Here is a 57,301-nt window from a genome sequence, read left to right on the forward strand (position 1 = left end):
ATGACAGTGAGCAATTTCTGGGATCGCGAGCGACTCTTGCGCTCAACCATTCTGGCGGGCTTCGCGGCAGCGGGTCTGGCCGGTGCGTCTGCGTATGCGCAAGACGTTGATGAAGATGAAGAGGCAGTCGAAGAGGAAGAAGAGCAGGATACGGTTATCGTAACCGGTTCGCGTATTCAGCGCTCCGAATTCAACTCGCTCTCGCCAGTGCAGGTCATTTCGGGCGAAGTTTCGCGCGAAGTCGGTCTTGTGAACGCCGCAGACATTCTGCAGGCGCAGTCGCAAGCGACCGGTACGCAGATCGACACGACATTCGTCGGTTTCGTTCTCGACAACGGCCCGGGTTCGGTTCAGCTGAACCTGCGCGGCCTGAATGCCGAGCGGACACTGACGCTGGTTAACGGCCGCCGCCTGGCGCCGGCCGGTATCGGTGGCGCACCGACCAGCCCGGATCTCACACTGATCCCGGGTCTGATCATCGAGCGCATCGACCTGCTTCTGGATGGCGCGTCCTCGATCTACGGTTCGGACGCCGTTGCCGGTGTGGCAAACGTCGTGCTCCGTCAGGACTTCGAAGGCGTCGAGTTTGAATACAACCGCACCACGCCGTTCGACGGTGGCGGTGAGCAAACCCAGTTCGCGGGTGCCTGGGGTATCAACTCCGACCGTGGCTTTGCCGGTTTTGCCTTCGAATACTCGCAGACTGAAGCTCAGCTTCTCGGTGACCGCGACTTTACGCGCGGCTGCCCGCGCAACCACGAAATCGGCAATGACGGCGTGATCCGTTCTGTTGACGTCTCCACGTGGGATTTCTCCGGTGCCAATCCGGGTGACATCAATAATGGCCGCAATGTCGGTCTGTTCACGGGCGATAATGCTTCGTGTAACACCTCGCTGATCAACCGGCTCTTCATTCCGGTCGGCTTCGGTTCGACCTATTACACGCCGGGCTTCTCCAATATCGGTATTCCGAACTTCTCCGAATCCAATCTTGGCGGCAATGTTGGTGGACCGCTCGGTTCAAACGTCTGGAGCCTGGCGCGTCTGCAAGGGCAGCCCGGACCGTATACGTCCGATTTCGACTTTGCGGCCCCTTTGTACAACCAGAATACCGCAGCGGCTCGTCTCCAGGACGACTTCATTCCCGGACAGCAGCGCTGGAGCTTCTACAGCTATGGCGAGCACGACATCGGCTGGGGCAGCAACACCTCGGCCTATTATGAATTGCTGGTGGCCAATCGTCAGACCACGATCAATTCGGGCAATCCGGGTCTCTTCCCGACGGTGCCGGGCAACAACCCGTTCAACCCGTGTAACCAGACGTCCAATCCGAATGGTGTGAACTGCCTTGGAACCGTCTTCGGGGCCAATTTTGGCAATCTTGACGTTGTTCCGATCATCCGGATCCTCGGCGAGCGGGATCGTACAGAAGCCGATATCACGCAGATCAGTTCTGTGGTCGGGTTCCGCGGCGATCTGCCTTTCTTCAACGCCTGGGGCTATGACATCTATACGAGCTATGCCCGCTCGGAAGGTTTCAGCCGCTTCGTCGGACTGGATAATGACCGCCTTCAATTGTCGCTGAACACGTCCGTTCGCCTGCCGAACGGCAATGTGGTTTGTGGTGTCGATCTGGATGGCGATGGTCTGCCGGACAACAATATCGGTGCCTTTGGCGATGAGCGTCTGCTCAATACGCCTTGTGTCCCGGTCAACCTGTTCCAGCCGTCCATTTATCAGGAAGGCGGCGGTGTCCTGTCGCAGGCCGAGATGGATTACCTGCTGACACCGGCAACAATCCGGACTGTTTATGAGCAATTGATGGTCGGTGGTACGACATCCGGCAATCTGTTCACCCTGAACAATGGCTCTGATGTTCCGCTGGTCCTCGGTTTCGAATATCGTCGTGACACCATCCAGTCGCAGGCTGATGATGTCTTCGGCCGCGGTGATATCCTGTTCCGCTCCGCAGACCAGGGCGCAACCGGTAACCGCTATCTGTGGGAAATCTTCGCAGAAACGGAATTCCAGCCCATCCTGGGACGCCGCTTTGCTGAAGAAGTGACGATCAACCTCTCTGGCCGTTGGACCGACGAGAGCAATTACGGTTCCGATGTCACCTACTCGATCAAGGGTAACTGGCGTCCGACCAACTGGTTGAACTTCCGTGGTTCGTACGGCACGTCCTATCGCGCGCCGAACGCACGCGAGCAGTTCCTTGCCGGGCAGACCGGTTTTGCCACCGTGACCGACCCCTGCGTCGTTCCGGGTGGAGCCCGCGTCGATGACGACAACAATCCGGCTACGCCGCTTGTCTATGTTCCGGGTCTCGACACACGGTCGCAGATCACGATCGCCAACTGTCAGGCTGCCGGTGTGGATCCGTTTTCGCTGGGTCTGGCCGCCAACCTGGGCCCGGCTTCGTCCGTGGAAACGGCCTCTGGCGGTACAACCCTGCTGGATCCGGAAACGTCCCGGTCCCAGACTTGGGGTGTGGTGGCAGAGCAGCCCTGGTTTGACGCTTTCGATCTGCGTCTGGCGGTCTCCTACTATGACATCGTCGTCAGCGACTCGGTCAACGAGCCGAGCGCCGGCTTCATCGTCAATGACTGCTACAACACGATCCCGGGCTTCCAGTCCGCCTTCTGTAACCGCATTCAGCGTAGCCCGGGTGGCTTCCTGAACTTCATCGATGCCTCCTTCATCAACATCGGTACGATCAACTCGAAGGGTGTGGATTTCAACGTCCTCTATGAAGACGAAATCCCGTGGTTCGGTGGATGGGGCCTGACGGCTGACGTCCGCGCAACCCGCCTGAACGAGCAGGTCTTCAATGTTCAGGGCACGCCGGATGATAACGCTGGTGAGACCGAAGCACCGCATTGGACAGGGTCCTTCCGCGTTGCTCTGGATCAGGATAACTGGCGCTTCACCTGGTTGACCCGTTACATCGGTGGTGGTGAAGAGAATGATCCGGGCACGACTGGTGTGACTTGCCGTCAGGTCAATGCGGCCGGCACCGGCCTCACCAACTGCGGTACGCCGGTTTACTGGACCGACGAATACTACGTCCACACGGCTGGTGTCTCCTGGACGCCGGATACGTGGGTCATCAACTTCGGTGTCCAGAACGTCTTTGACGAAGAGCCTCCGGTTGTTGACCCGGCTGGTGTGTTCGCCATCGGCAACGTGCCAATCGGCATCGGCCACGACCTTCGCGGTCGCCGCTGGTTCCTGGGCGTACGCAAGTCGTTCTAGAAAACGGCAGCATTACAGAAAATGGGCGGCTCCGGAGAAATCCGGGGCCGCTTTTTTATGCGCAAAATGCTGCGTATACAGGCCTCTCGGCACTTGCCCTTGGCGCGCAATTTGCGCAGTCTATCTTCCAACGGGAACAGACAGCCTCAGGGGAAATGATGATGCGTAAACTCGTTTTGGGAGCTATCGCGGGCTTGATGGCCACGGGCTCGGCCCTTGCCGTTCAGGGCGAGGTGGTGCCGCTTGAATATTTCGCAACCTACCCGGCCGTGGCGGATGTCAGCCTGTCACCGGACGGCGAGCATCTGGCTATGCGGCGTCTGACCGCTCGTGATGGCGATTACATTATCGAGGTCTATTCCACCGACGATTTTTCGGCTGATCCCGTACGCCTCGGTGCCGATCGCATGGAAGTCCTTGGTGTCAGCTGGGTGTCTCCGGAATATTTGCTCGTGAATTTCCGGCAGCAGGTCCGTGACCGGATTGAAGGCGTCAATCAAGGCGTTTATGAGTTCAAGCGCGCTATTGTTCACTGGTCCGGCGAGGGCGGTTTCCGGGCACTCGACGATGACGTTCGTATCGTCCGGCGCATGGCCGAAGATCCGGAACATATCATTATCCGGACCGCGGGTCTGAATAATACCGATACGGTCGAAGACCTTCGGGGCCGCTCGATCGGCCGGGTCAGCACACCGGATTTCTATCGTTACAATGTGCGCACCGGGCGTCAGACGCGGATCCTGCGCGGCAGCGGCCGGTTCGGCAATTATATCCTCGATCAGGACGGCAATCCGCGGTTCGCTACCTCGATTGATGAAGCCACCCGTTCGGTCCAGTATTTCTGGCGCGAGGATCCTGAAAATCCCAACTGGCGGGAAGTGATGTCCTTCGAAGTCGAGGACTATGAAACCTATGGCCAGTCGGGCGTGAACGTGGTCGGGTTCGATCCGGACCGTGATTATCGCGCCTATGTGCTCGCGCATAACGGCGAGAACACGATTGGTGCGCACATCATGGATTTGCGCACCGGCGAATATGTCCGCACCATCTATCAGCGTGAGGATGTCGACATCCTCGGTCCGCGCTTCGAGCCACACATTGACCGTGAGCCGGAGCTGGCCGGCTTTGCCTTCTACGCCGATGGCGAGCGTCAGTATGCCTGGATCAGCCAGGAGATGGCGGACCTGCAAGCGGTTGTCGACAACGCCTTCCCGGATACGCGCAATACAATCGTCAACTGCGTGAATAATTGCGCCCAGATGCTGGTCTTCTCACAGTCATCGCAGGAGCCCGGCGTCTATTATTATATCTCTGGCGGACAGCCGGTCGTAATCGGTCGCTCCTTCCCGCAGCTGATGGACGCTGCGCTCGGCCGTGAGGAGTTTATCACCTATCCGGCGCGCGACGGCCTCGAAATTCCGGCAATCCTGACCCTGCCGCCTTTCGGCGAGGCACCCTACCCACTCGTCGTTCTGCCGCATGGCGGTCCGTGGGTCTCCGAGACACGGGCATTTGACGAATGGGCGACGGTTCTGGCCAATCGCGGCTATATGGTCATGCAGCCGCAATATCGCGGGTCTGAAGGCTATGGTCTTGATCACTGGCTGCCGAGCTTTGGCAATTGGGGCATCACCATGTCGGACGACAAGGATGATGGCGTCCGCTATCTCGTTGATGCTGGTCTGACCACAGCGGATCAGGTCGCCATGTTCGGCTGGAGTTATGGCGGCTATGCGGCCTTCGCAGCCGCGGTGCGTCAGCCCGCCGTCTATAACTGCGCCATCGCCGGGGCCGGCGTGTCCGACCTCGACGTGATTCAGCGTGATTTCGGCGGTACGGCGATTGGCCAGCTGCTTGTGGAAGAAGGCTATACCGGTATGTCACCGGCCGAATTCGCCGAGGATGTCCGCGTTCCGCTGCTCATCATCCATGGCGAAGTTGATCAGCGCGTCCCGCAATATCAGAGCCAGATCATGATCCGGGCGCTGGAGCGCAATGGTATTCCGCACCGCTATGTGGAATTGCCGGATGCGGATCACTTCTCGAACACGCTCAATTACGACAACCAGGTGACGCTCTACACAGAGCTGACAAGCTGGCTGGCGAATGAGTGTGGCATGCCGACGCCGCAAAACCCGGCACGGTAGGTCTGTTCACAGCGTAGAGAAAAGGCCCGCTCGTTTGAGCGGGCCTTTTTTGTTGCAAGCCAGACGCACTAGGCGGCCATCACCCGGTCTACCTCATCCACCAATTCCCGAAGGTGGAAGGGTTTGGACAGAACCTTCGCATTCGACGGGGCACTCGATCCCGCATTCAGGGCGACTGCCGCAAATCCGGTGATGAACATGATTTTCAGGGTTGGCGTCAGTTCGGCCGCCCGCCGCGCCAGTTCGATACCATCTATGCCGGGCATCACAATATCGGTCAGCAACAGGTCAAACGCATCCTTGTTGGCCTCGAACACGGACAAGCCTTCATCGCCATCCGCACACGCCACGACATCATGGCCGGCCCGCTTCAGGGCCTTGGCCAGAAAGTCGCGCATCGACCCGTCATCTTCCGCCAGAAGTATTTTTGCCATTCCGGAATCTCCACCCATCCGTTTCCAGACCTGTCTTTAGACCATTAAGGTAAAAGTCCGCTGAACGAACCGACAAATGCTCCGTGAATGGCTTGACCGGACTGCATACGTCCCGCCAATGTGAAGACATGGTCCGAAGCAACCCGATATCGCCCGATGCGGCCATGGATTCGTCGCCCGCCATCATTGCGCGGATCGACCAGCCTGTCATTGTGCGCCGTCCGAAGGAAAGGCTGTCACCGATCCTGGCGGCGTCACCCCATAGCGGGCGTATCTATCCACCTGACCTGCTGGCCCAATCCTGCTTGCCACTGGATTTGTTGCGGCGGTCGGAAGACGCCTATGTCGATACCCTGATAGAGGCGGCTCCGGATTTTGGTATTGCGGCCGTAATCGCTCCCTTCCCGCGGGTCTTTATTGATCCGAACCGGTCGACAAATGAGCTGGATTCCGTGCTGTTTCCCGAACTTCCCCGCCAGAGCGCAGGCGCGACTCCACACGTCCTGGCCGGGCTCGGTGTCATCCCGCGAATGAGCGCCGGTGGACGGCCGCTCTATGACGCGCCGCTGAAGGTGACGGAAGCGCGCCAGCGCATCGCAGATTATTATCGGCCCTATCACGGCGCGATCGATGTCGACCTTACGGCCTCTCATGATGTGTTCGGGATTGCCATTCTTCTGGATTTTCACTCCATGCCGGCCATTGCTGCTGGCGGCGTCGATATCGTCCTGGGCGACCGTCATGGCAGCGCCTGCGATCCCGCCATCATGGCGCATGTCGAAAGCGTATTTCGGGATCAGGGTTTCCTTGTTCGCCGCAATCGCCCCTATGCTGGGGGATATTCGACAGCCTGTTATGGCAAGCCCGGACAAAACCGGCATGCCATCCAGATCGAAATCAATCGCGGTCTCTATCTCAATGAAGAACAGGTGACCCGTTCCGGGACGTTTCCCGCCACACGGGAGAAAGTCGAAGCAGTCCTGCGCGCGCTCGCGACAGAAAAATGGACCTGAAAATTCACATAAGATTCTGAAATATCTCATCTAATAATTGGAGTTTCGGCTGCGGCATGGCCTTTGCTCTCCTCTAACGCGAACGCGTCGAGGGGACGTAGGTCAAGAAGCGATTACCGGAGCCGAAACGATGACAAACGAAATTGATTTCCACATTGGCAAGAGGCTGCGCCGCCGTCGCCGCCTGCTCGGCCTGACTCAACAGCAGCTGGCTGAATCGGTCGGCATCCGCTTTCAGCAGATCCAGAAATATGAGTGCGGGGCCAATCGCGTCAGCGCCAGCCGTCTGTACGAACTCTCGGAATCCCTGGATGTGCCGGCTCAGTATTTCTATGAGGGTATCTCGCCGGATGAGGACAAGTCCGACGATCCCGACGTCATGGCCGCGGATATTCTTTCGCAGAAAGAAACCATGGACCTCGTGCGCGCTTATTACCGCCTCGGCGAGCGCCCTCGCAAGCGTCTGCTTGAATTGGCAAAATCGCTGGAGCCGGCAGAGGCTGCCAACGACGCCGCCTGAAAATCCGATAGCTGACAAGCGCTGACCGGACTGATAGGTCAGCGTCATGACAGAACGTAATCTCCAGAACGACCTCGCGTTCGCGCACCGGTTGGCAGATGCCGCCGGTGCCGCCATTCTACCGCATTTCCGCCGGCAGACATCGGTCGAGAACAAGGTGGGTGCCGGCTTTGATCCGGTCACCATTGCCGACCGGTCCGCCGAGCAGGCCATGCGCGATCTCATCAATATCGAACGCCCTGACGACGGCGTGCTGGGCGAGGAATTCCCCGTATTGGAAAGCCGCAATGGCTGGTCCTGGACGCTCGATCCAATTGACGGGACGCGCGGTTTTATTGCCGGCACGCCGACGTGGACGGTTCTCATTGCCCTGACCTATGAAAATGTCCCCGTACTGGGCGTCATTGATCAGCCGCATACCGGCGAACGGTTTTCGGGCCATCAGGGCTGGGCGGAGCTTGCGACGCGATCGGAGCGCCGCGCGTTGAAGGTGTCGGACGTTGCAACCCTCGAGACGGCTATACTCGTGACGACGGACCCCTATCTGTTTCAGGCCGTTGAGGCCGCCCGGTTCGCCGCCGTCCGAAAGGCAGCGCGCCTGACACGCTATGGCATGGATGGATACGGGTATGGCCTGCTTGCGGCGGGCGGGGTCGATCTGGTGATCGAATCCGGCCTTGCCCCTTATGACTGGCACGCCCTTATCCCGGTCATAAAGGGGGCCGGCGGCATCGTCACCAACTGGTCGGGTGAAAGCGAATATAGCGATGGCGCGCTGGTTGCAGCCGCGACACCGCAGCTCCATGCCCAGGCCATCGCCAAACTCAAATCCGCCTAGTCTTCAGTGCCTTCGGCGGGAATGGCCTCTGTCTCCGGCTTTCTGAACAGCAGGGTCATACGGTCGCTTTCGCCGATCGCCGCGTACGGTGCCGGGTCAAACCCTTCCGTATCCCAGCCGCTTTGTGACGGGGGCAGTGTCCAGACGCCATTCGGATGGTCCGCTGTATCGGCCGGGTTGGCATTGATCTCGCTGCTGTCGACCAGTTCAAAACCGGCCTCGCGCGCAATGGCGATGACATAGGCTTCCTGAACATAGCCGGTTTCCGCCAGGGGGTCCTGTTCGCGGGTATCGGGCAGCCGGTGCTCAACCACGCCCAGCACACCGCCGGGACGAAGAACATCGTAGAATTCATCAAAGGCCCGCTCGGTGAAGCCGCCACGCATCCAGTTATGAACATTGCGGAAAGTCAAAACCGCGTCGGCAGAGGCGGGCTCGCCCAAGCCGGGATTGTCAGGACCCCAGCTGCGGACGATCACATCGCCGAAAAGATCTGTTCCCATAAACCGCTCTTCAAACGCGGCACGGCTGCGCTGCCGGTAGCTGCTCTGGCTGTCGGCGGCGAAGTGCGCGGCGACGTAAGTGCCGCCATTGGCATTCAGCCACGGTGCCAGGATTTCCGCATACCAGCCACCGCCCGGCCAGATTTCGATCACCGTATCAGTGGGCTCGATGCCAAAAAATGTGAGCGTTTCAGCCGGGTGGCGTGCGTCATCGCGCTCGCCATTCGCGCCGCGCCAATCGCCTGCCAGAGCCCATTCGAGTGTCCCGGCCGAGGCCGCATCGGCCGCATCTTCGGCCGTCATATCGGCTGCAGTGTCTTCGGATACAACGTCGTCAGGGCTGTCACCATTGACCGCCAATGGTTCCTCGCTGCCGGAACAGGCGGTGAGGGCAAGACTTGCCAGACCGGTTAGCCAGAATGCGCGCTGCATGAGAAACTCCCGAAATCGCTAATTAATTTGACTCTACGCCTAAAGACTCACCGCCCCTCTTGCAAGCTGTGATCCGCTTTCCTACCTGATTTGGTGCAGGCCGCCACAACGGGGTCTGTGCATGGGCCGGTCCGGCCTCAAAGGCGGATCATGTCCCGTGCAAATCCCGCCCGGTCATGGCTATGGCCGTGCGCACAACTTGTCGCTTCTGAAGGAGGATGAGACTATGAGAAACTTGGATTACACACCGCTTTATCGTTCCATTGTGGGCTTTGACCGCTTGGCGAACATGATGGACTCGGCGTCCAAGACCGATCCCTCGACCGGATTTCCACCCTATAACATCGAACAGCTTGGCGAGAATGATTACCGCATCGAACTGGCCGTGGCCGGCTTTGGTGAGGATGATCTGACCGTCGAGGTTCAGGAGAATGTCCTGACCGTTTCGGGCCGCAAGGAGCCGAAGTCGGATAGCGAGAACCCGAACTATCTCTATCGTGGCATTGCCGAGCGCGCCTTTGAACGGCGCTTCCATCTGGCAGACCATGTTGTCGTCGAGAATGCCGAACTGAAGAACGGCCTTTTGGCGGTGACACTGCGCCGCGAGATTCCGGAGAGCGCCAAGCCGCGCCGGATATCCATTGGCAACACCACGGCGAAGAGCCGGAAGGTCATTGAGGGCGGCAAGTCGAAAGCGGCTTAACCCTCTGACCTGATCCGCACAGCAAAGCGCGCGCCTTTTTCCCTTCAGGCGCGCGCTTTTTTGTTTCAGGCGGCGTCCAGATCGACAACGCCATTCGCATCCTCGACATCTTCCATGAAGGTCCGGCTGATCCGGGTGCCGGTAAAGCAGGAACCGGTAAAATGGGCGTGGCGGACATCAGCGCCATAAAGCGTTGAATAGGAGAAGTCGGCCCCGGTGGCCTTCATCCGGCGAAGATCGGCTCCGGTCAGATCGGAATAGCGCACCTTGGCCGCGGCCAGCGAGGCGGGCAGAAGGCGGTCGCCTTCCAGAAGCAGCGGTCCCAGCTTGCAATCGCGCAGATCGGCATTGTTGAGCTTGACACCGGTCAAATCCGCCCCGCGCAAATCCGCCCCCCGCAGGCAGGTCATCCGCAAATCGGCGCGTTCCAGTCGCGCGCCCTGCAATTGCGCGCCTGCCATATCGAGCCCGTAAAGCGTTGCGCCGCGTGCGTGAAAGGCGGTCAGTGTTTTACCGGCAAGGGATCCGAGAGGCCTTAAATCGGTTTCGTCGAACGAGGAGGGCTTTCCCTCTTTTCCGCCCGTCGCGCACCAGCGAATATGATCTTCGATCATGTCTTCCACCGGACGATCAAGCTCCCGCATATTCTTTCCGACGGGGTTATCGGTGAGCGCGCCGGTCCGGTCACAATTGTCCAGACGTGCCATTGTGAGGGTTGTGCCGATGAGGACGGTATCGGTCATGTCGGCATCTGTCAGATCGGCGCCGGAAAGGTCGGCCCCTTCCAGATTAGCACCGGAGAATACGGTGGATCGCAAATTGGCGCGCACCAGCTTGGTGCCCAGCATGACGGCATCGGTGAAATCGGCTCTCTGGGCAGACGACCCCGACATTCTGGATCGCGACAGATTGGCACCCTGAAAATTCGCCATGGTCATTTCGCCGGGCCGCTTCTGGTGCTTGAGAACGGCGAGGCCGCGTTCACGATCCATCTGTGCAATCGTGCCCTCGCGCAAATCACATTCGGACAGATCCGCGCCCTGCAAATTTGCGCCGCGCAGTGCCGCGCCGCGCATATCCGCCCGGCGCAGGGTCGCGCCCTGCAGACTGGCTCTGCGCAAATCACACCCGTAAAGGCTGCTGGAGTTGAGGACCGAGCCGGAAAGATCCGCGCCCACGAGGGTTGCGCCGGTGAAGTCTGCGTCTGACAGATCACGGTTGGAGAGGATCAGGCCGTCCAGCACGCAATAGGTAAAGGAGGCGCGGGCACCGCCCGGCTTGCCGCTCCACAAAAGCGCATGACGGCGGCAGATTTCATCAACCTGCGCCTGGTCCAGCGTCCGATATTGAACCCGTTCCGACATGAGCGGCTCTAATTCCCAGATACAAAGGAAAATTATCCCGAATTTGGGTTAACGCCGGGTGTTTATACTGGCGGCCTTCATGTCGACGAGGTTGGCCTCTTCCGCCGTCTGTGCGGCCGCTGATCCCGGGACCAGCCGCAGCCGGGTAATGCCGCGTGCGCCAAGGGCATTCAACGCGGCCAGAACATCCGTATCGTCAAACTGTTCAAGGGAGAGGTCATAACCCGGCTCCTGGTCATCAATGGCGACCAGCGGCCATCCGCGCCTGACAAGGTGGAAGAAGCCGGCATGAAGTGTTTCTGCCTCCGTCTGCCGCAGTCCCGTCTCAACCCTGATGCCGGCATTTGTCAGTTTTTCGATCCCCTGACCGGCGGTGCGTGGATCGGGATCGGTGCAGGCGATGACCACGCGCGCGATGCCGGCCGCGATCAGGGCTTCCGCACAGGGCGGCGTCTGGCCAAAATGGGCGCAGGGTTCCAGCGTGACATAGGCAGTTGCGCCACTTGCGGCGTCGCCTGCCATATCCAGCGCGCATCGCTCCGCATGGGGACGCCCGCCCGGTGCCGTCACGCCGGTCCCGACAATATGCCCGTCCCTGACCAGAACACAGCCGACGCTCGGATTGGGAGCCGTGGTGCCAAGCCCGGACCGCGCCATCGCCAGCGCTGTATCCATCAGGCGAAGATCGGTCAGTCGGCTCAAGGAATAGCAGGCAGTTTCTGGGCGCGTTCCGTGTCCAGATAGCGCGCCGTGACGGGCAGTTTGCCTTCACCATCCATGCCGATTTCCAGCGGATTTCCCGTCGGAATTTCAATCTGGACGATCTCTTCTCCGGTCATTTGAAACAGCAGTTTCACAATGGCGCGAAGCGAATTTCCGTGCGCGACGACCAGTGCATCTTCGCCCGCTTCCAGAAGCGGAGCGATCGAACTGTCCCAGTACGGTTGCACCCGGTCGAGCGTGGTTTTGAGAGACTCCGTACCGGGCAGTTGATCGGCGGCCAGGTCCGCATAGCGCGGATCGTGGGACGGGTGGCGTTCGTCTGTGGTGTCCAGAGCGGGGGGCGGGGTGTCAAAGCTGCGGCGCCAGATCTGTACCTGCGCCTCGCCGTGACGCTCGCGGGTCTCGTCCTTGTTGAGGCCGGTCAGTCCACCATAATGGCGTTCATTCAGACGCCAGGACTTATCCACGGGGATCCAGACACGGTCCATCTCTTCCAGCGTCAGCCAGAGCGTCCGGATGGCGCGTGTCAGAACCGAGGTAAAGGCCTGCTTGGGAGCAAACCCCGTCTCGGCCAGCAAATGCCCGGCTTTGCGCGCCTGGGCTTCGCCCTCGGCGGTGAGTTTGACATCCACCCAGCCGGTAAACCGGTTCTGCAAATTCCACTCACTCTGTCCGTGACGGATCAATACCAGCTTGGCCATATGAACTCCTGACGCTTTCCTGCTCCGGATAGCGCGCGGGCGAGGCCGGAGCAAGCCAAAGGGCAGCAATCGCCCTTTCCGCAAACCGCTCGCTTCTGCTATGCCGAAGAAAGATCAAGGCAGATAATCCATGACTGATATGAACTCGCTGCAAGTCGCCCGCCGCGTCATCCGCCTGGAGCAGGACGGGCTGGGGCAATTGGCGGACAGCCTCGATGATACCTTCAATGCCATTGTCAGCCGTTTGAAAGACATCAAGGGCCGTGTGATTTGTGCCGGCGTGGGCAAGTCCGGACATGTCGCGCGCAAGATCGCGGCAACGCTGGCCTCCACCGGAGCGCCGGCGCAATTCGTTCACCCCACCGAAGCCAGCCATGGCGATCTCGGCATGATCACGCCGGATGATGCCGTGCTTGCATTGTCAAAATCTGGAGAGACAAAAGAGCTCGGCGACATGATGGCCTATTGCCGCCGCTTCGGAACGCCGCTGATTGGCATGACCTGTGGGGCCGACTCCGGTCTTGCGAAAGCCAGTGATTATCTGTTGCTGGTGCCGGATGCGCCCGAAGCGTGTGCCGAAACCCGCGCGCCGACGACCTCGACAACCCTGATGATGGCGCTCGGTGATGCGCTGGCGGTCGCGCTTCTGGAGGCACGCGGTTTTACCGCGCAGGATTTCAAGATGTATCACCCCGGCGGTGCGCTCGGCGCAGCGCTCTCCACTGTCGGTGATCTGATGCATGCAGGGCCGGATATGCCGGTCATCGGCCCTGATGCGCGGATGAGCGAGGCATTGATCGAGATCAGTGCAAAGGGCCTTGGTTGTGTCGGTGTTGTGGCGTCCGACGGCAAGCTGGCCGGCATGGTCACGGATGGTGATTTGCGTCGCCATATGGGGCCGAACCTGCTGGACCAGCCGGTGGCCGAAGTCATGACGCGCGATCCAAAAACGGTCTCCAGTCAGACCCTGGCGGCGGATGCCTTGCGGATCATGACAGCGGGATCGGTAAAGATCACCCAGCTCTTCGCGGTGGAGGACGGCAAGCCCGCCGGTCTGCTCCACATTCACGACCTGTTGCGCGCCGGTGTTAAATAGGCCTTGCGCATTGACCGTATGGCCCCCTTATCGGTAGACGGTCAGCAACACGATAAAAGAAGGAACGCCCGATGCGCGTAGCCATGATTGGGACCGGATATGTCGGACTGGTTTCCGGCGCCTGCTTTGCCGATTTCGGCCACCATGTGACCTGTATCGACAAGGACCAGGAAAAGGTGGACATGCTGCGCTCTGGTGGCATCCCGATTTACGAACCGGGCCTGGATCAGCTGGTCCAGCGCAATGTGCGCGAGGAGCGGCTGAGCTTCGATACCGATCTGACGCAGGCGGTGAAGGAAGCCGATGCCGTATTCATCGCCGTGGGCACACCTTCGCGGCGCGGTGACGGTTTCGCTGACCTCTCCTATGTCCATGCCGCAGCAAAGGAAATTGCTGCCGTGATGGACGGTTATACCGTTGTGGTCACCAAATCGACCGTGCCGGTGGGCACCGGTGACGAGGTCGAGAAAATCATCCGGGAAGCCCGCCCGGATGGTGACTTTGCGGTTGTGTCCAACCCGGAATTCTTGCGTGAAGGCGCCGCGATTGACGATTTCAAACGCCCGGACCGGGTCGTCGTCGGAACCGATGATGAGCGCGCGCAAAGTGTGATGCGCGAGCTGTACCGGCCGCTATTCCTCAATGAAACACCCATCATTTTTACCAGCCGCCGGACCTCCGAGCTGATCAAGTATGCGGCAAATGCCTTCCTCGCCATGAAGATCACCTTCATCAACGAGATGGCCGACCTCTGCGAAGCGGTGGATGCCAATGTCCAGGAGGTCGCGCGCGGCGTCGGTCTCGACAATCGTATCGGCGGAAAATTCCTTCACGCCGGTCCGGGCTATGGCGGCTCCTGCTTTCCAAAGGATACGCTGGCGCTTACCCGAACCGCTCAGGAAGCCGGTACACCGCTGCGCCTGATCGAGACGACTGTCGAGGTCAACGACCGCCGCAAGCAGGACATGGCCAAGAAAGTCGTCAAGGCCATGGGCGGCGACGTCGCCGGCAAAACCATCGCCGTTCTGGGGCTGACCTTCAAACCGAGCACGGATGATATGCGCGCCGCGCCATCGCTGGACATTATTCCGGCGCTGCAGGCCGCCGGCGCGAAGGTGCGCGCCTATGACCCGGCGGGCATTGTGGAGGCCGAGAAACTGCTCAGCGGCGTTGAATTTACCTCCGGGCCCTATCTCTGCGCTGAAGGTGCGGATGCGCTGGTGATCATCACCGAGTGGAATGAATTCCGTGCGCTCGACACCAAACGCCTCAAGGAAATCATGAACGGCGATGTCGTTGTCGATCTGCGTAACATCTACAGCCCCGATGATATGCGTAGTCGCGGTTTCAACTATGTCAGCGTCGGCCGCTAGGCCGGGGAATCAAGGAGTGCCTGCATGAGCCTGCCCCCTCGCGCCGATCTTGTGCCCAATAGCTGGGATTTTGAAACCTCGGCCCAGATCAAGCCGACCGGTTTCCGCGAATATGACGCGCGCTGGTGGTTCGGCCATTCCGGCTCGGACAAGACGCCCGAGATCAACCTGTATGGCATTCAGGCGCTGGGCCTGGGCCTCGGCACGCTGATCCACGAGCTCGGCGTTGAACCGAAAATCGTGACCGGTCATGACTTTCGCGGTTACTCGCTAGGCGTGAAACAGGCGCTGACGGTCGGCCTGATGTCCGCCGGCATCGAGGTGCATGATATCGGACTGGCCCTGTCGCCCACGGCCTATTTTGCTCAGTTCGATCTGGACATCGATTGCGTGGCGATGGTCACCGCCAGCCACAATTCCAATGGCTGGACAGGCGTGAAAATGGGCGTTGAAAAAGCGCTCACCTTTGGTCCGGATGAAATGGGCCGGCTCAAGGACATCGTTCTAAAGGGCGAGGGCAAGACCCGCGCCGGCGGCGGATATGTCCGCGAAAATGGTGTCGCGGAACGCTATCTCGCGGATCTGTCGAAGGATGTGAATATCACCCGGCCACTGAAAGTCGTCGCGGCCTGCGGCAATGGTACGGCCGGGGCTTTTGCCCCGAAGGCGCTGGCCGCGATGGGCGTTGAGGTCATTCCGCTGGATTGCGAGCTGGACCACACCTTCCCGCGCTATAATCCCAATCCCGAAGACATGAAAATGCTTTATGCCGTGCGCGATGCGGTGCTCGAGCACAAGGCCGATGTGGGTCTCGCCTTTGATGGCGATGGCGACCGCTGCGGTGTGGTGGATAATGAGGGCGAGGAAATCTTTGCCGACAAGGTCGGCCTGATGCTGGCCAGGGATTTGTCGGGACGTCACGCGAACGCGAAATTCGTGGTCGATGTGAAATCCACCGGTCTCTTCCTGACCGATCCGGTTCTGCAGGAAAATGGCGCAACGACGGAATACTGGAAGACCGGCCATTCCTATATCAAGCGTTATTCGAAGAAGACCGGCGCGCTTGTCGGCTTTGAAAAATCCGGTCACTTCTTCTTCCAGCCGCCCCTGGGCCGCGGCTATGATGACGGTATTGTCGCCGGCCGCGCCGTGCTGGACATGCTCGATCGTAATCCGACGCAGACCATGGCGAATATGCGCCGTGCCCTGCCGGTGAGCTTTTCGTCACCGACCATGTCACCGGCCTGCACGGACGAGCAGAAATACGGCATCGTCGATCAGATTGCCGAGGCCTACAAAGCCCGGACGGCGATCCTTGGCCGCAAGGTGCGCGAGGTTCTGACGGTCAATGGCGTGCGTTTCACGCTGGAAGACGGGGCCTGGGGACTGGTCCGCGCTTCATCGAATACGCCCAATCTCGTCATCGTGGTGGAAAGCCCGAACTCAGCCGAGGACATGAAGGCGATTTTCGCGGACATCCAGACCGAGCTGGCCAAACATCCCGAAGTCGGCGCGTTCGATCAGGAACTATAAAGCCGTGTATTTTAAGCTACTCCCCGCAAATTGGACACTGACGTAAGCTATATATTGTTGCCTGCTGATCTTCGATGCCGAGGAGATCATGGATGTCGAAATGCAAGCAGCATGCGCCTGAGTTCAAGTCGAAGGCGGCGCTGGAGGGTCTGAAGGGCGAGGAGACCGCGGCTGAGCTAGCGAGCCAGTTCGGGGTTCATCCCACGATGATCCAGCTGACCGGTCTGTCAGGCTTATGCCTGCTCATGATCTCGCCTAAGGGCACACGCGCTGACATCTTCTAGGCGTTAGGCGTCTGGGGCCTGTGTGCGATGACCAGCGTATTTTTTACAGCCGGAACGGCGCATGCTTGGCACAATCAAATTCTATTTCCAGCCGGGATTGGTCTGATGGGGGTCTTTGTGTTTACGATCCAGCTGCGCGCGCTTCTGGGTTGGGCCATGTCAGCCATCCTTCTGGCTGAACAATTGGGCGTGATCGCGGGGCAGCCTGGCAGATGTTCGTCTGGCCCTAAGGGGCACATATGGACCCGGCGCGCCTGCTTGACGCTAATCAGGCCATGATCATTCAAGGCCAGCGCCCGGCCTTAAAGGTTTGTCCGATTACCGCTGATATTCTGCGTGTTGCTGAAGAACTCAGCCCGGAACTTGGTCCGCAAGACAACCGGTCGCTTTTGATCGACCTGACAGGGAGTCACCCTTTCCTGGTTTACGCCTTGGATGCAAGACCGCCTGGCTTGCCCATGGTCATCACCGGACATCGTGGATCATCAGAGTATATTGAAACTCGACTCAACACCCTGCCGATTGAGGATTTGTGCACGGCTTGGATTCTAGACCATGGCCGTGAATCCAGCCGTGTCACACTTAATCATATGCGGATGGCCGGGATTGACCCAGACACACATTACACGGTGCGGGCCACATTGCCTTCACCTGTAGTGCCAACGCCGCTCTCCATCCTGCAGCCGGTCAATATCGACGTGTGCAGGGATGAAGTCTCGCGATTCCGTTCTAACCATTAAAGCTGTTAATAGCCTTGATCACTTGCGTCTGATCAGCCTGGCTCATATCCGGATGCATGGGCAGGGACACCACTTTGGGTGCTGCGGCTTCAGTTGCGGCCATACCCTTGGGGCCAATCGGGAAGTCGGCATAAGGGCTCTGCAGGTGAAGCGGGATCGGATAATAGACCGCGCTGGGGACGCCCCGCTCTGCCAGATGCGCCCGCAGCGCCTCTCTTTGATCGGTTTCAATGGTGTATTGCGCCCAGGTTGAAATCCCGCCCTCAATGACTTTCGGGGTTTTGACCTCGGATGTAAGTTCTGCAGCATAGCGATCCGCAACACGATTACGCAAATCAATTTCTTCCTGGAAAACGGAGAGCTTGACCAGAAGAATGGCCGCCTGAAGTGTGTCGAGGCGAGAGTTCATACCGATGCGGTCATACTCATAGCGCACCTTGCCTGCGCCGTGATCACGCAATGAGCGGATGACATTGTGCAGCGCCTTGTCATTGGTCAACAAGGCCCCGCCATCGCCATACCCGCCCAATGGCTTGGCCGGATAAAAGCTGATCGTGGCAACATCGGCCCAGTGCAAGGGGTGGTGCCCGCTCAAAGTGCAGCCAAAGCCTTGTGCGGAATCCGCGATGAGTTTCAGGCCATGACGTTTGGAAATTTCAGATAGCGTCGGATAATCGGCCGGTTGACCGAACAGGTCTACGGCGATCACCGCGCGCGGTTTCAAACGCCCGTCTTGAACAACCTGCTCGATTGCGGCGCTCAAGGCCTCCGCATCCATAGTGTAGGTATCGGGATCGATATCGACAAAGATCGGTGTCGCGCCCAGCCATGGCACCACTTCAGCGGTGGAGGCGAAGGTGAAGCTCGGCACAAATACCGCATCCCCGGGACGCACACCCCACGCCATCAAAGGCAGAACCAGCGCATCGGTTCCATTGGCACAGCACTGACCGTACTCGGCATGACCAAATTTGATGAGTTCGGCTTCCAACACCGCGACCTCAGGGCCGTTGATATAATGGCCTTCGTCCAGAACCTTCATCACAGCCTCATCGAGCCTGTCTTTGAGGCGTTGGCGTTGCGCAGCGAGGTCGATGAATGCGATCTGTTGGGTCATGCGGGGGGCTACTCCAAACATAGGGCGAGCGGACTCGCTAGCGCGTTTAGAGTAATCCCTTGCACACGCAAATCACACAATATGTCTCTATTCGACGGTAACTGACTTGGCAAGATTGCGCGGTTGATCGACATCGGTGCCTTTCGCGGTCGCCACGTGATAGGCCAGAAGCTGTATCGCCGCGGAGGCCACGATCGGAGCCGCGATTTCAGGGGTTGTCGGCATCAGGATGGTTTCCGCCGCTATCGACCCCATGCGCGCAATGCCTTCCACATCTGAAATCAGGATGACGGAGGCCCCTCGCGCCACGATTTCTTCCACATTCGAGCGGGTTTTTTCAAACAGAGAGTCTTTTGGTGCGATGACAACGACCGGCAAGCCCTCATCCAGAAGCGCAATGGGTCCGTGTTTCAACTCTCCGGCCGCATAGCCTTCGGCATGGATGTAAGAGATTTCTTTCAGCTTCAGAGCGCCCTCAAGCGCAAGCGGGTAATAGACGCCGCGGCCCAAATACAAGACGGTCTGGGCGTGCATCATCTCATGTGCGATGCGCTGTATGGCGGGCTCTGAGTCCAGCGCGTCGTTAAGATGGCGTGGCGCTTCCATCAGCCCGCGCAATAAGTCAGGGGCGGTTTCTTCGTTCAAAAGCTGGCGCGATACGCCGGCCAGCACCGCCAGGGACGCCAGAGCCGCCAACTGGCAGGTGAACGCCTTGGTCGACGCCACACCGATCTCAGCACCGGCCCGAGTTGGGAGCACGATATCGGCTTCACGCGCCATGGTAGAATGCGGGGTGTTGACCAGAACAGCCGTTTTTATGCCCTGGCTTTTACACCAGCGCAGAGCCGCCAGCGTGTCAGCCGTTTCTCCCGACTGGGATATAAACAGTGCCAATTCCTTGCCGCTTAGAGCTGCGCCGCGATAACGAAACTCTGACGCAATATCGACTTCGGTGGGGATCCCGGCATAGCGCTCAAACCAGTATTCCGCGATGCGTCCGGCATAAGCGGCTGTGCCACAGGCCACGATGATCAAACGATCAAACTGGCTGAATTCAACACCCTTAATCTTATGCGGCATCATGGTCAAAGGGTCGATATAAGTCGATAATGTGCGGCCCACGACCTCAGCCTGTTCATGGATTTCCTTTTCCATAAAGTGGCGATAATGGCCGCGTTCAGCGAGCGCGGTCGAAAGATCAGTTTTATGCAAGGGGCGATCGGCCAGACTGCCGGTTTCGTCAAACACTTGCGCGCCGCTCTTGCTGACGATGCAATAATCGCCTTCCTCCAGATAAATCACATCACGGGTGAAGGGCGCCAGCGCAATCGGGTCGGAGGCAATGTACCCCGCTTGCGGCCCGAGCCCCGCGACAAGGGGTCCGCCCCGGCGCGCACCTAGCAGAAGATCATCCTCACCATGGATCATGATAGCGAGCGCGAACGCCCCTTCAAGCCGCTTTAAAGTCATCTCAAGGGCGATTTTAGGAGCGTGGCCCTCTTGCAAGGCGGCATCAATCAGGTGCGCAATCACCTCGGTATCAGTTTCGCTGTACAGTGCGCGACCGGCCGCTTCGAGTCCAGCGCGCAAATCCATGAAGTTTTCAATAATGCCGTTATGAACCACATGCACGCGTCCAGCCTCGTGCGGGTGGGCGTTATTTTCATTCGGAGCTCCGTGGGTCGCCCAGCGGGTGTGAGCGATCCCGCTGTTGCCCGACAAGGGCTCGATTAAAAGCTTTTTCTCCAAGTTTTTCAGCTTGCCTGCAGCGCGGCTGCGCAGGATGTCGCCGGTCTTGGTCATCACCGCGATGCCGGCACTGTCATAACCGCGATATTCCAAGCGTCTCAGGCCATCAATCAGATTTGCAGCAACGTCTTCCGTTGCCACAATGCCTACAATTCCGCACATAGTTTAGTGATCCTGTCCTGATGAAATCAACTTAGTATTGTCCAATTAAAGTGTGACAGCATGGTTTCAAATCACGTTTGATGACATTCTATGACACAGCCTCGCCAAAGGTCTAGGACAATGAATACCGCGTGCATATGAATACCGGCCCCCAAGCCAGTCATATCCTCCTTGCCTTTAATGCCACGGATGGTAATAGGGACGCGCACCGCACAGGACTGCTCAGAGGCAATGTCGCAGCTCTAGTCTCAGATTTCCGAGTGGAGAGTGAGGGTGTATTCCTACCGGTTAGCTCTGATCAGTGCATTCCAGACTCGCCCTAAACTGCCGAGCGCCTGCCGTCCCCATGAAGCCCATTGATTGCAACTGCTTTGAGGGCTAGAAACGCGCCCATTGCCATGGGGGTCTGCGTGCAGAAGCAAAACTATTTCGCGCACATTGATGGACTGCGTACACTGGCCGTCGGGTTAGTGGTGCTGTTCCACTATGGCCTTTTGAATATGAGCGGAGGCTTCATCGGAGTTGACGTCTTTTTCGTCATCTCCGGCTTCCTGATCATCGGCCACATCAATAGCCAGCTTAATAATGGCAACTTCTCCATGCGCAGCTTCTACATGAAGCGCTATCGCAGGCTGTTTCCTGCCCTGTTGACGGTCGCCAGCCTGGTGCTGATTTTCGGCATTCTTATCTACTCCCCGCAAGACCTGATCCGGTTTGCTGTCAGCGCGGTCTACGGCATTTTATCGATTGCGAACTTTCGCTACATTCAACAGGACTCTGATTATTTCGCCGAAGCCGACACTCTCGATCCCTTCATCCATTACTGGTCGCTGTCTATTGAGGAGCAGTTCTACATCCTCGCGCCTCTGGCTCTGCTGCTGGCTTTCCGGCTTGGCAAGACCCGCGCCATCTTTATCAGCCTTGTGATCATTGTCGTTCTCAGCACGGCTTATGGTGAGTATCTGGCACGCACTGGCGATCGCAATCTGGCCTATTTCCACACCGCGGCCCGAATTGGCGAGATCGCCTTCGGTGGCTTGATAGCCTTACGATGGGAAAGTCTCAGAGCGCTTGTCAGCCGTATTCCGGAATGGGTAAATGCCCTGGCGACTGTCAGCGCGAGCGTGTTGCTGGTTTATCTGGCGTTTGCCTACTCGGACAACTCCCCCTTCCCGGGCCTGTTGACCGTTCCTGTCATGATCGCAACGGGTGTGCTGATCTTGATGACTGACAAGGGTCAGGCACGCAAACTCTACGATAATCCGGTGATGATTTTCATCGGCAAGATTTCCTATTCAATCTATCTGGTCCACTGGCCGCTGTTTGTGATTGTGACCCATCATTTCGCCACTGAGTTCAGTCCCTGGGTTCTGGCAGGACTGGCCACCTTGAACATACCTCTGGCTCTGGCCCTGAACCGGTTGGTGGAAAATCCTTTCCGCTTTGGTTTTAAAGCCAAAGGGCCCCACTATCTGGCCCTGACATCCCCGCTGGCGCTGCTGCCTGTTGCCTGCATTCTGGCGATCACCCTCACACAGGGCCTGCCACAGCGCCTGAATGACGAGCAGCGTGTCTTCCTCGCCGATGCCGGGGATTATCACAGATCCCATTACGGGGGCGTAGGATATCCGGTAGGGGCCGTCGTCCGGTTGGGCAATCCTGACTACGAACCACAATTCATCTTGGTTGGGGATAGTATCGCCCGACATTTTGCCACAGGACTTGATGAAGTTCTGGCAGAAAGGCAGATGTCAGCTTTGGCGATTTTCCGTGACGGCTGTTCTTTCCTCCTTGATTACACACGCATAATTTCCGGCAATCCATTCACCGGCTGTGATCAGGCGCGTGAACTCGCAGCCGAAACTCAGCGAGCCACAGGTCTGCCCTTGGTCATCACACTGAATTGGGATGGCTATCCACGCACGGCTGTTGACCGCAATGGCCGACCTCATGACCTTACCCCTGAAGAATTCGCAGAGTCCTATATCAGCGCCTTGACACAGGAATTTTCTAATGCCGGGCAAGTCTTGGTCATGTCCAGTGAACTGGCCTTCAATGGCAGGTCTCCGATTGCGAATTGTCTGTCTCGTCCCAGCATTTTAGGCACGCCGTGTGAGAGAAACTTCCGACGTGAATTTGATGACATTAACTACACCCCCCTCATCCAGCATTTACGCGCGCGTGTTCAGGACATTCCCGGTTTTGACTATCTCGACATCACCCGTCTATCCTGTTTTGACGATGCCTGCTACCAGTTCAGAAATGGCACAATATACTACTCTGACATGGGTCACCTTTCTCAAGAGGGCTCTCGATTTGTGGCCCCGCGGCTGCTTGGGCAATTGTCCGAGTTCACCCAATTACGGTCTGTCCCTGCCCAAGTATCCCGGATACAGGAGTTTGAGGGCACACATCGTGATCTACTCACAGAATTCGATTCTCAAACAGGCTGGCAGCTGGTTCAGCCGGATCAATTCCTTGCTCCCACATCACAAATGATCGAAACCCCGCAGGGACGCATTGAAGGTTTTGGCACTTATGAGTTCCGGTCAGGAGAATTGTCCAGCGGCTGGTGGCGGATTGAACGGTGTTTCGCGATCACCCCAGGCACGGAGTACGAAATTCTGACCAATGTCTGGCTTGCAACGGCAAGTGTTACTCAGGAAAGCGGTGTGGACGGCCAGACGGTCTATGCTGAAGATGATATCTTCGTCTCTGTGGATGCCTCGGTCGCGCACATGGGAGTGAACAGCATTGTGAGACAAGCCCATTCATCGGCTCAGGTTTTACCACCCGCAAGCACACAGAATGGCGAAGGCTGGAATGAATACCGCATTATCATCAATACCCGTCCAGAGACAGACCATATCCTCCTTGCCTTTAATGCCACGGATGGAAATGGATCGCCTCAGCAAACAGGACGGCTAAGAGGCAATGCCGCAGCTGTCCTGTCTGATATGCGCGTATTTAGTGAGGGACGGTTCGAGCCTGCGCCTTATGAAGCCTGCCAGTCAGGTTGAACCGGACTAAGCATTCTCATCCAGATTTGTTCAACTTGTACCTCTGTGGGATGGTGTGATGCCTCACCAGAACACGAAGGGATTGCAATGCAGTACCTCTATCTTGATCAGGACATGCGCCTGGAAGAGGCCACCGAGCTTCTCGAAGGCGGCATCCGGCTGGGCGAGCAAGCACACTTGCGCGCTGGGAGCGTGCTCTATTGCGGACTGGATCTGGGAGCACATTTCCAGACCGGTCATCATGTAACTTTGCGCGGACCGCTGCAGGCGGGCGCGCACGTCTCCATCGGCACGTCCTGTGTGCTTGAGGGCCATATCGAGATTGGCAACCGGGTCAAGATCGCCTCTCAATGTGTGCTGGGGTCTCATACCCGTATCGGCTCGCGTGTCTTCATCGGCCCCGGCGTTATGATGACCAATGACCGCCTGCCGCTGAAACAGCGCGATCGCTATCGCCCTGAAGGTCCGCACTTGGAAGACGGTGTTACCATAGGTGCAGGCAGCGTACTCCTGCCGGGCATCATGATCGGCAAAGGCAGCTTTGTCGCCGCGGGCAGTGTGGTGGTTAAAGATGTCCCGCCGGACATGCTCGCCAAGGGCAATCCCGCTCGGTTCGAACCACTTCCCGATCACCTGAAGGAAGACAACCAGGCACTGAGCTGGCCAGATCCCGACTCAGCGTAGAGCGCGGCGGGCCCATCGCGGCCCGATCATCCGGTCGATGAAGGATGAAACCAGAAGCGACCAAGTCGGCTTGTCCAGACCCGTTTCCAGCCAGGCCAGTTCCTCTTTCAGCATGGCCCGTCGTCCCGGAGGAAGCAGGGCAATCAGGCTCTCAGGGTCTTCATCGCTGCGATACTGGTCAATAAGCGCGCCCATTTCAGCCCCGGTGACCGGACCTTCCAGTCCAGGCAAACCTCGCAGCCAGGGCTCCACCTGGTAGCGGCGACCTGAGAGAATGAAATCCAGCAGACAATCCCGTCGGGATTCCTCATGCTGATCACGATACACCCGGAAACTAAACAGCGCCGTGCCGAAGAGCTTACGATAGAGCAGAGCTTTGGATGGGCCCATCATCAGAGCCCTGAAGCGATCCCGAATTGAGAAGCTGAGCATCTCACGGGTAATCTGAGTACGTTTCCAATAGGCATACGACAGAGGGAAGCGCCAGCGTGCACCCTTTTCGCGTTTATCAGATGACTGCTTTTCCAACACTTTTTCAATAAGTTCAGACCATTTGCCATGGACAACAGAGATATCGTACTGGTTCTTCGCTGACAGCCCGTTGATCCGCATATAGCGGATCTGTGTGGGGTCTTGGATTATTTCTTGAAGGGTATCGGCAAGAGCGCCCGCACGATCCTCACCCGGCTCCACCAAGCGGCCATTGAACTTGTCGATAATGATTTCATTCGTGCCGCTGCAATCAGAAAAGCCAATAGACGCGCAGCCTGAGCCCAAAGCTTCCCGCAGCGCCAATGGACACCCCTCACTATAGGACGGGAGCACGAAGATGGGCACGAGCCGATAATATTCATTGACCTGCTCAGGCGTTTTGGACCCCATGAAGCGGATCGCCTCAGTTCCGTCCAGGGTCTTTGCCTGTGCTGCCAGCTTGGCCTCGTCCGGGCCATGGCCAACCAGATACAGCTTCCAGCCCTGTTTATGAATTCCGGAGCGGGAAAACCCCTCGATCAGGACATCCACACCCTTCTCCGCAGAAAAACGCCCGACATAAAGCACCACTTTCTGCTTCTTGTTCAACAGTGGCGGTTGCTGATCATACTCAACCGCACTGGGGATCACCGTAATATTCTCGCGATCAGCCTCAGGGAAACTTTTCCGATAGCTCGGCATCAAGACGTGAGAATGGGTTGCGAGACGATGAACAAACTCGCGCTGACGATCCGTTTGCCAGTTCAGACGTTTGATTATTTCCGGACCGCCACGTTCTGAAATAACGGTTGGAATACCCATGGGCTTAAGCGCCGAGACAACCAGTCCTGCGGCCTGCGAGCTATTAATTATGATCGCAATGTTGATGGCGTATTCGTCAGCCAGGTCCTGGATTTTCTGCCGGGCTGGCGGTGTATCTATCAAGCGATAATTGATGACGTCTACATCAATATCGAGTTCCTGGGCGAACTCGTCCTTGGCTATGTTGAAATGCGTCCAGTAGGTAACCCGATGGCCAGTCTCGGCAAGAAAATTTGCCAGCCTGGCCGTCGAGATCTGGACCCCGCCTTCCTTTGTTGGATCGCCGAGCGTGAAGAGGGCAATATTCGCCATCGGCGATTACGTCTCCTGACCCGCAAGGCGGGGCTTATCGGCAATTACATGGACTTGCGGGCAAGTTCCAGGTCCTGGCGCGCTTTCATTTCGGCCAGCTGAGCTTCAGCCAGACGCTGCTTGGCTTCAGCCAGTTCAGCACGAAGGGATGCTTTCTCCAGCTGTTCCTGGATCGCATTTACCTGATCAGAATGCCCTTTGATGCCGCTTGCAGCTTGACGGGTTTTAGGTGTGGTAGCCATTTTTATCTCCATTCATGGGTGGAATTTGGCGTTTTATTGCCTGAGGACGTGCAGAATGCAAGCACGAGTTTGCTGCGAGAGCGAAACTCTTTAAAAGGTCTGTTCGCGCCCGGGCAGAGCCACATTCGGATTGGCCTGATTAAGTCGCGGCGCTGTGGCTTTCAGTGTCTTGTAGACCCGGAAACCTTCCTTGGGTTCACCTTCATAGACGAGACGGCCCTGATTAAGGACAAGGACGCGATTGCACAAATCACAGATCGTGTTTTCATTGTGGGAGACAATAATCGCGGTACGGCCATCTCCGATAAGACGGGCAATAGCATCCGCCGCCTTTTTCCGGAAGCGCATATCACCGGCCGACAGGGATTCATCAATGCAAAGCACCTTGGTCGGTAGATGAATGGCCATGGCAAAGCCCAGTCGGGCTTTCATCCCCGATGAGTACGTCGCAACCGGTTCGTCAATATAATCGCCAATCTCGGAAAAATCGATTATGGAGTCCTGAACCTTGCGCGCCTCAGTGAAAGTTTTTCCCTGAAAAACAGCCGAGCGGAACAAATTCTCACGTCCGGTCGAGCGTGCATCAAAGGCCGCTCCTGGTGCCAGGATCGAAACATCATCACTGGCATCGTTGTCCAGCTTACCGCCATCAGGGCGCAGAATGCCCGCGATGACCCGCAACAGCGTAGATTTACCACTTCCGTTAGGGCCGATAACGCCAACGCATTCCCCATCCGCAATGCGGAAGGAAAGTCGATCGAGAATCGTTCTCGGCGGACCCAGAACCCGGCGCAGCCCCCGACCCGTAGGCATGCAAAGCGTCATTTCCTCTGCATGGATCATACGCTTGTCTCCTACAGATAAAGCTTGAGCAATCGTTGCTGCGAGGCGCGCACAGCTAACATGCCGATAATCATAACCGCTGCAGAGGCCAGGAACAGAACCCAGATGCTGGGACCGATCCCTTCAATAGAGAGGGTCGTTCCCAACAGAGTATGGCGAATATGATCAATGATCGCGGTGGACGGAATCAGCGCAAGAATGCTGCGATAGGCGATTTCGATATTAGCGATGGAATAGAAAATACCTGAGAGCATGAAAATCGCGCGCAGGATATGTGTCATCACCAGACGCACATCGGGAAAAACCGGCGCCAGGAGCATGATGGCTGCCCCTAGGGTCCAGGACATCATCAAGGTCGTGATAAACAGAATGGCCATATGCAGAAGATTAACAATCGGTACTTCATAAAAGTAAATCCAGAGTGGTATTATAATTATCAAAGAGATAGCGAACTTGAGCGAATTGGAAATCAGGGGAGCTATTGACAGGCTCAAGAGGGGAACGTTCAATCTGCGTGCCAGCTGCGCATGCCTGTTTGTCGCTTGAGAAACTTCCATCACAATGGAAGAGAACAAACGCCACCACAAAAGACCCACAAGCAGAAACGGAACCGCATTGGTTTCCAGCCGACTGAGAACAACTGAACGGAGTAACCAAAAAATAACGCAGTACGCGACGGGGTCGATAAACCACCACGCAAACGACAGGCTATACCGGGAAATTTCCTGGCGCAGGTCTTCAATGGAAACTCTCCAAGAAAAAGTGATAGCCTGAGCTAGCATGTCTGATCTTTCGAATTCTGAGAAAACATACGCTTGTCTAATTGCCGTTCACGCGGTGAAAATCTGGGATGTGCTTCTCGATAAAATACTTCAAGACATTCGCGAGCAAGTCCCCGGTAATGTGATCTGGCTGGGGGTAAATGTCCCTGATGACATTCTTCGCCGCGCCGAACAGATGCAGATTAATCTTGTTAGCGTATCTGCCAGCTATGGAAATCTAAGTCAAATACTCAACGCCCTGTCTACTGAGCTGGAAGATCACCCCGTTGATGGGCTGTTCAATGTGATGGGAGGAGAGCGCGCCTGCGGATGGGTTTTGCAAAGGCTGGCCAGAAAACTCAAAGTGCCTTTTGTGCTCCGTGTCTCCGGCAATGATTTTGCGGTTCGCAGGCTGCGACGGGATGCAAACACAGACAACTGGAAGAGCCGGCTTTTCTGGTGGTATAATCGTCAGCGCATGCTCTCCGCAGCAGATGGTATTTGGGTCATGTCGGACGCCGAAGCTGAGCGGATAAAGTTCACCCTGCCCTTCAAGAGCAATATATTTGTCGGCCCGCGCGGCATCCATATCCCGGAACAAAGCTGGGCGCCAACAGGCAATGCCCGGCCCCGGGTAATCACGATCGGACGCATGTCGGCGGAAAAATCACCTGACCTCATCTTTAAGCTGGCGCGCCAGCACCCTGGGTGGGACTTTGTCTGGATCGGGGACCATCAGATTTCCCACCCCCTGCCTGATTATAAAAATTTCCGCTGGACGAAGTATCTCGACGGCGCCGCCATTGAGTCCGAGCTGCGTCAATCAGATGTGTTCTTGCTCCCGTCTAAGTCCGATGCCATGCCTCAAGCCCTTCTGGAGGCTTTGGCGGTGGGCGTGCCCAGCATTGTCTCTCGCCAGATTGAGATGCCAAAAATCGAAAAATATCGACCCTTTATCCAGGTCAGCTATTCTGCTGACCGTTATTCTGAAGTTTTACAAAACTTACTGGGTGACAAGGACAAGCAGCTTGCGTTATCTCACGCGGCGAAACGCTATGTGGATGAAGTCATGAGCCAGGAACGACTTGCGTCATCGGTACGCAAACGCCTGCATGACATCTATCAATACTAAGGGGCAGGATTGGCATGACACAGGCAACACGCGCAGTATGTATCACGGGCGGGCTGGGATATATCGGGATCCAGTTGATCAAGACACTGGATGCAGAAGGCTATGACAGCCGCTTCCTGGTCATTGATAACGAGCTGGTTGGTAGCCTGGAGGATCTTAACAGCGAGGCCGGTGAAGCTCTGGCGGCGCGTGTCGACTGGATCAATCACGATATCGCCAATCCGCTGCCGGATGATTTGCGTCCGGTAACTGAGATTTACCATCTGGCTGGAAATACCGGGGTTGGGCCCTCTCTGGATAATCCGCTTCAGGACCTTCAAGCTAATATTGTCGGTACGTTTAATGCGCTCAATTACGCGGTAAAGCACAAAGCCGGTGTGGTGGTTGCTTCCAGTAACGCCCCCTTGGGCAATGCCGAAGTCCCGGTCACTGAGAAGTCTGTATGTCGCCCGCTTTCCCCTTACGGAGCCAGCAAGCTGGCGATTGAAGGCTATTGCTCGGCCTTTGCCAATTCCTACGGTCTGGGTTCCACCGTCTTCCGTTTCGGCAATGTTTATGGGCCTGGCAGCCACAAGAAATCCTCCGTGGTCGCCGCAATGAGCCGGGCGCTGCTGCAAAATGATGTCGTCTTCGTTGAAGGCACGGGCGAGCAGACACGCGACTTTATCTATGTCGGAGATTTGTGCCGGGCTCTGATCATGGGCATGGCGTCCAATACGCCTGGTCATCGTGAACTTTATCAGCTGGCTCCGGGCCGCGAGACCACCATTCTTCAGCTAGCAGAAACCCTGTGTGAAATTCATCAGGAAGAAAGCGGTCGTCCGGCCCGAATCGAGTTCAAGCCCGGACGCACAGCGGATATCGAGAAGAATTTCGCTGACACAAGCCATGTGCGTAATACTTTGGGCTGGAATGACGCGACCGAGTTCAAGGACGGTCTGCGCACCACCTATACCTGGCTGAAAAGCCATCCGGTGGTTCAGGCATGACTCAGCTCAGCATCATTATTCCGCTCTTCAACAAAGAGCCCCACATCCATGCCTGCCTGGAATCAGCCCTGGAATTTGGTCCTGATTGCGAAGTGATCGTGGTCAATGACGGGTCTACCGACAAATCTGTGGAAGCGATGGGCGAGCTGGTCGATGATCCCCGCGTAAACCTGATCCATCAGGAAAACCGTGGACTGAGCGGCGCGCGCAATACCGGCTTCAGAGCGGCTCAGTCAGAGCATGTCTTCTTCCATGATGCTGATGATCTGGTGAAAGCCGAGGGTCTGCACATGATCCTTGAAGAGGCTCAGCTTGGCGGCAATGAGGTCACGGGAGGGTGTTTTGAACGCTCTGGTCCCAATGGTGTCGCGGTCGATCGGGCCTTCATGCGCGACGAGGCGGAGATCAATTTCCGCAATGAGCAAGATCTCGCTCTGCACTACTGCACGCATTTTTCTTCCTGCAATAAGGTCTATCGCCGTGACTTCTTGCAGGACTGGCCCTTCACCGAAGGGCTCTACATGCAGGATATCGAGCTGTGGCTGCGCATGATGTTCTCCGGTTTCAGCTTTACCCAGCTGGCCGTTCCGGTTGCCACCTATCAGGCCTTTGAAGACAGCTGGTCACGCACGCGTTCCCCCGGACGCTGGAAAGGCCTGTTTGAGCTCTTCAACAATCTGGACAGCCACTATCAGGAACAGGGCTGGCAGGAATTTGCTCCGATCAAGGATTATGCGCTGCTTCAGGGCGCGTTCGGCTTCTTCATGCGTTGGAAGCTGGAAGACAATAATCGGGAAGACCTTGAGAGCCTTGCCGGGCTTCTGGATCGCATGGGTGAGGAGACGATTTTCTCCTTCTATCACCAAAAAAACAAAGGCCAGATTGCGCCTCTCGCACAGGCGATGAAGCAGCGCAATTGGGATCTGGGTCGTAAAATCCTCTCCATCCCCAATCATGAGTTCCGTAAGATGGCCAAGTCCTTCAATGCCCCCTGTGACATGATCCGCTTCTCAGAGAGCTTTTCGGGTTAACTGCCGGAAAGAGCCCTGCGGTCATTTTGGCTTATCGCTCAGCATGACAAGGTGATAAGCTGTGTCCATGGCATCGGCATCTAAGATAAAGGCCACCAAGGCCGAGCTGCTTCAGTCCCTTCAGGAGGCTGAAGAGCAGATCTCATATCTTGAAGCCCGTCTGGCAGTGAGCGAAGACTTGGAAGAGCGACTGTCCAATCTGCGCATACGCTATGACGATCTCGCCTTGCGTTTTGACAAGCAGCGTAAGGCAGGCCAGGAACTCACCCGCGCTCTGAAACAGAGCGAGGCGCGAAACCAGCAGCTGGGACGCCAGCTTGAAACCACACAGGCGGAGCTGAGAGAGCATATCGCCAATCAGCTGAGCGACATGTTCAAAAGCATAGAGACGTGAAGCTGGCGCTTGCCATTCCCGACTTCCTCCATGCGCAGGGGGGAGCAGAAAAAGTCGCGGCCCGGCTGGCCTGCCTGCTTGCCAAGGAGGACCATGAAGTCACCGTGTTCTGCCAACCCGCAGACACTTCGGCTCCTCCCTATATACTGTCTGAGACTGTACACATTCAGCCCGTGGCCTTTGAGGACGCTGAGAACTGGCAGCCATACAAGGGCCAATTTGATGGCCTGATTGCCTTTGTCATGGGTGGATTACATGCCGAGTGCCATCTGATAGCCCGCTGGCTTGGGGCACCCTTGATCATGCAGGAATGCACAAACCCCCTGCGCATGGTCCGCCTCATCTGGGAGCGCCATCACCGGCATTTACAGGGCTTCACCCTAAAGCAGGCCTTTTGGCTGAGGCAAAGCCTGCTGGCTCACTGTCATGGCATCCGACTGACCCAGCCTGACTACCTGAAATCCCTGATCAAACCTTTGAGGCCGTATGCGCACGCCTTCTTTAATGGGCTGGAGCCTGTGCTGCGTAGCACGCCCGACATGCAAAGCCGTCCCAAGCGCATCCTTGCTCTGGGGGCTTTGAAGAACCCAAACAAGAACGGGCTCATGGCAGCTGAAGCTTTCCTGCAATCTGGGCTGTGGAAAAAGGGATGGATGTTGCAATTTCATGGTCACAACGCCCAGCCTGACGCGCTAAACGCGCTACAGGGACAGCCGGGCGGTGAAGCCATCTATATGGAAGCCGAAGTTGAGGATCTGCCCGCCCTGTTTGATCAGGCCCGCTTATTGTGCCTGCCGTCAAAAGAAGAGGGCCTGCCGAATGTCATTGTGGAAGCATTTTCCAATGGCGTACCCGTTATCGGATTTCAGGACTGTGAGGGAACCCGTCAAATCCTTCAACGCTCGAAGGCAGGGCGGCTGGTGCGCACGATGAGCCCCGATGCTCTGGCTACGGACTTAAAGGCTTTGGCAACGGACACAGCTGAGTTGGACTCACTCTCACGTGCGGCGACACGGTTTGCCCGCGCTCACCTCACGCGTCTCCGGTTTGAGAAAAACTGGCTGACTCTGATTGAAACCGCCTTTGCACAAAATTCTGAGTGCTCTTTGAAAGCCCCCCTGATCACGAGCCTGACAGACCTCCTCGCCTCTCACCTTCAAATGCTCAGGGAGCTGAGTTTTCCCGTGGACGCTTACTCTCCGGTAGAGGCCGGCGGCTGACATGTGAAAAGTGCCAACTGGTAACAATTCTCTGACACTCCAAACCAGCACTGGACTGTCATACCGCTTTGCAGTAGCCAAGCACGACTTTTCAGTTTGGGAGTAAGGGGCCGTGACGCACAAAGAATTTTTCAAAGGCCGTACAGTCTGTGTGACTGGAGCCGTTGGCACCGTGGGTCGCGCCCTGGTCGATCAATTGCTGAAATATGACGTCGAGCGCGTCATCGCGATTGATAACAATGAAAGTGAACTTTTCTTCCTAGGCACTGATTATGCCAAGGACAACCGTCTGGTGTCCTTCCTTCTGGATATCAGTGACACCTCTCACCTTTATCGTCGTTTGATCGGTGTCGATTACGTCATCCATGCAGCGGCTTTCAAGCATGTGCCCTTGTGTGAGCAATCTCCCGTCTCTGCTGTTCGCAATAACATCACCGGCACCCAATCAGTGATCGATGCGGCCCGTCGCGCCAATGTGAAAAAAGTTCTGTTCACATCCTCCGACAAGGCGGTGAACCCGACCAATGTCATGGGGACGTCCAAGCTGATGGGTGAGCGCCTGATCACGGCCGCCAATCTCGACAGCTCCAATAACCGCACGAAATTCGCTTCGACACGGTTTGGCAATGTGATCGGTTCACGCGGGTCTGTTTTCCCGATCTTCCGCGACCAGATCAAGAAACGCCAACCCATTACCCTCACTCATCCTGACATGACCCGCTTCATGATGACACTCGATGAGTCCGTGCGTCTGGTGCTGAACTCTTTGGCTCTGATGGTCGGCGGCGAAGTCTTCGTCACCAAGATGCCGGTTGTCTGTATCAAGGACTTTGCCGAAGCTCTGGTGGATTACTACGCCAAGCAAGACGGGTTTGACCGCAAAGAGGTAGACATCCATGTCATTGGCCTGCGTCCGGGTGAAAAACTGTTTGAAGAGCTGACCACGAGTGAAGAGGTCAATCGCTCTTATGAAATCGACGATTTCATCGTTGTGCTGCCGGGCTTCAAAGTCATCTATGAAGACTTTGATTTCACGACTTACAAGGAGCGCGGGGAGCCTTCGACTGAAGTCTATGACAGTTCCAAGCGGGCAAAGCTTGATAACGAGGCCTCCTTAGCCCTCGTGCGTGAAGCGGGCTTGATCACTTAATCACACACCAAATCAAAGCCATATCGGCAAAGCTGAAACGAAATTACGGGGCAAATTCGATGCGTATTCTAATTCTTGGGGCCGATGGCTATCTGGGTTGGCCAACAGCGATGCATTTCGCGGCGCAAGGTCATGAGGTTATCGCTGTTGATAACTATCTGCGGCGCCTGATCGCTCAACAGACTTCATCCGAGCCATTGTTCGAGACACCAAACCTCGATGACCGGGCCAAGCTGTTCAAAGCTGAGCACGGCAAGTCCATCGATGTTGAGATTGGCGATTTGGCCGATCTGCGCTGGTGTGACAATCTGTTTGCCAAGCACAAGCCTGATGTGGTTGTTCACTATGCAGAGCAGCCTTCAGCGCCTTATTCCATGCGCGGCCTTGATGAGGCTGAGATGACGATGAAAAACAATCTGGGCGTCACTTTCAACGTGATCTGGGGCATGCTCAACCACTGCCCCGATGCCCACCTGGTCAAGCTCGGCACCATGGGTGAATACGGAACGCCCAATATCGATATCGAAGAAGGCTGGATTGATGTGGAGCACAAGGGTCGCTCACAGAAATTCCTCTATCCTCGTCAGGCGGGCAGCCTCTATCATACTACTAAAGTGCTCGATACCGACCTGTTATGGTTCTATGTGCGCCTGTATGGCCTGCGCGTGACCGATCTGATGCAGGGTCCGGTTTACGGTCTGGAAACTGCCGAGGCAGAGGCCAATGAGTGCCTGATGCCGAACTTCCACTATGACGATATCTTCGGCACGGTTGTGAACCGCTTCCTGGTACAAGCCATCGCCGGCGTGCCTTTGACGGTTTATGGCAAGGGCGGACAGACCCGCGGCTATCTGAACCTGAAAGACACGCTGAACTGCGTCGACCTGGCCTCCAACAATGCCGCCGACAAAGGTGAGCTTCGCATCTTCAACCAGTTCACCGAGCAATTCTCGGTCAATGAATTGGCCGATCGGGTTCATGCGGCGGGCAAGCGCGTTGGCCTGGACGTGAAGGTCAAGTCCATTCCAAACCCACGCAAGGAATTGGAAGATCACTATTACAACGCTAAAAGCACCGGCCTGCTTGAACTGGGTCTGAAGCCCAACTTCATGACAGAAGATGTTCTGGTGCGCATGCTTGAAACCATTATGTCACACAAAGACCGGATTGATGAGAGCAAAATCTTGCCACGCGTCAAATGGAATGGTTAAGTAAGACCCAGTAGAGGGGGGCTCGCAGGTCCGAGCGGGCAGAGAATGATGATGATCAGCTTCACAGCTCCTGCAGAGGCTGCTGACGCGCTCAGCGCGCTGCAGGCGTCAGATCAGTTCGATGCCCCATCCCTGCTTGCACCCTTGCAAAAGGCCGGTGAGACCATGGACCGGCTAGAATTTCTCAAGCTGGCCCGTTCGCTCAGCCCGGGTCGTGTGACCATATTGTCTTCTTTTGGGGCTCAATCTGCCGTCCTATTGGAGATGTGTTCGCGCGCCATACCTGATGTACCAGTGACGTTTTTGAACACCGATCATCTGTTCGGCGACACCCTGGTCTATAAGCGCAAGCTGCTTGAGCGGCTGCGGATGAGCGACAATCTCAACGAATTGCATCCCGATCCTGCCGTGGAAACTGAAGACCCCGATAAAACTCTGTTTTTCACCAATCCCGATCGGTGCTGTCATCTGCGCAAGGTCTTGCCCTTGCAAGCGGCCCTGAAGAATTTCGATGTGGTGTTGAGCGGATTGCGCAGGGCGCATGGCGGCGTTCGCGCGAACATCCCACTGGTCGACCTTGAAGAGGGGCGTCTGAAAATCAGTCCTCTGTTTGATTGGAGCGATGAGGCGATTGATGAGGCTTTCACCGCCTTGGACCTGCCGCGTCACCCCCTGGTCGAGCAAGGCTTCCTGTCGATTGGTTGCGCGCCGTGCACAGAACGGGTAAGCGACAGTACTAACAGTTCGCGAGCTGGACGCTGGGGCGGAGCCGATAGAACAGAATGCGGCATCCACCCTCGTTTAGCGCGTTTGGATAAATCTGAGCAATCCACCGAGTGACGGCCTATACTTCCGGATATCCCCGTCCACCTTATTCCGCGTTTGCCCTAGATCCAGCGGATCTCACTCTTAGTGACTTTGCAAGCTTTGCACTTACACTTTCAGAAGAAAAACATTCTGAATCGCTGGAAATTTGGACACCGCCGGGTGCAAACATTCAGCCGGTGCGTAGCGCATTCGCCTTTTTTGGATTGTCTGTCTGCCAGAGGATTCTTGTTGTGCCAAAGGGTTTTCACCCAGAAGCTCCGGCGCTCCATCTTGCGGAATTCGCATTGTCTCTTCTTTTAGCGGCTCAGAGCAATCCACCTGACAAGTTTTACGTGGCAGGCCCCGGAGGGGCGGGAGTGTTCGCTGCAGAGGCTTACTCATGCGGTGAGGGCCCTTCGATAGACGTTCTGGCCGGGACTTCGGGATTGTGTGAGCAGCTTGAGGCTCGGCGATTTCCCGAGAGCCCTAAAGATTTACTTAGGTGTGATTTGGAGATGCGGACTATGCGTCTCGCAGCGACCGTGAGAGCGCCTGACCCGCTGCTCGCGGAAACCCTAAAAAAATTGCTAAATCGCTCTGTTGCAGCCGCAGTGCAGATATCATCTGTAGCCCGCGATGCAAACGGGACCATTTTACTAGTGCCGCATCAGGGCCTGCTCGACATCCGTCTCACCTGTGAAATTTTGTCTGAAGCTGCGCCTCGACGCGTAATCATCGCTGAAACGCCATTTACAACCCCATTTGACATGCGCAATCTAAAACGAAATCTGAATTCTATCGGCATCGATCCCGTCTCGGTGCGCTGCGCCGACATTCAATCGCTATCAATGCTTTGCGAGGCTGAGTCCGCACAAATACTTTCTTTGCGCGAGATGCGCGCGCTTGAGCCAATCGCTGCATCACTCGCTTCACGCGGTTTTCCGGTTATTGGCGGCCTTGGCCCTTCGATTATTGATCCTGGTCCAAAGGTCGCAGGAATCAAATTTGCACCTAGTTACGCTTCTAAACTCGCCCCATTGGTTGATGATCCAAGCATTCAAACGACTTGGGCGGGCCCAGCTGCGAAGCCTGCAGGCAAGGCGCGCGCCGTACTCGTCGCGAAAATGAAGCGTATAGCTATCGTGATCGCCACTCATGATCGATCAAAAATGCTTATGGAAGCGCTGGCGTCCGTTGCGGAAAGTGACATGAAGCCGGACGAAGTTATCGTCATTGATGATGGCAGTTCGACGCTCAACGCGAGAGAGAACGCCCAGATTTGCGAGGCCTTCGCAGCTTGTCCACTTCGTTATTTTCGTACCGAGAATTTCTATCCCGGACATGCTCGCAACTACGGCGTCGCTGAGTCGTCCGCAGACTGGATATTTTTCCTAGATGATGATAACCGATTGAAACCAGACGCGATTGCCACAATCCGGAGGACCCAGGCCGAGACTCGGTGCGCAGCTGTATTCTCATTTCTTGATTCATTTGAGGGAACTCAAGCGCATAGAGTTGTTCCGTTTTTCGGCCCCGCTGGATTGTCGAGTCTATTTCAGAACCATGTTGGCGATACAGGATTCGCAATTGAGCGTCGTACGTTCGAAAGGATAAACGGTTTTCCGGAGACTTTTGGAGTGGGTAAAGAGGATTATGCAGTTCTTTCAGCGCTTGCGCGCGCGGAAATCGATTACCGCATGATCACTCGCCCTCTCTACGAATACCGCGTCCATGCCGACAGAATAGAGAAAAATCACCGGCGTAGGAGCATCGGCGCTTTCGCTAATCTTACCAATGTTTACCCGATGACGGATCGTTCAGGCCATTTCCGTCAAGATGGCCTTTTCGAACGCCTTGCCTTCATGCAGGCAGCACAGCTTTCTATGCGCCATGTGCCAGACCGCCCGTCACTGCGCCTATCTCCTTTCCAAGTGTTCCTACATCATGGATTACGGGTGGTTTTGAGACAGAACAAATTCGCACGCCGCATTCTCCGCCGTGGTCTAGTGGGTGAGCTCATTCGTCGGGTATTTTTTAATTCAGCGCGGTGATAGGCACATTGAATGGCCCCTAGTTTTCTAGACGCCCTCGGCAGTTGTTTTCTGCTGCCGTTTGAACTCGACGGGCGACAGCATCCCGTTTCTGGCGTGCTTGCGTTTCGGATGCTCTGCACCCAGGAAACTGGATCGTTTCAGTTTAGAGTTTCCGGTAGTCTGGAACCTGGCTGGGCGGAGACAGAGGGATGCGAGCATCGAAGTTCACGGACGCGCAGAAGGCGTTCATTATCAAGCAGGGTGAGGCTGGGATTCCGGGTGCCGAGATTTGCCGGAAGGCGGGTATCAGTCAGGCGACATTTGTTAACTGGAAAAAACGCTATGGCGGTCTGATGCCGTCCGAGATGCGGCGGCTTAAGGAGCTGGAAGATGAGAATTCCCGGCTGAAACGGATCGGCCCGGATCAGGGGGCTGGGTCAACACTCCTCTCCCAGCCCAGGGAAATCTAGCGGAAAACTCCAACTTCAAACGATCCAATTCTTAGGGGGCAGAGCAGACTAGAAAATGGGGTTTTGCAATTCGCATCAAGCCCGTTTAGTACAAAATTTCTGGACGTCTATTCCGGCAAGGATCACGTTATGAATAACACAACAAGCGACATTGCACGATATGCTGCACGGTTCGACGAGCGACCGAAGCGAATGCGCCCGCTATCGCCTCATCTCAAGATGTTGGAGGCAGATGCCGTTCATATAATGCGGGAAGTGGCTGCCGAGTTTGAAAATCCAGTAATGCTTTATTCGATCGGTAAAGACTCCACCGTGATGCTCCACCTCGCGATGAAAGCGTTCTGGCCATCCCGCCCACCATTTCCTTTCTTGCACATCGACTCCCTGTGGGAATTTAAAGAGATGGGTAGGTTTCGTGACGAGCTGGCTAAAAAGCTCGACTTGAGGATGATTGTTCATGTTAACGAAGAAGGGCGCGGGCTGGAGATCAATCCCTTCATTCACGGATCCGCACTTCACACTCAGGTGATGCGAACCGACGGCCTTTTGCAAGCCCTCAACGGTGGCAAGTATGACGCTGCATTCGGCGGCGGCAGGCGCGATGAAGAGAAGAGTCGTGCGAAGGAGCGAATTTTCTCCTTTCGCGACCAGAATCATGGATGGGATCCGCGCAATCAACGTCCTGAGCTGTGGCGCACCTTCAATACCCGCATTCGTCCCGGAGAGAGCATCCGCGTTTTCCCGTTATCGAACTGGACCGAAGTCGACATTTGGCAATACATCCTAGAAGAGAGCATTCCGATTGTGCCGCTCTATTTTGCCGACTACCGTCCGTGCGTAGAAGTGGATGGCACCATCATCATGGTGGATGATGATCGGATGCCTCTGGCTGACGGTGAAAAGTCGGAAATGCGCAAAGTCCGCTTCCGTACTCTGGGCTGCTACCCGCTGACAGGGGCCGTCGATAGCGACGCAGAGACGCTCGAAGACATTGTCCTAGAAATGCTAGGCGCTCGGTCGTCAGAACGGGCTGGCCGATTGATTGATTTTGATGAGGCCGGATCGATGGAGAAGAAAAAGCGTGAAGGTTACTTCTAATGGCTAAAACGGAAACCCGTGCCGAAATGATCGCCCGGCTCACGCGAGCCGGTGACCGCGGCGTTCTGCGCTTTATCACCTGTGGCTCGGTGGACGACGGCAAATCGACACTAATAGGTCGCCTGCTTTTTGATTCCAAGCTCTTGTTCGAAGACCAGATCCGGATCCTGGAAAACGAGTCGAAGAAGTACGGCACCGCCGGCGAGGGAATAGATTTTGCGTTATTGCTCGATGGCTTGGAAGCCGAACGCGAGCAGGGCATCACAATTGATGTGGCTTATCGCTTCTTCAACACTGAAAAGCGCAAATTCATCGTCGCCGATACGCCGGGCCACGAACAATTCACCCGCAATATGGCGACTGGCGCTTCGACCGCAGACCTGGCCATCATCCTGATTGATGCGCGTAAGGGTATACTTCCACAAACGCGCCGCCACACTTATATCGCCAAAATGATGGGCATACGTCACATCGTATTAGCCATAAACAAAATGGACCTCGCCGAGTATGACGAACGGCGCTTTGCCGAGATTGCGCGCGAATACATGAGCGACACCCGGGGCCTCGAGTTCAACACGCTAACCACCATTCCGATTTCCGCGCGGCATGGCGACAACATTTTCTCGCGCTCTGATAATACTCGTTGGTATTCCGGTCCGACGCTTCTAGAGCATTTGGAAAGCGTAGATGCGGCGACCGAGGGCGAAACCGACTTCCCTTTCCGCATGCCGGTCCAGTGGGTCAACCGCCCCAACCTGGATTTCCGAGGCTTTTCCGGCACGATTGCGGCGGGCGAGGTCTCGGTAGGTGATGAAGTCGTTGTTGCGCACTCTGGCAAGTCCGGCTTGGTTTCCCGTCTGGTCACTGCCGACGAAGATCTGAAAACAGCCGTGGCCGGAGATGCGGTGACCGTGCTCCTTGATCGCGAAATCGACATTGCCCGCGGTGACATGCTGGTAGACGCTAAGGCTAGGCCAGCGTTGGATAATCAGTTTTCCGCCGAAGTTCTGTGGATGTCCGAAGAGCCGTTGCTTCAGGGGCGCTCCTATATCATCAAGGCGGGAGCTCAGATCTCACCGGCGACCGTAACCAAGCTCCAACACAAAGTCGACATCCATACCTATAAAACCGAGTCCGGCTCGTCGCTGGATCTCAATGAAATCGGTGTTTGCCATTTTAACACGGCCCGTCCAATTGCTTTTGATCCCTATGACGCGCTGCGTGAAACTGGTTCCTTCGTGATTATTGACCGCTACACCAACCAGACAGTGGGTGCGGGCATGATCCAGGGATCGCTTCGCGAGTCGTCCGACATTCATCGCCACGTCATGGACGTAACCAAGCAGCACCGCGCAGAGATGAAAGCCCAGAAGCCGGCCATCATCTGGTTTACCGGCTTATCCGGTGCGGGCAAGTCTACAGTGGCCAACTTGGTGGAAGCCAAGCTCGCGGCGTCCGGGGTGCATACCTATTCGCTAGACGGCGACAATATTCGCTTTGGTTTGAACAAGGATCTGGGCTTCAAGGATGCTGATCGGGTGGAAAATATTCGCCGGATTGGTGAGGTGGCGAGTCTGTTTGTGGATGCGGGCATTATCGTTACCTGCAGCTTCATCTCCCCCTTCCGCTCCGAGCGCCGCATGGTTCGTGAGCTGGTGGGCGAGAGCGAATTCATCGAGGTATTTGTGGATGCGCCGCTCGATGTGTGTGCCCAGCGTGACCCGAAAGGGCTTTATGAAAAGGCGCGCAAGGGCGAGCTGAGAAATTTCACGGGCATCGACAGTCCCTACGAGACGCCGCTGCGCGCGGAAATTACGGTTAAGACCGATGAAATCACCCCTGAACAGGCCGCTGATCAAGTGGTTGGCGAACTGGTCAAGCGCGGCCTTCTTGGCTGATGTAAAAACCGCGTACCTTATTAGCCGGGGCGGCGAGCCCAGCCGACGAAGTGGCCGTTGAGATAGCGGGACTCCTCCTTTGCATAGAGAAAGTTTCCGCCCTCCGGTGTCGCCAAACAGCCACCCGCTGCATTTAGTACGGCATGGCCGGCGGCGGTGTCCCATTCCATCGTGGGCGCAAAGCGCGGATATACATCAGCTCGGCCTTCCGCGAGCCAACAGAATTTTAACGATGATCCTACGCTAATTTTTTCAATGATATTATGCGTATCAACAAAATCTTGCGTCTCCGGATCGAAGTGGGACCGACTCATAACCGCTGTCAGACCCATAGTCGGCGGCGCGCGCGTGGCGATAGGTGTAAGTACTGATGGATCAAAAGGCGCTCCCGGTGGCAAGTCCGCAGCAAAGGCGCTTTCTCCGCCCAGATAAATACGGCCTAGCGCCGGCGCATATACACAACCTGCCACCGGTTTTCTTTCATGGATGAGACCTATATTGATAGTGAACTCACCATTTTTTTTTATGAATTCCTTTGTTCCGTCGATTGGATCGACCAGGAAGAAGTCCCCACTGGTGTTACAGCCAATGCCATTAGACATTTGTTCTTCGGCCATCACCGGAACTCCAGGAAACAGCCGATTCAACATCTCAAGGATGACCATCTCGGCGCGTCTGTCGGCTTCGGTAACAGGGGAACGGTCTGCTTTTTGGCCGGGCGTAAAGTCCTCGCCATAAACCTCCATAGCAGGCTTTGCAGCTTTGGTGCATATAAGCGCCAAGGTGCGAGCGATTGAGTTCGAAGGTTGATCCATAAATAAATTTCCCCAGAAATCTCTAAATTCTATTGTAAAAAAAAGCAAGAATTTGAGCTGGAGTGACGTGACCCCCAGCTTTTGACCTAACCCCCAGCTTTCCCCCAGCTGGGGGAAAGCTGGGGGTTACGTCATCGCACATATGCCTACCCCGGTCCCGGTCGGAAATTTGTGCGTCTGCAATAGACGCCGCGCGTCAAGCGATGTAAACGATAGAAATGGAAATGGCTATGGTTTGCATGCCAATTGCATACTGAATTCTTCAGGCTTTTTCTTATGTGTACCGGGGGTGTTATGAAAACGTATTTCGGAACCGACGGCGTACGGGGCCGCGCAAACAGTTTTCCCATGACGCCGGATGTTGCGTTGAAGATGGGTCGCGCTGCCGGACAGTATTTCCGGCGTGGCAGCCACCGCCATACGGTGGTGATCGGCAAAGACACGCGATTGTCCTGTTATATGCTTGAGGCAGCCCTTACCGCCGGTTTCACCTCAGCCGGAATGGACGTGTCCGGAATCGGGCCAGCCCCCACCCCGGCCGTCGGCATCCTGACCCGTTCCATGCGGGCCGATCTGGGTGTCATGATTACCGCGTCCCATAACGGGTTCGAGGATAATGGCATCAAGCTGTTTGGACCGGACGGATTCAAGCTGCCGGACGAAGCAGAGCTCGAAATTGAATCCATCATGGATGCGCTGGACGATACCACGCTCGTGCAACCGGGCGCAATCGGTCAGGTGCGGCATTTTCCGGACGCCAGGGGCCGCTATGCAGAAATCGTCAAAGCGTCTTTCCCGCGCGGATTATGCCTCGATGGCATCAAGATCGTTATCGATTGTGCCAATGGCGCAGCTTATCGGGTTGCACCGCAAACTTTGTGGGAACTTGGCGCGGATATCACCGTGATCGGTGCCAGCCCTAACGGGTTGAACATCAACAGGGATTGCGGCTCAAACATGCCGGAGGCGTTGTCCGCAAAGGTGCTCGAAGCCGGTGCTGATATCGGAATCGCGCTGGATGGCGATGGCGACCGGGTGATCCTCGCTGATGAAAACGGCCAGATTATTGATGGCGACAAGATCATGGCCCGCGTGGTCAAGGACCAGATGGAGCAATCCACCCTCCGCGGTGGTGGGGTGGTCGGTACCGTCATGTCCAACCTCGGCTTTGAGCGCTTCATCAATGATCTGGGATTGACGCTTCACCGTGCGCCCGTTGGTGACCGCTATGTCGTTGAACGCATGCGTTCGAACGGCATCAATATAGGCGGGGAACCTTCCGGCCACATAGTGCTGACGGATCATGCTACAACGGGCGACGGTATGATCGCCGCCTTGCAAGTACTGGCGGCAACCGTTCGGCACGAAAAGCCGATCAGCGAATTGTGTAATCTGTTCGAACGTGCGCCGCAGGTGTTGAAGAATGTCAGCTATTCCAATGCCTCGCCGTTGAACACGCTTCCTGTACAGAAAGCGATTGAAAATGGCATGATGCGGCTGAACGGTCGAGGCCGTTTGCTGGTACGGGCTTCGGGCACAGAGCCGCTTATCCGCGTCATGGCGGAAGGCGATGATATTGGTTTGGTCGAATCGGTCGTTGACTTGATCGCCAACTCGGTCGCCAACACAGTTTAAATTAAGCGGGGTATCTTTTGTCCATTATTCCTTTCCTGTGATGTTCAAGGACATCGAGCACAGAAAGATCTACTAATCATTCCCGATGCCCGATCAAATACAGACCGGCAGATTACAACCCGTATGGTATAGCACTAGAATTCCTAGACGGGCTTTTTTACATCAAACTAAAATTAGAGGAACGACAGTCTGCCGAGTAAATAGGTTTTAATCTGGGCACTCTTGTTGATTCTGCCTGGATCGGGGCCTTATGAAAGCAGTCCTAACCCAGTCGCAAAGCGAGATTTTTATGAATTGTGTTCGTAAAGCTGTATTGCCTGTTGCGGGGCTCGGAACACGCGTCTTGCCTGCCACTAAATCTGTTCCCAAAGAAATGCTTCCGATATTTGACCGTCCTGCGATCCAATATGTCGTTAACGAGGCCTTCGAAGCTGGAATCGAACATATCGTATTCGTAACGGGCCGTAACAAAAGCTCGATTGATGATCATTTTGATCGGGCATACGAGCTTGAGGCCTCTCTGCGGGAGAAAAAAAAATACGATATTCTAGACCAATTGGAGGCCGAAAGGCCTATCGCCGGCTCTATGAGTTTTGTACGACAGCAATCGCCTTTGGGATTGGGCCACGCTGTATGGTGTGCGCGCGATGTGATCGGCGATGAACCGTTTGCGGTGCTACTTCCTGATGTTCTGGTCAAAGCCACACCAAGCTGTCTTACCCAGATGATTGCCGCCTATAATGATCGCGGTGGCAATATCATCGCCGTTGAGCCGGTACCGCACGATCAAGTCAATATGTATGGAATCATTGAGCCCAAATCGCGCGACGGCGCCATTATCGAAATGGCTGGAATGGTCGAAAAACCGAGCATCGATGATGCGCCGTCAAACCTTTCGATCACCGGACGGTATATACTCCAGCCGGAGATATTCAATCTCCTTAGCAACCAGCCCCGCGGGTCAGGTGGAGAAATTCAGCTCACCGATGCGATGGCAACGCTCATGAAAACCCAAGACTTTTTTGCGCTCGAGTATGAGGGCGAGAGTTTTGATTGTGGGAGCAAACAGGGCTATTTGCGAGCTTTCGTGCGATTTGCGCTCGATCATGAACGGGAAGGCGAAGCTTCGCGTGCCACGCTGCGCCGCCTTTTGGATGAAAATGCTGCCTCAAGTGTTTGAGCACGGCGAGCAAAACGCGTTGACAATTATTGCATCCAATTTGAAGGTAGCGATCTTCAGGCCTTTTATTGGAGACTTGAGGGGTGAAAACTAAAGGTCCATTTTCTTAAAGTGACCCCCGCGAGGAATGTCCGCATTCCTCGCGTTTTTCTTTTTGGCGCTGAGAAATCTGCGAGTGTGCCTTGCCCCGATCGCCATAATGAACAAACACACGCTATAGAAACTATAACAGTGCCGGTTAGAATAACCGGCAATCTGGGCCCATATTCGCTCTCGGTGGCATTTTCCGCGCTAGGATCAAGTTTATTGAAATGAACATAACGCTGCCATTCACCCGCTCTTCAAACCGCTCAGGTTTAGTCGAGCTTTTACAAGCGGCTGGCATCGATGTGGTGCGCGGCTTTATGAGATATGAGCTTTGGACGTCACTCGCGCAGGATGATCTTCGTCAGAGATATCGCCGAACCGTTTTCGGCCTTGCCTGGCTGACGCTTTCCTATCTTGTCTTTATTCTGGCTAAAATTTTCATTTTCGGCGCTTTAAACCCTGCCCCCATGGCCTGGTTTGCAGCTTACGTTACGGTGGGGTTTTTAATCTGGCAGATTATCAGCTCATTTGTTGTGGACGGCTCTACCTCCCTGATAAATTCAGAAACTTGGGTGAAAGGCGTACAGCTGCCCTATTCTACCTATTTCTTTGAGAGTATCAGCCGGGATTTAATTATCTTTGCGTATAGCGCTGTTGTCGCGGGCGTTGTGTTGGTGGTGACCGGACATGTTCCGGGATGGGCAGCGCTGTCTGTGGCACCTGCCCTTTTATTGTTGGTTCTAAACGGTCTTTTTTTGCATATGCTGCTCGGCGTGATCTGCCTTCGATACCGCGATGTGGTGCAGGTTGTGCAAACCGCAATGCGCGTTTTGTTCTTTTTAACGCCTTTGGTCTGGACCGTTGATCAGGTGGGGCCAATCGCTGGCTTCCTCGTATGGAACCCTTTTACATATTTGATTGATATTGTTCGCGCTCCGCTTGTCGACAATATCATTCCGTTGACGAGCTGGCTGGTCTCAGCAGGTATAACCGTTGGTTTGGGCATCGTTTCTTTCTTCACTTTTGCGATCTTCCGCAACCGTATGGCGTTCTGGTATTGATGCGATGAGCTCGGTTAGCGTTAAAGATCTTTGTGTGCGTTTTCGCGTTTATGAAAAAACGCCGGGAACAATAAGCCCTGAAGGTGCGGGCATTTTTGCGCAGCGCAACCGGTCGCATCGATGGGTGGAAGCGCTTTCAAACATTAATTTTGATCTGCAAGAAGGCCAGCGCCTGGGCATTATCGGCCGTAATGGGTCTGGAAAATCGACGCTTCTAAAAGTTATTGCCGGGCTTTTGCCGGCAACTAAAGGAACCATAAATATTGAAGGCCAGGTATCTTCGCTCATCGATATCGCCCATGGGATGCGAATTGAGGCAACAGGTGAGCGCAATATATTGCTAAGAGGCATGATCGCAGGTCTGTCCAAGCGGGAGGCGAAAAGGCGCATCAGCGATATTGCGACTTTCGCGGAGTTGGGCGATTTTATAAAAATGCCGGTTCGGACGTATTCTTCTGGCATGGCAATGCGCCTTAATTTTTCTATCGCTACCGCCTTTAATCCCGATATTCTCATCGTCGATGAGTGGATCGGAGCCGGTGACCGCGCCTTTCAAAAAAAAGCGCGCTCTCGCATGCAAGAACTCGTTGATGCTGCGGGTGCTTTGATTCTTGCAAGCCACGATCTTGATCTTGTTGAGCGGATGGCGGACCGTGTTCTCTGGCTTGATGCGGGCCACGTTAAGGCTTTCGGCGGAGCAAAAGATGTTGTGGAACGTTATCGCGAGACGGTTGATGGATAGTGCGTGCCTCCTCCTTGTCCGATTCTCACATGATCTCCGCGCTTATGGAGTTGCGGAAATCGCTTCCCTTTGTCGCCCCTCTCTAGCAGCCCTTCATATTTGATCTCGACCCCGGAACCGGCTCTTTACGATGAACCTCGTCTATATCTTTTCGCCCTTTTTTGATCCCGCCGATACACAATTGTCTCGGATAGAAAAAGCACTGCGGGCTGAAGGGTATATTGCCTCTGTGATCGCCGAAAGGTCGCACTTTAACGATGTTCCCGATAACACCGTTGTTTTACGGAACCGCGCTTTGGCAATCCTGATTTTTGGCAGCCAACTTATCATTGCGGCTATCGTTTTTGGATATTTCACGCGGTTTTTGCCAACGGCCATGACGGTGTTGTTTTGGTCCTTGGTTGCGGCGTCGGTGTTTATCGCAAGCCGCCATGGGAGACATCTACGCGACCGACTTGTTGATATTGTTAGTTTTATTTTGATCAGGGCAATGCTCGCACAAAAAAAGCCGTGTGCGGTTTGGGTTATTTCTCCGTGGCATAATGAGATGGTCGATTATATTATGCAGCGCAAAGACATTGTATTTATTGCCGATTTTCAATCCGCAACAATAAAAGGTCATAAGAAGTCCGAAGCCGGAGAATCGCAAATCGGCGCGAAACACATTCTGAGAGATGCAAACGTCATTCTCGGCGATCCTGAGAGTGACTATGGATTGGATAATCGGAAAGTCGCGATGTCGGCAGAATATGCAGTTGATGTGACATCCGCCGCCGCGATGCTTTCAAAATTGAGTGAGTGACGTGACCCCCATCTTTCATCCAGCCGAAGCAGATGACCTCCGGAGACGTGCTCTGTGCTCTGCCCCCAGGAAACTGGATCATTTCAGTTTAGAGTTTCCGGTAGTCTGGAACCTGGCTGGGTGGAGACAGAAGGATGCGAGCATCGAAGTTCACGGACGCGCAGAAGGCGTTCATTCTCAAGCAGGGTGAGGCTGGGATTCCGGTTGCGGAAATTTGCCGGAAGGCGGGTATCAGTCAGGCGACATTTTTTAATTGGAAGAAACGCTATGGCGGTCTGATGCCGTCCGAGATGCGGCGGCTTAAGAAGCTGGAAGATGAGAATTCCCGGCTGAAACGGATTGTCGCTGATCTATCTCTCGACAAGGAGATGCTGCAGGACGTTCTCAAACGAAAGCTGTAAGGCCTGGTCGCAAGCGGGAGCTTGTCAAAGAGGCGGTTCGCGAATGGGGCGTGTCGATCCGGAGGGCTTGCAGGAACTTGCTGCTCGACACGTCCACCTTCCACTACCGTTCTCGGCGACCCGATCAGGCCGCGTTGAAAGAGCGCATCAAGGACATCTGCGAGACGCGCGTGCAGTATGGATACCGGCGCGTCCACGTCATGTTGAGGCGGGAGGGCTGGTTCGTGAACCAGAAGAAAGTTCGACGTATTTACAACGAGATGGGCCTTCAACTTCGTAACAAGAATCCGAAGCGGAAGGTCAGAGCCAAGCTGATCCGCGACCGCAAGAAGGCGGTGTCGCCTTTGGAAGTCTGGGCGATGGACTTCGTGCATGATCAGCTCGCAACCGGGCGTAAGTTCCGGATCCTGACCGTCGTCGATACGTGGTCGAGATACGTGCCTGCTATCGATGCCCGCTATAGTTATCGCGGTGAGGACGTCGTTCAGACCATGGAGCGGATCTGCGCCCAAACGGGTTATCCGAAGATGATCCGGGTAGATCAGGGATCGGAGTTCATCTCGCGAGACCTCGACCCCTGGGCCTACGCGAATAGCGTCACGCTCGACTTGTCAAGTCCCGGCAAGCCTACGGATAATGCGTTCATCGAAGCGTTCAATAGCCGGCTGCGGGCTGAGTGCCTGTCGGCACACTGGTTCATGAGCCTGTCCGATGCCCGCGAAAAGCTGGAGTGTTGGCCTAGAGACTACAATACGGTAAGACCACACAGTGCCATCGGGAACAAACCCCCGATAGCGCTGATCAATCACGCTGGCGTCTCCAGTCCGCCGTCGTGAAAAGGCCGGAAAACTCTAACCGGGAATGGTCCAGACTTGGGTCTCAGAGCATCGTCTACAAATCTAGGGGCTGTTCAGGACTATACATGATAAAGGAAGATAATTAGCATAGGGAGAACTTATGCCTACACCCCGGTGCCTATAACTACTTCCGAACTCGACGGGCCCACATACCGGCATTGGGTTCAGCCTCCTTGCACTCGCCGACTGATTGTTATTTTTCCTTAGTTTAGGTGGACGTTAATTGGTAGAACTGAAAGGAAAAACGCCGCTCGCCGATATTATCATCGTGAATTACCGCTCCGCGGATTACCTCAAGGCCTGTGTTGTTGGCCTGCAGGCGCAGACGGTGCCAAATTTCCGTGTCTTCCTCGTCGACAACAGCCCGGAGAACGGAGATGTCGACCGGCTCGGCCCGCTCGATGATCGCTTCACGGTGCTGCCGCAGTCGGGCAATACCGGGTTTGCCAGGGGCTCCAATATCGGCGCTGCCCAGGGTTCGGCCCCGTTTGTCGTGATGCTCAATCCGGACGCGGCCCCGGCTACGGACTGGCTGGAAAGCCTCCTAGCCTGCATCGTGGAAACGGGTGCCGGTATGGCCGGGTCGACCCAGCTGATGGCAACGGATCCGTCCCGCCTCGACGGCGCAGGCGATGCCTATTCGCCGATCGGTGTGGCTTGGAGGGGCGGTTTCGAACGACCTGCCAAAAATGTGCCGGAAACTGGTAGCTGTTTCAGCCCGTGTGCGGCTGCTTCGATCTACCGGCGTGAGGTGTTTGATGCCGTCGGCGGATTCGATGAACGCTTTTTCTGTTACATGGAAGATGTCGACATCGGATACCGGATCCGCTTGCGCGGCGGGTTCGGCGTGCAGTGCCGCCGCTCGATCGTTCATCATGTCGGTTCGGCCAGTTCGGCGCCTACCTCGCCTTTCGTGATCTATCACGGCACGCGGAACCGGATCTGGACTTTCCTGAAAAACACACCCCCGCTGCTGCTGATCGCCATGTTGCCGGCGCATGTCTTGATCAATCTGGCTTTCTTGGTCCGGAGCTTTGTGCACAGACGGTTTCGCACGACCTGGAAAGCGACTCTCGATGGTGTCGGGGGCTGGGGCTGGATCATGCGCGAACGGCGCGAGCTCGCCCGGACCCGAACCGTCGGGAGCCTGGGAATTGCCCGCTCATTGACCTGGTCGCCGCTGGTTCTTTTGCGCCGGGCGCCGGATATCCGCCCGCTGGAAACCGGTCAGACCGAGTAGAAATCCCGGTACCAGTCGACGAAAATCCTGATGCCGTCCTCGATGGATGTAGTGGCGGCATAACTATAATCGCGCGTGATCGCGGAAACATCCGCGCTGGTCTTGGTCACGTCGCCCTTCTGCATGGGCAGATAGATCTTTTTCGCTTCCATCCCAAGTGCCGCCTCGATGGCCGCAATGAAGTCCTTCAGCGGACGCGGATCGGACCCGCCGATATTGTAGATGCGGTGGCGCGCCGCGTTCGGCGTGTCTTCCGTGATCTTCACGGCGGTGCGCACGACATCATCGATGTACGTGAAATCGCGCTGCATCTCGCCCTTGTTGAAGACCCTGATCGGTTCGCCCTTTAGGATGGCGTCGGTAAACCGCCAGTAGGCCATGTCAGGACGGCCCCAGCTGCCATAGACGGTGAAGAAGCGCAGCCCGGTCTGGGTCAGGCCGTAAAGCCGCGAGTAGGCCACACTCATCAGCTCGTCGGCGCGCTTGGTGGCAGCATAGAGCGAGACCGGGTTTTCGACCGGATCGTTTTCGCTGAACGGCGTATCATTGCGCTCGCCATAGACGGACGAGGACGAGGCATAGACGAGGTGTTTCACGCTCGGCGTGTGCCGGACCGCTTCCAGTACGGCGAGGTGACCAAGCAGGTTGGAGCGCGCATAGGCCATGGGATTCTCGAGCGAATACCGGACCCCGGCCTGTGCAGCCAGGTGAATAATACGATCAGGCTGGTATTTCGCGGTCAGCGCGCCAAGCGCGACGTCTTCGGCAATGTCCAGCTTTTCAAAATCAAACCCGGACAGACACGACAGATTGGCCAGCCGTGCCCGCTTGAGTGCCGGGTCATAATAATCGTTCAGATTATCAATGCCGAGCACCTCATGTCCGCTTGTCAGCAGCGCATGCGATGTGTGAGAGCCGATAAAGCCTGCCGCGCCTGTAACCAGAATTTTCATCGTCTCAACCCGGCAATTCTGTGCAATCGGCGTCCGCCGTCATTTCTATACGGATTTCGTACAGGTCGATACTATTTGCCTCGTTCTCGGCCGACGGCCAGACACCGGCAAACCCGTAGCTCGGATCGCAGTAGGGAATATCAACGTCAATTGTGTAGCTGTTGAGCCCCGGCTCGAGTGTCTGAGCGCGCCAGCTGGACTGCCCCAGTCCTTCTTCAAAAAACCCGAGATCCGTCCGGGCTGCACCGTTCGCTGCCGAGGGCTGCAGGGTATAGGTCACCCGTACATCAGACCCTGAAATCGCGGCAAGCTCGTAGGGGCGCAGGGCATCAAACACACCTGCTGACGGAGTGAGAGTCGGCGACCCGCGCGTGACTTCGCCCGTAACGCGGGCAAAGAATCGGTTATCGGCATCGCGCAGAAATTCGAAACTGACGCCCTGTCCTGCGGCAAGAAACTGCAGGCGTTCGCCGCTGATGGTAATTCCGTTCGCGCGGATATCATCTTCCACGCCGATTATATCGGCGCTCTTGATCGCCAGCGGCACGCCAATCATCAGCGCGGCCGCGATAATCACGACCGGATAGAAGGCAAGATCAGGCGAACGAAGTATCATGGTGGTCGGCTAAGTCCCGATTTTTGGCCAAAAAACCTGAGCAGATCCCTAGCACGATTGCCGCGGCCCCGCCTACCTGTCTGTCAGGCGTGCCGACGGTCTTGGCAATAATGCGTGCCTGCTTACCTTTCACACATCAATTTGCGCTAGAAATTTCCGGAAACGGGAAGTCCGGGATTGAGCATGACAGCGCCAAAAACACTGATTGATACTGCGGCGCGCTTTTGCGACTGGATGCGGGACGCCGCTCTGCCGGTCTGGGCGGACGCCGGCTGGGATGATGAGCGCGGCGGGTTTCACGAACGGCTGAATCTCGACGGCACGCCCGATCTGGACGCGGTGCGCCGGGTCCGGTCTCAGGCCCGGCAGGTTTACGTCTATGCGCATGCCCACGAGCTCGGCTGGTTTGACGGCAAGGCACTGGCGCTCAGGGGCTTTGACTATCTGGTCGACAAGGCGTGGCAGACGGGCGGCGCCGGTGGCTGGGTGATGCGGCTCAATCTGGATGGCAGTGTCGCGGACAGGACCTGTGATCTTTACGAGCAGGCGTTTGCGCTTCTTGCGCTGTCTCACGTCTATCGCCTAACGGGGGATGCACAGGTCAAAACACTGGCCCGCGATACGCTCGGCTATATCGATGAGGCACTGGGCCATACGGCGGGCGGTTGGCGTGAAGCCGAACCGGATCGCCTCCCGCGTCGCCAGAATCCGCACATGCACATGTTCGAGGCCAGCCTGGCTTTGCACGAAGCCTTTGGCGGGCAGGGCCATCTCGCCCGCGCGGGAAACATATTGCGCCTGATGCGCGATCACTGGCTTTTTCCCTCCGGCGGCTTGCGCGAAGTGTTCAACCCCGATTGGTCGCCGCTGACCGGGCCCGAGGGCCGCAAGACCGAGCCGGGCCACCAGTTTGAATGGGTCTGGCTGCTGGATCGCTATGCGGCCCTGTCCGGCGATGAGACCGGCCCGGAAGTCTCCAGCCTCTATGCCTTTGCAAAAGCCTATGGCCGCTCACCGGTCTCGGGGTTGATTGTCTCCGCCGTCCGCGATGATGGTGTGGTGCTGGACGGCTCTGCGCGGACATGGCAGCAGACCGAGCATCTGAAAGCGGCGCTGGTTCAGGGCCAGACCGGACGTTCGGGTGGCTGGGGCAGCGCTCAGGATGCCCTGCATCAGCTCTTCACCAAATTCCTCAAGCCCGCCCCGACCGGGTGCTGGATTGACGCCTATGATGCGGCAGGAAACCCGGCGGTCAAAACCATTACCGCCTCGACGCTCTATCATTTGCTGGTCGCGGCCGTTGAAACCGATCGCGTGCTCGGCCGCCAAGGCGATTCCAGACTCCGGGTCGTGAAATGATCAATATTCGTCCGGCCATTCTCTGCGGCGGGTCCGGCGAGCGCCTCTGGCCGCTCTCCCGCAAGGACAGGCCGAAACCCTTCCACCGGCTCCTGTCGGACCGCACCCTGTTTGAAGATACGCTGCTACGCTGTGCCGGGCAGGGCGAGGGCATCGCCTTCACCGCTCCGCTTGTGATCGCAGGCCAAGCGATTGAGGCTCCCGTCCGCGACGGCCTCGCCAGTGCCGGCATCACACCGGCCGCCCTGGCGTTCGAACCCGTGGGCCGGAATACTGCCCCCGCGGCCGCTATCGCCGCCCTGCTGGCGCAGAAACAGGACGGGCCGGAAGCGCTGGTTCTGCTCGTGCCGTCAGATCATCACATTGCTCCGGTGACCAAATTCCGCGAAACGATTGCCGCCGCCGCGCCGCTTGCGGCGGATGGAAAAATCGTGGTCTTCGGCATCCCGCCCACGCGGCCTGAAACCGGCTATGGCTATATCCGGACGGGCGAGGCGCTGGGTGAGGGCTTCACGGTTGCTGCCTTCGAGGAAAAGCCGGATGAGGCAACGGCGCAATCCTATCTGCAAAGCGGTGACCGTTTGTGGAATGCCGGCCTGTTTCTGTTCCGCGCCGATATCCTGCTCAGCGAGCTCGCGCGCTTCGAACCGGAAATCCTGATTGCGGTGAAAGAATCACTGGGCGTGGACGGGGCGATTGATGCCGAGACGTTTTCGGCCAGCCCGTCCGTGCCGCTGGACATTGCGGTGATGGAACGCACCGCCCATGCCGCTGTCGTCCCGACCCGGTTCGACTGGTCGGATGTCGGCACCTGGCCGTCCCTAGCCGATGCGCTGGAGGGCGATGCCAATGGTAATATTCTGTCCGGAGATATTGTCGCGTTTGATAGCAAAAACAGCTATTTGCGCGGCGATGGCGTGACGCTGACGGCGTTGGGCGTGAACGATCTGGTTGTGGTGGCAACGGGAGATGCGGTCTTCGTGGCGCCAAAATCCCGAGCCCATGACGTCAAGAAAATCATCGCCGAACTGAAGGCCGGGGGACGCGACGACCGCCTCTGACAGCTCCAACTTCGAGTCATACTTGAAGTTTCGGCCATTCCAGTCGATTTTAGCGGCACATGTCTAACTCCACCGATCCCATGGCGCAGGCCATCGCCCGGCTCGATCGTGCCCTGACGCATGTTGAAGCGCGGCTGAATCGCTTGCAGGCCACAGCCCGTGATAGCAGCGATGCCGATGCCGATCGCGCCCGTCTGGCCGAAGAGCTCGACAAGGCCCGCGCCAGCGAAGCGGCTATGGCCGAGGCTGCCGAAGACGCGTCGAAAGCACTTGGTGAAGCCATCGCCGAGCTCCGCGCCGCTGCCGATGCGGCAGAAGCCGCAGTGGAGGCCGGCAATGGGTAAGGTCTCCGTCACCCTGAATGGCCGCGCCTTCACCATTGGCTGCGAGGACGGGCAGGAAAGCTATCTGCGCGAACTGGCGCGGCATCTCGATACCCATGTCACCGATTTGTCCAAACAGGTCGGCCAGATCGGCGATCTGCGACTCCTGCTGATGGCTTCGCTGGTGGTCGTCGACGAGTTGAAAACCGCCCAGAACCGGCTGGAGGCTCTGGAATCGCATCTCAACCGGCTGAAGAGCGAAAGCAGCGCCAAACCGGCGGAGTCGGCGGGCGCGGACGGGCTGGTCGAGGCGCTGAACGGGATTTCCGAGCGGCTTGAACGGCTGGCCACAGAAGATGCCTCTTGAGGATCGGCGCGGCGAGGTCCACATAGGGGATTGGCGGTCTCTGCGACACTCGTCAGGACTTTAATTCCCCGCGGCCTTACATCTCGTCGAGGGAGCTGCCTCTGATGGGGATCGTGGTCCCTGATACGCGGCGCCCACCTACACTCGTGGGTTCGATGGGAATTTATAAAGTCCAACGGTGATTGTGGGGCCGCTGCATGTTTCTGAATTGGCGAAAAAACCGGGCGAGGACAGCTGCATTATTGCGCCGCAAGGCGGCACACGCGGCCCACCCTGATGCCGCCAGAGACCTGGTTTCCAATTTTCCTGATGAAATCTGGCCCGGCGTCGGACACGTCGTGGCCGGATATTGGGCCGCAAATTCCGAAATCGACGCCATCCGCCTGATCGAGACCTTCCACTGTGAGCAGGCCCGAATCGTCTTGCCGCGTGTCGCAGGTCCGGATGTTCCGCTCGACTTTCACGCCTGGCATCCCGAAGACGAGCTGGAAAGAAGTGCCCACGGTATCTCCGCGCCGAAAAAGAGCGCCACACGTCTGACGCCGCAATTGCTGTTGGTGCCCCTTCTGGCCTTTGATGACCGCGGATACCGGCTGGGCTATGGCGGCGGCTATTACGACCGCACTCTGGAGGCCTTGCGGGCCGCCGGACCGGTCACAACGGCCGGTCTCGCCTTCGAGGCGCAGCGGGTGAAGAAACTGCCTGCGCAGCGTCATGATCAGCGTCTTGATTGGATTATCACCGAAAAAAGGGCATATCGCTTCGCGTGAACAGGAAGGCAGTGGTTATGCGGATAGCATTTTTCGGTGATGTGATGGGCAAGTCCGGACGTCAGGCCGTGCAGGAACACCTGCCGGGCCTGATCGCATCGCTTGGCCTCGACTTCGTCGCCATCAATGCGGAAAATGCGGCGGGTGGCTTCGGAATTACCGAGCGGACCGCAAACGAGATGTTCGATGCCGGCGCGGATGCGCTCACGCTTGGCAACCATGCGTGGGACCAGTCCGAAGCCCTGACCTTCATCGAACGCGAACCGCGTCTCCTGCGTCCATCGAATTATCCGCCGGGCACGGCACCCGGGCGGGGCGCAGGCGTCTTTCCGGCGAGGAATGGCGCGATGGTGTTCGTCATGAATGTCATGGGCCGGCTTTTCATGGACCCTCTGGACGATCCCTTTGTGTCGGTAGAAAAGGAAATCTCGGCCGCGCCGCTGGGCGAGGTCTGCGATGCGGCACTGGTGGATTTTCATGGCGAGGCGACGTCTGAAAAGAACGCCATGGGCTATTTCTGTGACGGCCGGGCCAGCCTCGTAGTGGGCACGCACACGCACATCCCGACGGCCGATCACCGCGTTCTGCCGCAGGGCACCGCCTATATCACCGATCTGGGCATGACCGGCGACTATGATTCAATCATCGGCATGGACAGAGAAGAACCCATGCGCCGCTTTACGACGCGCATGCGCTCGGGACGGTTCTCGCCCGCCGAAGGCGAGGGCACTTTGTGCGGTGTGGTGATCGAGACCTATGACCGGACAGGATTGTCAAAATCCATCCACCCGGTCCGCATTGGCGGCATCCTGCATCAGGCCGAGCCAGCGCTCTGATCAGCGTTTAGATTTTTCAGAATACGATTGGTCTGATCAACGATTTCGGAACAAATATAGTCAGTCCCGGCGCGTGCGGCCTGACCCTCCGCGACGAGTTTGTCGGATTCTGCGGCAATTTTTTCGAGGATCGTCGCTGCAATGTACGAAACCCGCCTGACCGTCGAGGCTGGTGCCAGTCCGCAGTCGTCCGCGAAAGCGATCCATGATTGGCGATTGATATAGCGATAATTCCTCTTTTGGCCGATTTTTATCGCCATATTGTGGGTAATATTGCTGTAGGGGGCCGCTGTCTGAAGGTCATAGGCAGGGGCGAGCTTGTAGTCCTGATCAATCAGGAAGCTGAAATTCTTGGCGTGGCCATCTGTGTTGGCAATGCAGGCGTTAAAAATGACCCGGTCACGCAGTTCCAGGCGATCCCGGATACGATTGCTGCTGAAACGGTCGACGACGCGGAAGAGGTCGCTGAGTTTCGGCCCGCCATGCGCCTCATATTTCTGCAACGGCGAATAGCCGAGCGCCTGTGCGGCGTCTTCCTGATGCAGTCGCGTGACAGAATTGGAATCTTGCAGAACGCGATCATAGCGTTTGACCAGCAAATATGGGTGCTGAAGCGCTTTTCCTACCTCCACGTCCGCAACGTCCAGACCAATGGCTTTGGCAAGTCGCATGCAGAGCGCTTCATTTTCGACTGACGCATAGAGGTGGGTCTCTGGCTTCAATATGTGGGTGGAAGCGGCACCGTTCAGAGGCAGGCGAATTTGGCCATCAATTCGCGCGATTACCATTTTCGACTGTGCGCCGGCGAGGGAGAGCCCGACATCTTCATTTCCCGCCAGTAGTGGGCGCGCCGGTAGCTGATCGATATCGGCTGCGAGCTCTTCTTCGCTTCTCGCAAGGTATTTGCCGGCGGCTTCG

The 57,301-nt window shown here is 56.6% G+C and carries 52 protein-coding genes, 1 other RNA gene and 1 pseudogene (1 of these 54 cut by a window edge); 39 read left to right on the plus strand and 15 right to left on the minus strand.

What is annotated here, in order from left to right:
* Positions 1–6 precede the first annotated feature (6 nt).
* Both HXX25_RS00005 and HXX25_RS00010 read left to right on the plus strand, forming a co-directional pair.
* Entirely contained in the window at positions 7–3,258 is a 3,252-nt protein-coding gene (locus HXX25_RS00005) for a TonB-dependent receptor domain-containing protein (RefSeq protein WP_187166384.1), read from the plus strand.
* A 155-nt stretch (positions 3,259–3,413) separates the two neighbouring features.
* Positions 3,414–5,405 carry a S9 family peptidase gene (locus tag HXX25_RS00010; RefSeq protein ID WP_187166385.1) on the plus strand — a complete coding sequence of 664 codons (1,992 nt, stop codon included), beginning with the start codon at positions 3,414–3,416 and terminating at the stop codon, positions 5,403–5,405.
* A gap of 68 nt (positions 5,406–5,473) precedes the next feature.
* On the opposite strand, the gene cpdR is transcribed toward HXX25_RS00010, so the two are convergent.
* Complete coding sequence (gene cpdR, locus HXX25_RS00015) at positions 5,474–5,839, minus strand: cell cycle two-component system response regulator CpdR (RefSeq protein WP_187166386.1); 366 nt, start codon at positions 5,837–5,839, stop codon at positions 5,474–5,476.
* A gap of 128 nt (positions 5,840–5,967) precedes the next feature.
* Here cpdR and HXX25_RS00020 point away from each other — a divergent pair, with 128 nt between their 5' ends.
* The 3 genes from HXX25_RS00020 (at position 5,968) to hisN (ending at position 8,210) form a co-directional block, all read left to right on the plus strand.
* Positions 5,968–6,852 carry an N-formylglutamate amidohydrolase gene (locus HXX25_RS00020; protein ID WP_187166387.1) on the plus strand — a complete coding sequence of 295 codons (885 nt, stop codon included), beginning with the start codon at positions 5,968–5,970 and terminating at the stop codon, positions 6,850–6,852.
* Positions 6,853–6,982: 130 nt separating this feature from the next.
* Entirely contained in the window at positions 6,983–7,372 is a 390-nt protein-coding gene (locus tag HXX25_RS00025; RefSeq protein ID WP_187166388.1) for a helix-turn-helix domain-containing protein, read from the plus strand.
* A gap of 46 nt (positions 7,373–7,418) precedes the next feature.
* On the plus strand, positions 7,419–8,210 hold the full coding sequence (gene hisN, locus HXX25_RS00030; RefSeq protein WP_187166389.1) for a histidinol-phosphatase: 792 nt from the start codon (positions 7,419–7,421) through the stop codon (positions 8,208–8,210).
* Here hisN and HXX25_RS00035 read toward each other — a convergent pair.
* Positions 8,207–9,145, minus strand: coding sequence for a class I SAM-dependent methyltransferase (locus HXX25_RS00035; RefSeq protein WP_187166390.1), 939 nt, complete (start codon positions 9,143–9,145; stop codon positions 8,207–8,209). The two genes, hisN and HXX25_RS00035, sit on opposite strands and share 4 nt — an antisense overlap.
* 226 nt (positions 9,146–9,371) lie before the next feature.
* Here HXX25_RS00035 and HXX25_RS00040 point away from each other — a divergent pair, with 226 nt between their 5' ends.
* On the plus strand, positions 9,372–9,848 hold the full coding sequence (locus HXX25_RS00040; protein WP_187166391.1) for an Hsp20 family protein: 477 nt from the start codon (positions 9,372–9,374) through the stop codon (positions 9,846–9,848).
* A 65-nt stretch (positions 9,849–9,913) separates the two neighbouring features.
* On the opposite strand, the gene HXX25_RS00045 is transcribed toward HXX25_RS00040, so the two are convergent.
* Genes HXX25_RS00045 through gpmA form a run of 3 tightly spaced genes read right to left on the minus strand, consistent with a single transcriptional unit; the run spans position 9,914 to position 12,636 of the window.
* Entirely contained in the window at positions 9,914–11,212 is a 1,299-nt protein-coding gene (locus tag HXX25_RS00045) for a pentapeptide repeat-containing protein (protein WP_187166392.1), read from the minus strand.
* A 48-nt stretch (positions 11,213–11,260) separates the two neighbouring features.
* Positions 11,261–11,914 (minus strand): bifunctional diaminohydroxyphosphoribosylaminopyrimidine deaminase/5-amino-6-(5-phosphoribosylamino)uracil reductase RibD, encoded by a 654-nt coding sequence (gene ribD / locus HXX25_RS00050; protein WP_233346739.1) that lies wholly within the window; start codon positions 11,912–11,914, stop codon positions 11,261–11,263.
* Positions 11,911–12,636 carry a 2,3-diphosphoglycerate-dependent phosphoglycerate mutase gene (gene gpmA, locus HXX25_RS00055; protein WP_187166393.1) on the minus strand — a complete coding sequence of 242 codons (726 nt, stop codon included), beginning with the start codon at positions 12,634–12,636 and terminating at the stop codon, positions 11,911–11,913. The genes ribD and gpmA overlap by 4 nt, the downstream gene beginning before the upstream one ends.
* Before the next feature lie 130 nt (positions 12,637–12,766).
* Between gpmA and HXX25_RS00060 the strand changes: the two genes are divergently transcribed.
* The 5 genes from HXX25_RS00060 (at position 12,767) to HXX25_RS00080 (ending at position 17,662) form a co-directional block, all read left to right on the plus strand.
* Positions 12,767–13,732 carry an SIS domain-containing protein gene (locus HXX25_RS00060; protein ID WP_187166394.1) on the plus strand — a complete coding sequence of 322 codons (966 nt, stop codon included), beginning with the start codon at positions 12,767–12,769 and terminating at the stop codon, positions 13,730–13,732.
* Between the two features lie 71 nt (positions 13,733–13,803).
* Positions 13,804–15,105, plus strand: coding sequence for a UDP-glucose/GDP-mannose dehydrogenase family protein (locus HXX25_RS00065; RefSeq protein WP_187166395.1), 1,302 nt, complete (start codon positions 13,804–13,806; stop codon positions 15,103–15,105).
* A gap of 24 nt (positions 15,106–15,129) precedes the next feature.
* Entirely contained in the window at positions 15,130–16,638 is a 1,509-nt protein-coding gene (locus HXX25_RS00070; RefSeq protein ID WP_187166396.1) for a phosphomannomutase/phosphoglucomutase, read from the plus strand.
* A 92-nt stretch (positions 16,639–16,730) separates the two neighbouring features.
* Positions 16,731–16,922, plus strand: a complete 192-nt coding sequence (locus HXX25_RS14205) for a transposase (RefSeq protein WP_187167863.1) — start codon at positions 16,731–16,733, stop codon at positions 16,920–16,922.
* A gap of 239 nt (positions 16,923–17,161) precedes the next feature.
* A complete protein-coding gene (locus HXX25_RS00080) occupies positions 17,162–17,662 on the plus strand; it encodes a hypothetical protein (protein WP_187166397.1) in 501 nt (166 codons plus the stop codon).
* Here HXX25_RS00080 and HXX25_RS00085 read toward each other — a convergent pair.
* Both HXX25_RS00085 and glmS read right to left on the minus strand, forming a co-directional pair.
* Positions 17,652–18,779 (minus strand): DegT/DnrJ/EryC1/StrS aminotransferase family protein, encoded by a 1,128-nt coding sequence (locus HXX25_RS00085; RefSeq protein ID WP_187166398.1) that lies wholly within the window; start codon positions 18,777–18,779, stop codon positions 17,652–17,654. The genes HXX25_RS00080 and HXX25_RS00085 overlap by 11 nt on opposite strands.
* Before the next feature lie 87 nt (positions 18,780–18,866).
* Positions 18,867–20,690 carry a glutamine--fructose-6-phosphate transaminase (isomerizing) gene (glmS, locus tag HXX25_RS00090; RefSeq protein WP_187166399.1) on the minus strand — a complete coding sequence of 608 codons (1,824 nt, stop codon included), beginning with the start codon at positions 20,688–20,690 and terminating at the stop codon, positions 18,867–18,869.
* Between the two features lie 410 nt (positions 20,691–21,100).
* On the opposite strand from glmS, the gene HXX25_RS00095 reads away from it, so the two are divergent.
* Positions 21,101–23,710: an acyltransferase family protein gene (locus HXX25_RS00095; protein ID WP_187166400.1), complete on the plus strand. Its 2,610-nt coding sequence runs from the start codon at positions 21,101–21,103 to the stop codon at positions 23,708–23,710.
* 87 nt (positions 23,711–23,797) lie between these two features.
* Positions 23,798–24,394 (plus strand): acyltransferase, encoded by a 597-nt coding sequence (locus HXX25_RS00100; RefSeq protein WP_187166401.1) that lies wholly within the window; start codon positions 23,798–23,800, stop codon positions 24,392–24,394.
* On the opposite strand, the gene HXX25_RS00105 is transcribed toward HXX25_RS00100, so the two are convergent.
* The 4 genes from HXX25_RS00105 to HXX25_RS00120 form a co-directional block, all read right to left on the minus strand.
* Positions 24,386–25,999 (minus strand): glycosyltransferase, encoded by a 1,614-nt coding sequence (locus tag HXX25_RS00105; protein WP_187166402.1) that lies wholly within the window; start codon positions 25,997–25,999, stop codon positions 24,386–24,388. The two genes, HXX25_RS00100 and HXX25_RS00105, sit on opposite strands and share 9 nt — an antisense overlap.
* Positions 26,000–26,043: 44 nt before the next feature.
* The gene (locus HXX25_RS00110; RefSeq protein WP_187166403.1) at positions 26,044–26,241 is read right to left on the minus strand and encodes a hypothetical protein; all 198 of its coding nucleotides are present in this window, start codon (positions 26,239–26,241) and stop codon (positions 26,044–26,046) included.
* Positions 26,242–26,331: 90 nt separating this feature from the next.
* Positions 26,332–27,084, minus strand: coding sequence for an ABC transporter ATP-binding protein (locus tag HXX25_RS00115; protein ID WP_187166404.1), 753 nt, complete (start codon positions 27,082–27,084; stop codon positions 26,332–26,334).
* A gap of 11 nt (positions 27,085–27,095) precedes the next feature.
* Positions 27,096–27,866: an ABC transporter permease gene (locus tag HXX25_RS00120; protein ID WP_187166405.1), complete on the minus strand. Its 771-nt coding sequence runs from the start codon at positions 27,864–27,866 to the stop codon at positions 27,096–27,098.
* Here HXX25_RS00120 and HXX25_RS00125 point away from each other — a divergent pair.
* From HXX25_RS00125 to cysN, 12 genes and pseudogenes are all read left to right on the plus strand, one after another.
* Positions 27,865–28,977: a glycosyltransferase family 4 protein gene (locus HXX25_RS00125; RefSeq protein WP_187166406.1), complete on the plus strand. Its 1,113-nt coding sequence runs from the start codon at positions 27,865–27,867 to the stop codon at positions 28,975–28,977. The genes HXX25_RS00120 and HXX25_RS00125 overlap by 2 nt on opposite strands.
* Positions 28,978–28,991: 14 nt before the next feature.
* Complete coding sequence (locus HXX25_RS00130; RefSeq protein ID WP_187166407.1) at positions 28,992–29,966, plus strand: GDP-mannose 4,6-dehydratase; 975 nt, start codon at positions 28,992–28,994, stop codon at positions 29,964–29,966.
* Positions 29,963–30,997 (plus strand): glycosyltransferase family 2 protein, encoded by a 1,035-nt coding sequence (locus HXX25_RS00135; protein ID WP_187166408.1) that lies wholly within the window; start codon positions 29,963–29,965, stop codon positions 30,995–30,997. The genes HXX25_RS00130 and HXX25_RS00135 overlap by 4 nt, the downstream gene beginning before the upstream one ends.
* A 67-nt stretch (positions 30,998–31,064) precedes the next feature.
* Positions 31,065–31,391: a hypothetical protein gene (locus tag HXX25_RS00140; RefSeq protein WP_187166409.1), complete on the plus strand. Its 327-nt coding sequence runs from the start codon at positions 31,065–31,067 to the stop codon at positions 31,389–31,391.
* Entirely contained in the window at positions 31,388–32,611 is a 1,224-nt protein-coding gene (locus tag HXX25_RS00145) for a glycosyltransferase (protein WP_187166410.1), read from the plus strand. The genes HXX25_RS00140 and HXX25_RS00145 overlap by 4 nt, the downstream gene beginning before the upstream one ends.
* A 172-nt stretch (positions 32,612–32,783) precedes the next feature.
* The gene (locus tag HXX25_RS00150) at positions 32,784–33,761 is read left to right on the plus strand and encodes a polysaccharide biosynthesis protein (RefSeq protein WP_187166411.1); all 978 of its coding nucleotides are present in this window, start codon (positions 32,784–32,786) and stop codon (positions 33,759–33,761) included.
* A gap of 59 nt (positions 33,762–33,820) precedes the next feature.
* On the plus strand, positions 33,821–34,972 hold the full coding sequence (locus HXX25_RS00155; protein ID WP_187166412.1) for an NAD-dependent epimerase/dehydratase family protein: 1,152 nt from the start codon (positions 33,821–33,823) through the stop codon (positions 34,970–34,972).
* A 45-nt stretch (positions 34,973–35,017) separates the two neighbouring features.
* Positions 35,018–35,812 carry a phosphoadenylyl-sulfate reductase gene (locus tag HXX25_RS00160; RefSeq protein WP_187166413.1) on the plus strand — a complete coding sequence of 265 codons (795 nt, stop codon included), beginning with the start codon at positions 35,018–35,020 and terminating at the stop codon, positions 35,810–35,812.
* Complete coding sequence (locus HXX25_RS00165) at positions 35,809–37,830, plus strand: glycosyltransferase family A protein (protein ID WP_187166414.1); 2,022 nt, start codon at positions 35,809–35,811, stop codon at positions 37,828–37,830. Before HXX25_RS00160 ends, HXX25_RS00165 begins: the two co-directional genes overlap by 4 nt.
* Positions 37,831–38,021: 191 nt before the next feature.
* Positions 38,022–38,237 (plus strand): annotated as a pseudogene (locus tag HXX25_RS00170) (transposase); the annotation flags it as partial.
* A gap of 237 nt (positions 38,238–38,474) precedes the next feature.
* Positions 38,475–39,380, plus strand: a complete 906-nt coding sequence (gene cysD / locus HXX25_RS00175; protein WP_187167699.1) for a sulfate adenylyltransferase subunit CysD — start codon at positions 38,475–38,477, stop codon at positions 39,378–39,380.
* Positions 39,380–41,278, plus strand: coding sequence for a sulfate adenylyltransferase subunit CysN (cysN, locus tag HXX25_RS00180; protein WP_187166415.1), 1,899 nt, complete (start codon positions 39,380–39,382; stop codon positions 41,276–41,278). The genes cysD and cysN overlap by 1 nt, the downstream gene beginning before the upstream one ends.
* A 20-nt stretch (positions 41,279–41,298) precedes the next feature.
* Here cysN and cysQ read toward each other — a convergent pair whose 3' ends face one another.
* On the minus strand, positions 41,299–42,093 hold the full coding sequence (gene cysQ / locus HXX25_RS00185; RefSeq protein ID WP_187166416.1) for a 3'(2'),5'-bisphosphate nucleotidase CysQ: 795 nt from the start codon (positions 42,091–42,093) through the stop codon (positions 41,299–41,301).
* Between the two features lie 294 nt (positions 42,094–42,387).
* Between cysQ and glmM the strand changes: the two genes are divergently transcribed.
* From glmM to HXX25_RS00220, 7 genes are all read left to right on the plus strand, one after another.
* Positions 42,388–43,728, plus strand: a complete 1,341-nt coding sequence (glmM, locus tag HXX25_RS00190; protein ID WP_187166417.1) for a phosphoglucosamine mutase — start codon at positions 42,388–42,390, stop codon at positions 43,726–43,728.
* Positions 43,729–43,978: 250 nt separating this feature from the next.
* Positions 43,979–44,908 (plus strand): UTP--glucose-1-phosphate uridylyltransferase GalU, encoded by a 930-nt coding sequence (galU, locus tag HXX25_RS00195; protein WP_233346742.1) that lies wholly within the window; start codon positions 43,979–43,981, stop codon positions 44,906–44,908.
* 311 nt (positions 44,909–45,219) lie between these two features.
* Positions 45,220–46,056, plus strand: coding sequence for an ABC transporter permease (locus tag HXX25_RS00200; protein WP_187166418.1), 837 nt, complete (start codon positions 45,220–45,222; stop codon positions 46,054–46,056).
* Between the two features lie 34 nt (positions 46,057–46,090).
* Positions 46,091–46,798 (plus strand): ABC transporter ATP-binding protein, encoded by a 708-nt coding sequence (locus HXX25_RS00205; protein ID WP_187166419.1) that lies wholly within the window; start codon positions 46,091–46,093, stop codon positions 46,796–46,798.
* Positions 46,799–46,928: 130 nt separating this feature from the next.
* Positions 46,929–47,600 carry a hypothetical protein gene (locus HXX25_RS00210; RefSeq protein ID WP_187166420.1) on the plus strand — a complete coding sequence of 224 codons (672 nt, stop codon included), beginning with the start codon at positions 46,929–46,931 and terminating at the stop codon, positions 47,598–47,600.
* Between the two features lie 134 nt (positions 47,601–47,734).
* A protein-coding gene (locus HXX25_RS00215) for an IS3 family transposase (RefSeq protein WP_187166421.1) occupies positions 47,735–48,837 on the plus strand; the annotation gives its coding sequence in 2 pieces (ribosomal slippage) (positions 47,735–47,996 and positions 47,996–48,837; 1,104 coding nt in all).
* 244 nt (positions 48,838–49,081) lie between these two features.
* Positions 49,082–50,098: a glycosyltransferase family 2 protein gene (locus HXX25_RS00220; RefSeq protein ID WP_187166422.1), complete on the plus strand. Its 1,017-nt coding sequence runs from the start codon at positions 49,082–49,084 to the stop codon at positions 50,096–50,098.
* On the opposite strand, the gene HXX25_RS00225 is transcribed toward HXX25_RS00220, so the two are convergent.
* Both HXX25_RS00225 and HXX25_RS00230 read right to left on the minus strand, forming a co-directional pair.
* The gene (locus HXX25_RS00225) at positions 50,086–51,051 is read right to left on the minus strand and encodes an NAD-dependent epimerase/dehydratase family protein (protein ID WP_187166423.1); all 966 of its coding nucleotides are present in this window, start codon (positions 51,049–51,051) and stop codon (positions 50,086–50,088) included. The genes HXX25_RS00220 and HXX25_RS00225 overlap by 13 nt on opposite strands.
* 4 nt (positions 51,052–51,055) lie before the next feature.
* Entirely contained in the window at positions 51,056–51,667 is a 612-nt protein-coding gene (locus HXX25_RS00230; protein ID WP_187166424.1) for a hypothetical protein, read from the minus strand.
* Positions 51,668–51,850: 183 nt separating this feature from the next.
* On the opposite strand from HXX25_RS00230, the gene HXX25_RS00235 reads away from it, so the two are divergent.
* The 7 genes from HXX25_RS00235 to HXX25_RS00265 all read left to right on the plus strand — a co-directional run bounded on the left by HXX25_RS00235 (position 51,851) and on the right by HXX25_RS00265 (position 56,383).
* Positions 51,851–53,026, plus strand: a complete 1,176-nt coding sequence (locus HXX25_RS00235) for an AGE family epimerase/isomerase (protein WP_187166425.1) — start codon at positions 51,851–51,853, stop codon at positions 53,024–53,026.
* Positions 53,023–54,087, plus strand: a complete 1,065-nt coding sequence (locus tag HXX25_RS00240; protein ID WP_187166426.1) for a mannose-1-phosphate guanylyltransferase — start codon at positions 53,023–53,025, stop codon at positions 54,085–54,087. The genes HXX25_RS00235 and HXX25_RS00240 overlap by 4 nt, the downstream gene beginning before the upstream one ends.
* 59 nt (positions 54,088–54,146) lie before the next feature.
* The gene (locus tag HXX25_RS00245) at positions 54,147–54,431 is read left to right on the plus strand and encodes a DUF4164 family protein (protein ID WP_187166427.1); all 285 of its coding nucleotides are present in this window, start codon (positions 54,147–54,149) and stop codon (positions 54,429–54,431) included.
* Entirely contained in the window at positions 54,424–54,777 is a 354-nt protein-coding gene (locus HXX25_RS00250; RefSeq protein ID WP_187166428.1) for a cell division protein ZapA, read from the plus strand. The genes HXX25_RS00245 and HXX25_RS00250 overlap by 8 nt, the downstream gene beginning before the upstream one ends.
* A gap of 34 nt (positions 54,778–54,811) precedes the next feature.
* Positions 54,812–54,972, plus strand: a non-coding RNA gene (gene ssrS / locus HXX25_RS00255) — 6S RNA.
* A gap of 2 nt (positions 54,973–54,974) precedes the next feature.
* The gene (locus HXX25_RS00260; RefSeq protein ID WP_187166429.1) at positions 54,975–55,547 is read left to right on the plus strand and encodes a 5-formyltetrahydrofolate cyclo-ligase; all 573 of its coding nucleotides are present in this window, start codon (positions 54,975–54,977) and stop codon (positions 55,545–55,547) included.
* A 17-nt stretch (positions 55,548–55,564) separates the two neighbouring features.
* Positions 55,565–56,383 (plus strand): TIGR00282 family metallophosphoesterase, encoded by an 819-nt coding sequence (locus HXX25_RS00265; RefSeq protein WP_187166430.1) that lies wholly within the window; start codon positions 55,565–55,567, stop codon positions 56,381–56,383.
* Here HXX25_RS00265 and HXX25_RS00270 read toward each other — a convergent pair.
* Positions 56,362–57,301, minus strand: the 3' portion of a protein-coding gene (locus tag HXX25_RS00270; protein ID WP_187166431.1) for a type II toxin-antitoxin system HipA family toxin. It continues 305 nt past the right edge of the window; the window shows 940 of its 1,245 coding nt (coding positions 306–1,245); the start codon falls outside the window, past its right edge; the stop codon is at positions 56,362–56,364. The genes HXX25_RS00265 and HXX25_RS00270 overlap by 22 nt on opposite strands.

It is taken from the genome of Hyphobacterium sp. CCMP332 (assembly GCF_014323565.1).
Taxonomy (GTDB): domain Bacteria; phylum Pseudomonadota; class Alphaproteobacteria; order Caulobacterales; family Maricaulaceae; genus Hyphobacterium.

What these genes read in the sequence shown, in the direction of transcription:
- HXX25_RS00140 (WP_187166409.1), top strand. Translation starts at nt 31,065, where the DNA reads ATGGCATCGGCATCTAAGATAAAGGCCACCAAGGCCGAGCTGCTTCAG.
- glmS (WP_187166399.1), bottom strand. Translation starts at nt 20,690, where the DNA reads ATGTGCGGAATTGTAGGCATTGTGGCAACGGAAGACGTTGCTGCAAAT.
- HXX25_RS00200 (WP_187166418.1), top strand. Translation starts at nt 45,220, where the DNA reads ATGAACATAACGCTGCCATTCACCCGCTCTTCAAACCGCTCAGGTTTA.
- HXX25_RS00230 (WP_187166424.1), bottom strand. Translation starts at nt 51,667, where the DNA reads ATGATACTTCGTTCGCCTGATCTTGCCTTCTATCCGGTCGTGATTATC.
- HXX25_RS00225 (WP_187166423.1), bottom strand. Translation starts at nt 51,051, where the DNA reads ATGAAAATTCTGGTTACAGGCGCGGCAGGCTTTATCGGCTCTCACACA.
- HXX25_RS14205 (WP_187167863.1), top strand. Translation starts at nt 16,731, where the DNA reads ATGTCGAAATGCAAGCAGCATGCGCCTGAGTTCAAGTCGAAGGCGGCG.
- HXX25_RS00260 (WP_187166429.1), top strand. Translation starts at nt 54,975, where the DNA reads ATGTTTCTGAATTGGCGAAAAAACCGGGCGAGGACAGCTGCATTATTG.
- HXX25_RS00110 (WP_187166403.1), bottom strand. Translation starts at nt 26,241, where the DNA reads ATGGCTACCACACCTAAAACCCGTCAAGCTGCAAGCGGCATCAAAGGG.
- cysD (WP_187167699.1), top strand. Translation starts at nt 38,475, where the DNA reads ATGCGCCCGCTATCGCCTCATCTCAAGATGTTGGAGGCAGATGCCGTT.
- cpdR (WP_187166386.1), bottom strand. Translation starts at nt 5,839, where the DNA reads ATGGCAAAAATACTTCTGGCGGAAGATGACGGGTCGATGCGCGACTTT.
- HXX25_RS00250 (WP_187166428.1), top strand. Translation starts at nt 54,424, where the DNA reads ATGGGTAAGGTCTCCGTCACCCTGAATGGCCGCGCCTTCACCATTGGC.
- HXX25_RS00100 (WP_187166401.1), top strand. Translation starts at nt 23,798, where the DNA reads ATGCAGTACCTCTATCTTGATCAGGACATGCGCCTGGAAGAGGCCACC.
- HXX25_RS00085 (WP_187166398.1), bottom strand. Translation starts at nt 18,779, where the DNA reads ATGACCCAACAGATCGCATTCATCGACCTCGCTGCGCAACGCCAACGC.
- HXX25_RS00070 (WP_187166396.1), top strand. Translation starts at nt 15,130, where the DNA reads ATGAGCCTGCCCCCTCGCGCCGATCTTGTGCCCAATAGCTGGGATTTT.
- HXX25_RS00025 (WP_187166388.1), top strand. Translation starts at nt 6,983, where the DNA reads ATGACAAACGAAATTGATTTCCACATTGGCAAGAGGCTGCGCCGCCGT.
- cysQ (WP_187166416.1), bottom strand. Translation starts at nt 42,093, where the DNA reads ATGGATCAACCTTCGAACTCAATCGCTCGCACCTTGGCGCTTATATGC.
- HXX25_RS00105 (WP_187166402.1), bottom strand. Translation starts at nt 25,999, where the DNA reads ATGGCGAATATTGCCCTCTTCACGCTCGGCGATCCAACAAAGGAAGGC.
- HXX25_RS00210 (WP_187166420.1), top strand. Translation starts at nt 46,929, where the DNA reads ATGAACCTCGTCTATATCTTTTCGCCCTTTTTTGATCCCGCCGATACA.
- HXX25_RS00010 (WP_187166385.1), top strand. Translation starts at nt 3,414, where the DNA reads ATGATGATGCGTAAACTCGTTTTGGGAGCTATCGCGGGCTTGATGGCC.
- gpmA (WP_187166393.1), bottom strand. Translation starts at nt 12,636, where the DNA reads ATGGCCAAGCTGGTATTGATCCGTCACGGACAGAGTGAGTGGAATTTG.
- HXX25_RS00060 (WP_187166394.1), top strand. Translation starts at nt 12,767, where the DNA reads ATGACTGATATGAACTCGCTGCAAGTCGCCCGCCGCGTCATCCGCCTG.
- HXX25_RS00065 (WP_187166395.1), top strand. Translation starts at nt 13,804, where the DNA reads ATGCGCGTAGCCATGATTGGGACCGGATATGTCGGACTGGTTTCCGGC.
- hisN (WP_187166389.1), top strand. Translation starts at nt 7,419, where the DNA reads ATGACAGAACGTAATCTCCAGAACGACCTCGCGTTCGCGCACCGGTTG.
- HXX25_RS00020 (WP_187166387.1), top strand. Translation starts at nt 5,968, where the DNA reads ATGGTCCGAAGCAACCCGATATCGCCCGATGCGGCCATGGATTCGTCG.
- HXX25_RS00240 (WP_187166426.1), top strand. Translation starts at nt 53,023, where the DNA reads ATGATCAATATTCGTCCGGCCATTCTCTGCGGCGGGTCCGGCGAGCGC.
- HXX25_RS00035 (WP_187166390.1), bottom strand. Translation starts at nt 9,145, where the DNA reads ATGCAGCGCGCATTCTGGCTAACCGGTCTGGCAAGTCTTGCCCTCACC.
- HXX25_RS00115 (WP_187166404.1), bottom strand. Translation starts at nt 27,084, where the DNA reads ATGATCCATGCAGAGGAAATGACGCTTTGCATGCCTACGGGTCGGGGG.
- HXX25_RS00130 (WP_187166407.1), top strand. Translation starts at nt 28,992, where the DNA reads ATGACACAGGCAACACGCGCAGTATGTATCACGGGCGGGCTGGGATAT.
- glmM (WP_187166417.1), top strand. Translation starts at nt 42,388, where the DNA reads ATGAAAACGTATTTCGGAACCGACGGCGTACGGGGCCGCGCAAACAGT.
- cysN (WP_187166415.1), top strand. Translation starts at nt 39,380, where the DNA reads ATGGCTAAAACGGAAACCCGTGCCGAAATGATCGCCCGGCTCACGCGA.
- HXX25_RS00235 (WP_187166425.1), top strand. Translation starts at nt 51,851, where the DNA reads ATGACAGCGCCAAAAACACTGATTGATACTGCGGCGCGCTTTTGCGAC.
- HXX25_RS00040 (WP_187166391.1), top strand. Translation starts at nt 9,372, where the DNA reads ATGAGAAACTTGGATTACACACCGCTTTATCGTTCCATTGTGGGCTTT.
- HXX25_RS00080 (WP_187166397.1), top strand. Translation starts at nt 17,162, where the DNA reads ATGGACCCGGCGCGCCTGCTTGACGCTAATCAGGCCATGATCATTCAA.
- HXX25_RS00125 (WP_187166406.1), top strand. Translation starts at nt 27,865, where the DNA reads ATGTCTGATCTTTCGAATTCTGAGAAAACATACGCTTGTCTAATTGCC.
- HXX25_RS00265 (WP_187166430.1), top strand. Translation starts at nt 55,565, where the DNA reads ATGCGGATAGCATTTTTCGGTGATGTGATGGGCAAGTCCGGACGTCAG.
- galU (WP_233346742.1), top strand. Translation starts at nt 43,979, where the DNA reads ATGAAAGCAGTCCTAACCCAGTCGCAAAGCGAGATTTTTATGAATTGT.
- HXX25_RS00045 (WP_187166392.1), bottom strand. Translation starts at nt 11,212, where the DNA reads ATGTCGGAACGGGTTCAATATCGGACGCTGGACCAGGCGCAGGTTGAT.
- HXX25_RS00155 (WP_187166412.1), top strand. Translation starts at nt 33,821, where the DNA reads ATGCGTATTCTAATTCTTGGGGCCGATGGCTATCTGGGTTGGCCAACA.
- HXX25_RS00160 (WP_187166413.1), top strand. Translation starts at nt 35,018, where the DNA reads ATGATGATGATCAGCTTCACAGCTCCTGCAGAGGCTGCTGACGCGCTC.
- HXX25_RS00120 (WP_187166405.1), bottom strand. Translation starts at nt 27,866, where the DNA reads ATGCTAGCTCAGGCTATCACTTTTTCTTGGAGAGTTTCCATTGAAGAC.
- HXX25_RS00135 (WP_187166408.1), top strand. Translation starts at nt 29,963, where the DNA reads ATGACTCAGCTCAGCATCATTATTCCGCTCTTCAACAAAGAGCCCCAC.
- HXX25_RS00245 (WP_187166427.1), top strand. Translation starts at nt 54,147, where the DNA reads ATGTCTAACTCCACCGATCCCATGGCGCAGGCCATCGCCCGGCTCGAT.